The following is a 57,671-nucleotide window of genomic DNA, read 5'->3' as shown; positions in this document are numbered from 1 at the left end:
CTGCCTTGCGCCTAATCCAACCAACTGCAACATTCATTGCCAAACGACATGCATTGGTTTCATCCAGCGCATTTTTAACAACGAAGTCATGAATCGTACCTTGGAAACGAATTTGTGAAACATTCCCACCCGCATCCCGCATCTTACGTGCAAAAGCTTCTCCTTCATCTCTAACGACGTCTGCCTCAGCCGTAATAATTAAAGTTTCCGGCAATTGCCGCAACTGTTCAAACGTGGCTCGCAAAGGCGAATAAAGAAACGTTGCTTTGTCTTGTACTTGTCCTAAATACTGCTGCCAGGACCACTTCATCTGCTCACGTGTCAGATCGTACCCACCAGCGAATTGATGATAAGAATTTGTATCAAAATTTGCATTCGTCACGGGACAAAAAAGCACCATTTTATAAATTCGTGGCAGTTCGATACTATTGGGATGCATCAAAGCAAGTGCTAATGCAAAAGTTCCACCAACATCATCACCGCCGACAAGTAATCTTGATAAATCAAATGGATAAGATTTCGCCAATTCCGGCAGCTTTTCAAACACAACTTGCAGCTGGTTAAGCTGGACCGGTGCCTTAACTTCTGGTGCGAGCGAATACGAAACAAATACGGCAGCAACTCGTGCACGAGACACCAATTCGCGGATCAACTTATCATGCGTCTTTACATTTCCTGAAATAAACTGCCCTCCGTGGACGTAAAATAACACTGGAAGCTTCTCATCTTCCTTCAGATCTTTAGGATACAGTATTCGAACCGGAACTTTCCCTCCTAGCTTAGTAGGAACGGCAACTGTTACGTCCTGATAACGTACATCATGCAAATAGACAACGGCACGCTGCTCGAGCTCAAATCGCTCTCTGACCACCTTCACCCCAAAAGTAGTCGGCACAAAACTGTTATTGTGCTGCTCGCAAATCTGTTTTGCTTCCTTTTCCAACGAAATCAATTGCATTAGCGCTCTCCCCTTTACACTAACTGATCTGTATCATACACCAGTGTCACTGGCCCGTCATTCACAAGTGAAACTTCCATCTCTGCTCCAAAAATTCCCTCAGCAACAGGTGTCCCACTAGCGCGTAGCAGCTGATTAAAAGTCTGATAATTTTGTGCTGCAATTGTTGGATTCTGCGCAAGAGTAAAACTTGGACGATTTCCTTTGCGAAGTGCCGCGTAAAGTGTAAATTGCGAAACAGAAAGAATCTCTCCTTGAACCTGTTTAATACTAAGATTCATTTTCCCAGCAGTATCAGAAAAAACACGGACATTACTGATCTTATGCGCGATTCGCTCTAATTGTTCCTGTCCATCGCCTTCTTCAAAACCAACCAAAAGTAAAAAGCCTTGTTTAATCTGCGCAATTTGCTGACCTGCAACTTGCACACTTGCCTGTGAGACTCGTTGTAAGACCACTCGCATCGTCACTTTCCCCCTAATGAATTGTTCTCTTAACTACATAAACATCTGGCACCCGTTTAATGTTATCAATTACGCGCTGCAGATGAATCCGATCTCGGATTCCGACTGTAACGTCCATCGTCGCTAATTTATTATTATCAACGCGTCCATTAACAGAACTTAACTGCCGTGTACTGTTATTTAAAGCTTGCAAAATATCGTTTAAGAGCCCAGAACGATTGTAGCCCTGAATTTGTAAATCCGTATTGTAGTAGGTTTTGTTGTCAGCCGTCATATTCCACGAAACAGCAATCAGACGTGTGCCTGACTTTTCTGCATTTTTAACATTCGGACAGTCCACCCGATGCACAGAAACTCCCCGGCCTTTCGTAATATAACCAACAATGTCATCTCCTGGAATCGGATTACAACAGTGGCTCAATCGTACTAGCAGGTTATCGACGCCTTCTATGATAATTCCTTCATCATTTTTATTCTTACGACCATCAAGCTGATTTTCCCGTGTCAGTTCCTGATGATCCTCCAAGAGTGCTTTTTCTTCCTGCCGTTTACGATCTGTTTCTTTTTCCTCACGAATTTTTTCCGTCAGAATATTATTGATTCCAAGCGGAGCTAACTCTCCAAAACCGAGTGCTGCGTATAAGTCATCCACACTCGAGAATTTCTTTTTGCGTAATACTTTCTCTAAATTCTCGCTTGTCAAGACTTTCTTTGGTTCATAACCTAACTCCAGCAGGCTTTCATCAATAATCTCTTTGCCTTTGTCGATGTTTTCAACTCGATCCTGCTGTTTGAAAAAGCGTTTAATCTTATTACGTGCCTTGCTAGTATGAACCAATTTAAGCCAATCACGACTGGGTCCTGCGGAATTCACAGAAGTTAAAATATCAACAATATCTCCATTTTTGACCTGGTAGTCAAGCGGTACAATTTTGCCATTAACCTTTGCACCAACCGTTTCATTGCCGATTTCTGTATGAATAGAGTAGGCCATATCAAGCGGCCCAGCTCCTTTTGGAAGTTCAAAAACATCGCCCTTAGGTGTAAAAACATAAACTCGATCACCAAAAAGATCGCCCTTAACACTCTCCACAAATTCAGCAGCATCATTGCTTTCATCTTGGAGTTCAATAATTTCTTTAAACCAGTTAAGTTTGGTGCCGGTATCATCTTGTTTGATCGCGTCTGTCTTACCTTCTTTGTATGCCCAATGAGCAGCGATCCCATATTCAGCTACCCGGTGCATCTCTGAGGTTCTGATCTGCACTTCAAAGGGTCTGCCGTTGGGCCCAATCACTGTCGTGTGCAATGATTGATACATATTTGCTTTTGGCATTGCAATATAATCCTTAAATCTGCCCGGCATCGGTTTCCAACGCGTATGAATTGCACCTAAGACCGCATAACAATCTTTAATCGAATCTACAATCACCCGCACAGCCAACAGATCATAAATCTGACTAAACTGTTTGTGTTGATCTTTCATCTTCCGGTAAATTGAATAAATATGCTTTGGCCTGCCATAAATCTCGCAGTTCAAGTCAAGATCAGCAATCGAACTGCGAATTTCTTTGATAGCTTCCTCGATGTAGTGCACACGCTCAATTCTTTTAGAATTCATCAGATGAACAATTCGGTAGTACTGCTGCGGATTAAGGTAACGCAGCGAACTATCTTCAAGTTCCCATTTGATTGTGCTGATTCCTAACCGATCAGCCAACGGAGCATAGATTTCCAGAGTTTCATTTGCGATGCGGCGTTGCTTATCGGGGCGCAGATGATTAAGTGTGCGCATATTATGCAAGCGGTCCGCTAATTTGACGATAATTACCCGCAGATCTTTTGACATCGCCAACAATAGCTTCCGGTGATTTTCTGCCAGCTGCTGTTGATGCGATTTATAGCGGATTTTGCTCAGCTTGGTGACACCATCAACAATGACCTCAACATCGTGGCCAAAAAGTTCCCCCACATCTCCGAGCGTCACAGGTGTATCTTCCACAACATCATGCAAAAAGCCCGCACAAACAGTCGCCGGATCCATCCGTAGATCAGCAAGAATTCCTGCCACCTGAATAGGATGAATAATATACGGCTCACCAGATTGACGGCGCTGTTCCTTATGCACATAGCTTGCAAAAGCATACGCCTTTTTTACCAACGCTACGTGCTCTTTATTCATATATTTTTGCACCATTTTGATAACATCATCGGCGCTCCAAATTGTTTCTCTTTCCATCTTGTCCACCCCTACAAAAAAATATAAATAAAAACACGTACTCTAAAAGACGTGCTTTCCACCGTGCGCTAACTATTTTTTAGTTGCCCCATATGCAAGTAGAGCAACCACAATATAAACCAATGCGAAATAATAGGCATAGCTTTCAAAAAAGAGCCGGACTCCTCCAAGATAGATTAGCGGGAAAAAGAGCAGGTAGACTGCCGGTTGCTTTCTAGCTCCTACAATTATCCCGGTGATGATTGCATAAACAATGTTGATTCCAAATAAAGCAAAACCAATCCGTGAAACATCGCTTAGATTAAGTTCTTCAAAAATGATTGGCACTACTAAAGAGATTGCTGCCGCAAATGCCAAATACCAGATAGTTGTTAATGAAAATAAATGTTTAGTATTCATCGAAACCCTCACTTCTCAATAATTGCTTCTATTTTACCCTAATTCAAGGACGAAAGAAAGCGCGGCAAGCAAATACAACGGAGCTGTCTCTGCTCGCATAATACGAGGGCCTAGACCCGCCAGTTCAAAAGCTTGCGCACGCAAATCGGAAATTTCGGCGGCTGAAAGGCCGCCTTCTGGTCCAAAAACTGCGATTAAACTCTTCTGTTTTCCCTTTTCAGCAGCTTGCAGTGCTTCAAATAAACGTTTCAAAACCGCTTTTTCTCCTTGCTTAGCTGCTTCTTCATATGCTGTCACTTTATAATCAAATTCATTAAAAGCAATTTTGTTCAAACGTGGAGCAAAAGTAACTTGCGGTGTCACCACTCGATGCGCTTGTTCAGCAGCATTTTGTGCAATTTTTTGCAAACGAGCTACTTTTTGGGGTTGTTTTTTAGAATCCCACTTTGCAACCGAATACTCGCCCCCAAAGAAAATAAAATTGGCTGCTCCCAGTTCAGTCCCCTTTTGCACAATCCATTCAGCCTTATCTTTTTTAGGCAAGCCACAGGCAAGTGTGACTCTTACCGGCAACTCCACCTGATGCTCGAAGCGCTTAAGTACCCGAACTTTGGCTGTTTGAGCAGTAACCTCAACAAGTTCAACCAAAAGCACCTGTTTTTGGGTTGTCACTACTTCAAAACAATCACCTTTTTTCATGCGCATCACCACAATTGCATGTTGATATATCTCTGAAGGCAACCCAAATAATTCCGGCAGGTCGGCCTGTTTTACAAAGTATCTCTGCATCCGTTAATCCCCGCCTTTACTCTTTTGAAGTACCAATGAGACCCACTTGCCATCTGAAGTGGCCTGTTGTAGTGTTAACCCCTGTTTGTCTGCCTGTTCCACCAGAAGCTCTTTTTTAGTAACAATTATGCCAGACATAATCAGCTTGCCATTTTCCTTAAGATGTAATCCGACTTGGGGTAGCAACAGTTCCTGAACCTCCGGTAAAACATTTGCAACTATTAGATCTACTGCATCCGGAGCTCCTTGAAGCAGATTACCTTGCTTGACAATCACCTTAGACTGGACACCGTTTGCTTTAAGATTACGTTTAGCTGAAGCAACCGCTTGTTCATCAAGATCACTCGCAAAAACTTGCTGTGCACCAAGCCTGCACGCTGCAATACTTAAAACCCCAGAACCAGTTCCAACATCAATCACTGTTTCACCACCGCGCAGACAATTTTCCAAAGCAGCAAGTGCAAGTACCGTTGTAGGGTGTGTCCCTGTCCCAAACGCATCCCCAGGGTCGAGTCTAAGCAGCACTTCACCTGCTTGTCGCGCTTGATATTCTTCCCAAGTCGGCACAACTGTCAAATAGCGTGTAATTCTTTGGGCATGGTAATATTTTTCCCATTCATGTGCCCATTTCTGATCATCAACTTTCACCAGTTTGACTTCCAAACGCTGAACGTCAAAACCAAATTGTGCGAGTGCTGCGACCCGTTGTTTAGCCTTTTTAAGTTTTTCTTGGGCTTCTTTTGCATTGTTGAAATAACTACTGAGGTAAAGAAGCCCTGTCTGTTTTAACAGAGCGGTTTCTTTTTGAATCCCTGCAGTCCCCAAGTCATATAAAATAGCTTCAACTGCAGTCTCAGCTTCTTGTGTAGTTGTAATTGTTAACTTTTGCCAGTGCAACTTATTCCCTCCATGTTGATACAGCTTAATTATAATTTAGGATACGCTAGCCAATAATCTTTATCTTGCACCTGTCGTTTTTCTGCAAGTATCCGTGAAAACTCTTCAGCGGACCATTCGAGCTCAAATAGTGTTATTTTTGAACTGTCGCTGCTATTCAAAAACTCGATTAAATCAGACTGGCTGTTATCTAATAAAATCTGCAAATAGGTCAACAATGCTTCTCCTTTTGCAAGTTCCCAGCCCTTTTGACCATCAAATGGCAAACATACAAGATAATCGTCTTGCACTCTGCGTGGGTCAAAAAATACTCGATCATAGAGCAGAATTGCATCCACGAAAGTAATCGCGGGTTTAGGTGAAGTTTCACCGGTCATATCAAGAAACAACGCACGTGCCTTTTTTTCCATTACAAAAGTTATTTCAATCGTAAAGGTATGTTGTTCCTTGTTCCATGAAAGTTCCAGTTGTCCATCAAAGTCCAGTTTTGATAGCCCTAGTTTTAAAAAATCAAGAAGATCGAATTTCATTGCTCCACCGCCTTAAGAAGAAGTAACTATTTTTTAATCACAAATTTGGAAATATCTATCCTCGTTTTTTGCACGTTCTGTTGCATAAACCTAATTTAATATTAGTATTTTTGCTGGTTCGTGACAACATATTAATTGAACTGCAGCAAATCTTAATTAAACAACAACAGCATTTTTTCAAAAGACTTGAGCATAAAGTCACCAGCAGTAAAATGTTGCGCTGCTCTTAGATAGTTTTCTTTAGTCCTATCGAGGGTACTAATTCCGACAATACAAGACCAGACAAAGGCCGCTCCTTGCTCATTAGCCATCTCGGCGGAAAAACGTCCTTCAGCTCGTCCTTGCACTAGGATTGCCTTAAGCAGCTCTAAAATTTCAGCGTTTAATTGATAATATTTTTGCAATACAACTTCGCCAAGTTGCAGTTTCTCGAGCGTAGAACCTTCATAATAGATGATTGCTTCTAAATATACAGGAAAATCATTTCTAAGGGTGACAATACTATTAAAGAATAGGCGTAGTTTTTCCAATGATCCCGTTGGTCCTGCAGTTGCCATTTTTTTTTCAAGGATTGCCTGGAATTTTCGGTAACCTCTAAGCGCAATTTCAAAATAAATCTGTTCTTTACTATTAAAATAAACATAAAGTGTTTTTTTACTAAATTCAGCTTCTTTAGCAATTTCGTCAATTCCTGCGGTTGCGTAATCCTTTTGTGCAAAAATTCGTTCTGCAGCATCAATCACGTCCTGCTGCTTTAATTTCCTTTCGCGAAATTTTCTTTCCAGCTGTCCCAATTTTTAATCTCCTTTACTTTCCAACTCGGCTCACGTGACCTTCAATCACAAAAACTACACTCTGAGTTACACAAAATCTACTAACATTATATATCAACAATCAGGTTTAGCAAAACTCTTTGTTTGAAAACTTAAACAGTGCTTAATATCTCTCATCCTAAGTCACTGGTCAGCTGCACTTTTTTTTGCTAAGATTATCTTGATTGAATTTTTCAATATTACATCACGGAGGTCTCACCATGACTAAATATAAGCTAATTCTCGATCTTGATACTGGAATTGATGATGCACTTGCCATCGCTTATGCCCTAGCTGATCAGGACTGCGAGTTGATTGGCATCATCGGCTCTTACGGCAACGTTGTTGTTGAACAAGGAGTACGCAACAGTTTGGATCTGCTTTCTTTGCTAGGCGCTGCTGATGTCCCAGTCTATCAAGGATTACCATGTGCTTCGACCAAAAAAAATTTTGTTGTTGAACCAATCAGTGCTCAAATTCATGGTAAAAATGGAGTTGCCAATCTTACGCTCCCCCATGCACCACGACAAGTAGCTGAACAAGACGGCGTTGATTTCCTGATCACGGCAATCCATAAGTACCAACATAATTTGCTTTTCGTACCTACAGGCCCCTTAACCAACCTTGCAGCCGCTATTAAAAAAGATCCTGAAATCGTTCAGTTGATTGGTGGAGTAACCTTTATGGGCGGTGCACTAAGCGTTCCGGGTAACGTCACCCCTGCAGCTGAAGCTAACCTGCACCAAGACCCAGCGGCTGCGAATGAAGTTCTACGCAGCAGACTTCCATTAACGATGGTTGGTTTAGACGTTACCACACGTACATTACTGACTAAAAAAGAAACTCAAACATGGCGCTCACTTGGAACTTCGGCAGGTAGCATCTATGCCGATCTAGTTGACTACTATATTGATGCCTATCAAGTTACAAGTTCCCATTTGGCCGGCTGTGCACTTCATGATCCGCTTGCTGTTGCAGCTGCCTTGGAGCCTAGCTTGTTACAGACATTTTTCTTGAACATGAAAGTTGAGACAGTTCCTCCATTTGAAGGACGCACAATTGGTGATGAAAAACGGATCAATGAACCAGCTACCACAACACAAGTAGCTTTAAATGTCGACAAAAAAAGATTTGTCAATAAGTTTATGAATCGTCTCACCACCTTATTTGCAGATCATTGATTTTTAATTGAACGAGGTGTTCTTATGCAACTTACCGGGGTCGTATTATATCTTTTATGGCTTTTCCTGTTAATCCTTAAATACATGAAACTTCCTAAGGATCGAAGCTTTTCTTATCGCCACGTTTTTTGGGGAAGAATTGCGTGGTTTAGGAATTCGCGGACGCTCATTTTACTATTTTCGCTGTTTATCTGTGAACTCTTTCTCCCTTTGCGCGGACTTTACTTTCTTTTCTTTGCAACAGGACTATTGCTTGCACTGATGTCATTGGCAAATCTTCGGTTACAGACCGGTAGACTCGGAGCAACACTTGGTGTGCTCGCATTAGGCATTTTGATCTCATCTTTTTCATATTTCTTTGTCTTTAGTTAAACGGTTTTCTAAAACAATTACAAGCTCAGCTATATCCTGAATTTCAGCCTAGTTTTCTTAAGGATTGCGCCAGTATGTCACAAAAATCCTCTAATTGGAACCTGTAACCATGCTAATTCGGATATTGCAATCTAAAACGAAGAGAGTGTGACATAAGTCGGGAAAATTTGAGTACTAACTCGAAATTACGAACATAGCGAGTACTTTGCTATGAGTAATTCGAAGTTAGACGGAAAATTTTGACTTATAGAACACGTTTATCCGGAATAAAAGAGGGGCTGTGACAAAATTTAACTTTTGTCACAGTCCCTTCTTGGCAGTTAAAGCTTTTTGTGTGAATTTGAGGATGTTTTCATTATAAGCTAAAAAATGGTCAAAGAAAGCCGATTTACCTACATTTTACATAATTTACTTTTTCATTACATAAAATCATTTTCAGTCTACAACCAGCATAAGTTCATTGCAATTGCGAATGCGCTCCATTTTCTGCTACACTTTACTTAATAAAAAAGGAGCTGATCAGATTGGCAACAATACTTGTTGTAACAACCGAAAATATCCCTGGAAAAAATTATGAGGTTCTTGGCGAAGTTTTTGGTCTGACAACGCAGTCCAAAAATGTTTTCCGTAATATCGGTGCTGGTTTTAAGAATATCGTAGGTGGAGAAATCAAAGATTATACTAAAATGTTAGAAGAATCAAGACAAATTGCAATCGAACGCTTACGTAATAATGCAGCTGCATTGGGAGCAGATGCGGTAGTCATGATGCGCTTTGACTCGGGTTCAATTGGTCAGGATATGCAATCAGTGGCAGCTTACGGAACAGCCGTCAAATACGTTTCATCGAATCAAGCCTAAATTGCTTATCTCGTTTCAACCTGATTGCTTGCCAAATCCGTTTAATTTGTAGACCACTTCAAAAAGTAATACGATAGCGGTAAAAGAAACTAAAGGAGCGTTCAAAATGAAACGAGTTATTATCTTAGGAGCCGCCGGTCAAATTGCAAAGTTAGTAGAGCCGATGCTGCTTACTCAGCATGATGTTCGTTTAACGCTTTTTCTGCGTCACCCCGAGAAACTCACTGATTCTGCTTTAGATAAAAAGCGCATCAAGATTATCACTGGTGATTGTACTCATTACACTGAATTGGTTGCTGCATTGGCCGATCAGGACATTGTCTATGCTAACTTAGCGGGTAAAGATATTGAAACACAAGCCGAAACGGTGGTCAAAGCCATGCGTGCTCAGGGACTCCGCAGACTAATCTGGATTTCAACACTTGGAATTTATGATGAAGTTCCAGGAGAATTTGGTCAATGGAACCGGGATATGCTTGGGGGTTACCTAGAAGCCTATTCCGCTGCCGCAGCCATTATTGAACACAGCGTTTTGGACTATACCCTTATTCGACCTGCATGGCTGCAGGACAAAGATGAAGTTAACTATGAGATAACTTCAAAAAAAAGAACCTTTTAAAGGAACTGAGGTCTCGCGCAAAAGTGTTGCCGCCTTGGTTGCCAGTTTGGTGGCGGACCCAACAGCCTACGTCAGACAGTCCATCGGGATCGATAAACCCGGCACTACCGGTGCACGACCTTTGTGGTATGCAAAATAGCAGGCAATTTCAGTATACAAAAGGCTGTAGCGTATCTGAGACCAGAGCGCTACAGCCTTTTTGTGCGTGGTTTCAGCAAGCGTTTAAATAAAGTTGTGGGCGTTTTTTAACAGCGACTTGCTTTACACTTATAATACAATTTTTGCAGAGAAAACGCATCCAATTTAACTTACCTATTTTACAGCCCTTGTTGTCGTATATCTTACACAAATTTTCTAATTTATAAGGCTTATTATTTGCGCCAGCTAGGTTCTTTCTCTTATACTTTTCATAAGGTCAAAACAAGGGAGGTTCTTTATTATGAGTTCAGAAGACAAGTTTGAAAATGCTAAAGACAAGGTTACGGGCAAAGCCAAGGAAGTCGGTGGCAAAGTTACGGGTGACAAAGAATTAGAATCTGAAGGAAAAGTTCAAAGTACACTTGGCAAAGCTAAAGATACTTTTGACGATGCAAAGGATGCTGCCAAAGGTGCTGCTAAAAGCCTTAAAGACAAACTTACCAAAAAAGATCACTAAATTTTTAAGTAATAACCAATGTTTGTTTCCACATTTTTGCTAAGTGTAAATTTTCAGTAATTTATGTAAGGGTTATGTAAATTTCCTTGTTCTTTATTACAGTTCGTTGTATGTTAGTAAAGGTCAAAGGACTTGTGTGGGCAACCTTGATCAAGACAGTCTACCATTGGATGAAATGGTAACACTTGGATAAAAAAAAGTGGTATTCAATAGCTTAAAAAAGGGACTGTGACAAAAGTTAACTTTTGTCACAGTCCCTCTTTTATTCCATATAAACGTGTTCCATAAGTCAAAATTCTCCGTCTAACTTCGAATTACTCATAGCAAAGTACTCGCTATGTTCGTAATTTCGAGTTAGTACTCAAATTTTCCCGACTTATGTCACACTCTCTCTTTTATTCCGGATAAACGTGTTCCATAAGTCAAAATTCTCCGTCTAACTTCGAATTACTCATAGCAAAGTACTCGCTATGTTCATAATTTCGAGTTAGTACTCAAATTTTCCCGACTTATGTCACACTCTCCCCTCTTTTATATGGACTCTAATCATTTAGTAGCTTTTAATTTTCTTCATCGGTCTTTAAAACTGCCATAAATGCCTCTTGCGGCACCTCTACAGTCCCGACTGCTTTCATTCTTTTCTTGCCACGCTTTTGTTTCTCTAAGAGCTTTGCACGACGATCCGGGTCCCCTGTATGAATTCTTGCCGTAACATCTTTGCGATATGCCTTAATATTCGTACGCGCAATAATTTTAGCTCCAATGGCCGCTTGAATCGGAATTTCAAAACTCTGACGCGGAATAATCGTTTTTAACTTCCCGGTGATTACCCGTGCTCTTTGCGCTGCAAACTTACGATGTGTAATAAAGCTAAGCGCATCAACCTTACTTCCATTTAGCAAGATATCAATCTTAACAAGATCACCCGGTCGCTCACCATCCAAATCATAATCAAGTGAGGCATAACCCTTAGTACTTGATTTTAACTTGTCAAAGAAGTCAAAGATAATCTCTGATAACGGCATCTCATAAATCACATTGACACGATATTCATCCAAATACTCCATCGTAACAAAGTTACCACGCTTATGCTGGCAAAGTTCCATGACAGCCCCAACGTAATCATTTGGCACCATAATTGTCGCTTTCACAAAAGGTTCATTGATGAGTTTAATACTAGAAGTTTCTGGCATTTCTGCAGGGTTTGAAACCGACTTATGTGTTCCATCTGTCAACTCAACATCATAGGTCACAGCTGGTGCAGTTGTGATCAGTTCCATATTGAACTCGCGCTCCAGCCGTTCTTGGACAACATCCATATGCAAAAGTCCTAAAAACCCGCACCGAAAACCAAAGCCTAGCGCCTGTGATGTCTCAGGTTCAAACTCTAATGCAGCATCATTTAACTGCAGTTTCTCTAATGCTTCACGCAAGTCATTATACTTTGCATTATCAGTTGGATAGAGTCCTGAATAAACCATTGGATTCATCTCACGGTACCCTGCAAGTGCTTTTGCAGCAGGCCTGTCTGCCAAAGTAACCGTATCACCAACCCGAGTATCCTGGATATCTTTGATACTTGCAGTAAGATAGCCGACATCACCTGCCATCAGCAAATCACGCTTTAAAGGCTTAGGCGAATTTACGCCAACTTCTGTGACTTCGTATTCCGTTTTACTATTCATTAGTCGGATGCGGTCTCCTGGTTTGACAATTCCTTCAAAAACACGAATGCTCAGGACTACGCCGCGATAATCATCATAAACTGAATCAAAAATTAAAGCCTTCAGGGGTGCCTGTAAATCTCCAGCAGGTGCAGGGACATCATGGACAATTTTTTCCAGCATCTCTTCGATCCCAATTCCCTTTTTCGCACTCGCTAACACAGCCGTTGAAGCATCCAGTCCAATTACATCTTCAATTTCTTGGCGCACTTCCTCTGGTCGTGCGGCTGGCAAATCAATTTTATTAATCACCGGAACAATCTCAAGTTCATCATCTAATGCCAAATAAACATTCGCCAGTGTCTGTGCCTCAACCCCTTGTGCAGCATCAACAACCAGTACAGCACCTTCGCAAGCTGCCAGACTGCGTGACACTTCATATGAAAAATCAACATGGCCCGGGGTATCAATTAAATGAAAGATATAAGTTTCTCCATCTTTTGCATGGTAGTGAAGCTCCACCGCATTTAATTTAATCGTGATCCCGCGTTCGCGCTCTAAGTCCATTGAGTCCAGCAATTGATCCTTCATCTCACGCTTAGAGACGGTTTCGGTCAGCTCGAGAATCCGATCTGCAAGGGTCGACTTTCCATGATCAATGTGCGCGACAATTGAAAAGTTACGAATCCTTTTCTGACGCTCCTGCAATTTCTCAATATCCATTCAAATTTCCTACTTTCCTACTCGAAATCTACTCTGCTTAATTATACCAATGCAATTCTCCAAAAACAACGCACTTACCCGCTCCAAAAAGAAAGGCTTTGAACACCTGCCTTAATAGCAAGTCTTTCAAAGCCTTGATTTTTTACTAGTTTTATTAACTAACGCTTTGCACGCTTTTTGAACCGATCGAAAAGCGATTCTTCACCGCGTACTTTTTCACCACTTGCTTCCGCAAATGCCTTAAGCGCTTCTCTTTGCTTCTGATTTAAGTCCTTAGGCGTAGCTACAGTAACAGTGACTTCTTCATCACCAGTCCCCTTGCCACGCAAGAACGGTGCTCCTTTACCGCGCAAACGGAAGACAGTCCCTGACTGAGTCCCTGCAGGAATCTTCAATTTAACATCACCGTGCACAGTCTTAACATCAACTTCATCACCCAGAGCAGCTTGAACAAAACTGATCGGCATAGTGAAGTAAATTTGTGCTCCGTCTCGCTTAAAGATTTTGCTAGGTGCAACATTGAAGACAATATAAAGGTCACCATAAGGACCGCCATTTTGACCCGCTTCGCCTTGTCCTTGCAAGCGCATTTGGTTGCCATCTTCTACTCCAGCAGGAATTGAAACTTCAACCTCATGTTTTTCTTGCGTATGACCAGAACCATGACAAGTTGAACACTTTTCTTTAATGATCTTGCCCTTTCCATGGCAATACTCACATTCTTGTTGTGTAACAACCTGTCCTAGCGGGGTTGCACGTTTTACGCGCATAAAGCCACTACCACCACAGTGGGAACAAGTCTCTGGTGAAGTCCCAGGTTTTGCGCCACTCCCACTACAAGTTTTGCAAAGTGCTTCACGTGTATATTGAATACTTGTCTTTTTACCAAAAACTGCTTCCTCAAATGTTAGGTCCATTTCATACTGCAAATCACGTCCCTGACGTGGTGCATTTGGATTTCGACTGCCACTTCCACCGCCAAAAAACGAACTGAAAATGTCTTCAAAACCGCCGCCGAAATCGCCAAAGCCACCGCCTTGATAATTACCACCAAAGCCTTGCTGACCGCCCATTGAACCATACTGATCAAACTGAGCTTTCTTTTGCGGATCACTCAGAATTTCATAAGCTTCATTAACTTGTTTGAATTTTTCTTCAGCACCAGGTTCCTTATTCAAATCAGGATGGTATTTTTTAGAAAGTCTGCGATAGGCTTTCTTGATCTCAGCAGCAGAAGCATCTTTCGATACACCCAAAACCTCATATGGATCTCTGATTTCTGCCATTATTTTCCTCCATGCATAAGAAGTTTTTCTAAACTAAAGCGTACCATACTGCAAGTTAAATAAAAAGGGCTGTGACAAAACTGATGTTTTGTGGCAGCCCTTCTATAAAACCGATCGAAATGTTTCAGAAAGTCGCTTCCTCTCAGCCAACCACTCGTGCTGATCGCAGTCAATTCGGACTACACTTATCATTCACTGTGTGCAAGAATGCTTAACTTCTGTCACATCTTCCTTCTTTCGGTTTAACCTGCGCAATGACTATTTCTTATCCTTATCATCGGGATTAACTTCCTTGAAGTCGCCATCGACTGTCTTTCCATCATCACCCTTTGCGGTCTGATCAGTCTTTTGATCTGCTCCGCCTTGAGCTTGTTGAGCTTGCTGTGCTTGTTGATAGAGTTTAACCGAAAGATCTTGAATGATTTTGTTCAAATCATCTTTCTTAGTCTTCATTTCTTCAACGTTATTAGCTTCTTGGGCCTTCTTCAACGCATCGCGAGCTTCTTCAGCTTTTTTAATCTCATCGTCAGAAACTTTACCTTTGACTTCTTTCAAAGTCTTATCAGTTGTAAAGAGTAATTGATCAACCTCATTCTTCAAGTCGACCTCTTCTTTACGTTTCTGATCATTTGCTTCGTTTTCTTTAGCTTCTTTAACCATACGTTCGATTTCTTCATCAGAAAGGCCGGAAGAACTCTTGATTGTAATCTTTTGTTCCTTGTTTGTTCCAAGATCTTTTGCCGAAACATTTACAATCCCGTTCTTATCGATATCAAACTTAACTTCAATCTGTGGTACACCACGTGGTGCCGGTGGAATGTCCGTTAACTGGAAGCGGCCAAGTGTCTTGTTGTCCGCAGCCATTGGACGTTCACCTTGGAGAACATGAATATCAACAGCTGGTTGGTTATCAGCAGCTGTCGAGAAGGTCTGAGACTTGCTTGTCGGGATCGTTGTATTCCGATCAATCAGCTTAGTGAAGACCCCACCCATGGTCTCAATTCCAAGTGATAACGGGGTAACATCAAGTAATACAACATCTTTAACGTCCCCAGTAATCACGCCACCTTGAATTGCAGCCCCTAATGCAACTGCTTCATCTGGGTTGACAGTCTTGTTTGGTTTGTGTGCTGTCTCAGCTTCAACTGCTTCTTGAACAGCTGGAATACGCGTTGATCCACCTACAAGAATAACTTCATCAATATCACTGTTAGCTAATCCTGCATCTTTTAAAGCATTGCGAACTGGCACTTTTGTCCGTTCTACAAGATCTGCCGTCAATTCATCGAATTTGGCACGTGAAAGTGTCTTTTCCAAATGCAAGGGACCATTCTCACCAGCAGTAATAAATGGCAAACTGATTTGTGCCGTTGAAATTCCTGAAAGATCTTTCTTAGCCTTTTCAGCTGCGTCTTTCAAACGCTGCATTGCCATCTTATCATTTGAAAGATCAATCCCATTTTCCTTTTTAAATTCAGAAACCAACCAGTCAATGATCTTATTATCAAAGTCGTCTCCACCTAAATGCGTATCCCCATTAGTTGAAAGAACTTCAAACACGCCATCACCTAATTCGAGGATCGAAACATCAAATGTTCCACCACCAAGGTCAAAAACAAGAATTTTTTCATCCTTGTCAAGTTTATCCAAACCATATGCTAAAGCTGCCGCAGTTGGTTCATTGACAATTCTTTCAACCTTCAACCCAGCGATCTTTCCAGCATCTTTTGTTGCTTGACGCTGACCATCGTTAAAGTATGCAGGAACCGTGATAACTGCTTGCGAAACTTTTTCACCCAAGTATGATTCAGCGTAATCCTTGATATACTGAAGAATCATTGCTGAGATTTCTTGAGGAGTGTACTCTTTATCTTCTACTTTGACCTTGTACCCAGCTTCTCCCATATGGCGCTTAATAGAAGAAATTGTGTTTGGATTTGTGATTGCCTGTCTTTTGGCAACTTCACCGACTTGAGTCTCGCCGTTTTTAAATGAAACAACGGATGGAGTAGTCCGATTACCTTCTGGATTTGTGATGATCTTGGCTTCTTTTCCTTCAAGAACAGCAACTGCAGAGTTGGTCGTTCCTAAATCAATACCAATAATCTTTGACATATTATCCTCAACCTCTTTTAATTTATTTTTACTGTGCGACTACAACCATCGCTGGTCGCAACACACGATCTTTTAACATATAACCATCTTGGAAAACTTCCACAACAGTTTCAGGCTTTTGTCCTTTTTCAACCGGAACTGTTTTCACAGCTTGATGAATGACAGGATCAAACGCTTGACCAAGTGCTTTAATTTTTGTAACGTGGTTGGCACCCAAAGCCTTTTCCATATCTTGATGAACCAGTTCAATTCCATGCTTCAGTTGCTTAGAAGCATCATCAGTAACCTCAATCTTCAAAGCGCGATCAAGGTTATCGATTACTGGCAGAACCTCTTTAGCAAGGCCTTGTCCATCATACTTCAAAAGCTTTTCCTGCTCTTTTTTAAACCGGGTATGCATGTTGGCCATCTCAGCTTCTGCTCTTAAATACTTATCTTCTAATTTATCGTATTTTTGCTGTAACTCAGTATAAAGCTTTTGGTAGTCAACCTTTTTTTCTTGAGCCGGTTTCTTTTCTGAACTGTTTTCAGCATCTTTTTCTGCGGCTGGTGCAGATTGTTCATGCTGGTCTTCAGCAACAACTGGCTCAGTTTTTTTTACCTTTTCATCAGTTTGCAAATCTGCTTGCGCGCTGCTTTCACTCTTCTTTGACAAACAAACACCCCTTTTCTATTCCTCGTATAAATGGTAATAATCCAACAATTTCCGCGTTAATTCCTCACGAAAGGCACGCATTAAGCCAATCATCTTCGAATACGGCATATTTGTCGGACCTAATAAAGCAATTAATCCTTGACCATGTTGGGCAACATCATAGGTTGCTGAAATCAGGCTGTAGTTGGCTAGTGAACTATTCGTCAGCTCATCGCCAATCTTAACCTGGATCGTTTGTCCTGAGTTACCCACCAGCTCGTTAATGTCATCCGAACGCTCGATCAGAGAATATAACTTCTTGATTTGTTCAACATCTCCGTCACCAACAAAGTTAAGCAGATTCAGCTTTCCTCCAACAAAAAACTGTTCTTGGGCTGACCTTTCAAGAATACTCCCAAAAATATCAAGAAATCCAAGTGGATGCTGCACATAATGCAATAGCAACGGAAGTGTCTCGTGAAGCCGCGCAATCACCTGATCAAGTGGCAATCCAACAATTCGATCATTAATGACGCGGATAACCGCCTCAATTTCATCTCCGCTGAGATCTCGCGGGAGATTGAACAGCTGACTTTCGGTATTTCCATCGCTTGTAATCAGAATCATCATGACTTGCTGATTACCTAAGGGAAGCACTCTGAATCCTTGAAAGCGCAAATTCTTAACCTCCGGCTTAAACGTAATTGCCGTGTAGTTAGTCATCTCAGACAATATCTTGGCTGATTCCTTGATAATTTCATCAACCTTGTAATAATTACTGTCAAGTGACAAACGAATGCTCTCGATCTCATTTTGATCAATCTCATCAGGTTTGACAAGATTATCAACATAGTATCGATACCCCTTCAATGAAGGCACCCTCCCTGAGGAAGAATGTTCTTTACCAATAAAGCCTAGATGCTCCAAGACCGCCATTTCATTTCGAATCGTTGCTGAACTGACATTCATCGGCAATTGCTGCTCCAAAAATTTAGACCCAACCGGTCTTCCAGCATTGGTATAATCTTGAATAATCGCTTCAAGAATCAATAACTGTCTTTCTGTAAGCAATTCAATCACCTCGATTAGCACTTAGCATCATAGAGTGCTAAGTCAATTATTAATATACAAGAACTCTTAAAATATGTCAAGAAATGGCGCTTTATTATCGCAAGTAAACAAATTATTTTGCCGCAAAATATGCGCGGACATTTTTTTCATCCCTTTTCAACTGCACTATCAGTGCTTGAGCATTTGGAAATTTAACTTGACCACGCAGATATTGATGCCATTGCACGACAACATGTTCTCCATAAACCATTTGAGAAAAATCCAATAGATTGATCTCCAAGGTAGGAGCATTATTGCTGCCAAAGGTTTCATTGCGTCCAATTGAAGCCATCCCGTCAACTGTTTTCCCTAAAAGCCGGACTTTGACGGCGTAAATTCCTTCCGCCGGCAAACGCTCACCCTGACCAACTGAAATGTTAATCGTGGGAAAACCTAAAGTGCGCCCAACCTGCTTGCCATGAACAATCACACCATCATTTTCATAACAATACCCCAACAAATGGTTTGCTTGCGTGATCTGTCCGTGATCTAAGCAGGTTCTGATTCTGGTTGAACTGATTTTTTGCCCCATTTGCTTCAGATGTCTGACCTTAATTACGGCAAAACGCGCTTGGGCATATTGGGGTAATAACTCCATATTTGCAATCTTTTCAGTTCCATAAGTATAGTCTTCTCCAGCAACAATTGCTTGTGCATGCAAACCCACCATATACTTATCGACAAATTCTTGCGGTCCCATTTTACTTACCTGGCTGTTGAGCGCAACCACATATGCAATTTCTGCTCCAAAACGGGCGAACAACTGCAATTTGCGTTCAAGGGAAGTCAAATAAGTTACCTTTTCAGGGGGAACATGCTGGAAGATAATTGAAGGATGTGGTGTCAAAGTCATAATCGCCAACTTAACTCCCCGTTTTCTGGCCTCTTGCCGTGCCGTCTCAATTACCGCCTGATGTCCACGATGAACTCCGTCAAAAAAGCCCAACGCAAGCACAACTGAGCCAGCCGGAATTTGTGCTTTGTCAAATGGTTCTTCTAACTTAATTATTTGCACGTTAATGCTCTCCTTCAGCTAAATCAATCATTTGTTCAGGTTGATATCTGTTTTTCTCTAAATTTAACCGATAAATGCAGCGTGCACGCCCGGAATTCATTAATACAACCTGTGGAGCTGGGAAACAGTCTTTCAGCTCTGCTTCACTTAAAAAGCCCCCATTTTTAACCTTTTTCCATTGCGCACTTGTCAAAGAATGGTGCGGAAATTTCCGTAACGCATGATCGGCACCTACTAAGTACTGTGAAAGCGTACCATCGTCGGCTGCCTTGTGCAACTGTTCCAAAGTAATTGCCTGCCCAATTGTAAAGCCACCGCTTGCAAGCCTTGTTAAATCAGACATGACAGCTGGCACTCCCAACTTTTTTCCGAGGTCCACCGCCAGTGTCCGGATATACGTTCCCTTACCGCAGCCTACTTCAAAATAAAGACGCTGTTCTTTTTTCTCCGCATCAAAAACCGGTGGCTTGACTTGCTTGAAATAATCTACCTGGATTTTACGTTTGGGGCGTTCAACTGGATCCCCTGCACGCGCATAATCGTAGAGTCGTCTACCTTTGACCTTAATTGCTGAATAGAGGGGCGGAATTTGGATCATTTCACCTGTCAATTTATTCATTGCCGCTGCTATCTCAGCCGCATTAAAGGGTGTCGTAATGTCTTGTTGCGCCACCCGCTCTCCTTCTAAATCCTCAGTCGTGGTCGCAAATCCCAGCGTAATCTCTCCCGTATAAATTTTGCCTGAATCCATTAGATAATTAACCACCTTAGTAGCACTACCAATACAAATTGGCAAGACCCCATCAACCGTCGGATCCAATGTCCCACTATGTCCAATTCTTCTCATCTTAAAGATTTTACGACATTTAAACACACAATCGTTGCTTGTCATTCCACGTTCTTTATATAAAGGCAAAATGCCATTCATGCATAACCCTCCGCTTTGAAATAGAGTAAAAACAACGCTAAAAAAAGGGACTGTGACAAAACAAAAGTTTTGTTTCAGCCCTTTTTATTTTGAAGTCCATCCGGTTAGTTAATAGAAGCGCAGTTTCAGCATTGCTGGCACTTCTTAACATTTTCAAACTAGTCTTTGATTCTGTCCCTTAGTCTGAATAAAAACTCCAGACCACTTGCTCAGACTTGGGGACAGTTTCTAGTTATTTTTCTCTGTCTTGATGTGCTACCAATTTTCATCACCAGCCTAAATTCCAGACAGACAACTTCATTACTAATCATTTATTTTTCAGGGCGTTTAAGATCGTTTAACAATTGGTCAATGCGATCACCATACTGGACCGAACGATCCCGAACAAACTGGATCTCAGGTGTCACATAGATGCTCAGCCGGGCCCCTAGTTCTTTGCGGATCAAACCAGTTGCTTTTTCCAGACCAATTTGTGTCTTTTCACCCACCGAAGCAAGCTCTGAAAGAATGCTGTAATAAATTGTTGCTTGCTGTAGATCACCGGTGACATCTACCCCGGTGATTGTGACCCCTTGTACCCTTGGATCACGAACTCGTTTCATTAAAATGTCTGTCACTTCTCTTTGAATCTCTTGAGATAAACGACCAACTCGATAATTTTGTGCCATTGCGTCTCCTCCTTACTTAAAGGACACTTTTTATTCAACTGGAACTTCTTGCATGATGAAAGCTTCAATTTGGTCTCCGACCTTAATGTCATTGTACTTTTCAATCATGATACCACATTCAAAGCCTTGTTTGACCTGCTTAACATCATCTTTGAAACGCTTCAAGCTGGCCAGCTTCCCTTCGTAAATTACGATGCCTTCACGAATAATTCTAACTCCACTATCGCGCTGAATATATCCTTCTGTAACATATCCACCACCAATTGTGCCCAGCTTTGAGACTTTATATGTCTCACGAATTTCAACTTGTCCCGTAACTTTTTCTTCGTAAACAGGCTCCAGCATCCCTTTCATCGCTGTCTCAACTTCATCAATTGCTTGATAGATAACCCGATGGAGACGAATGTCAACTTTATCATTTTCAGCCTGATTCTTAGCCTGCGGTGTTGGGCGAACATTAAAGCCGATAATAATCGCATTTGAGGCCTCTGCTAAGGTCACATCGCTTTCATTAATTGCTCCTGCTGCTTCATGAATAATGTTAACCTTAACACCTTCAACTTCAATCTTCTGCAAACTTCCGGCAAGCGCTTCAACAGAGCCCTGAACATCAGCTTTAATAATCACATTGACTTCCTTCAATTCGCCTTCTTTAAGAGAATCAAACAGGTTGTCGAGCGTCACATGATGAGTATTACTGCGTTCTTTCATTAAGGCACGTTTAGCACGTTCCTCACCAGCTGACCTTGCTGTCTTTTCATCATCAAAGACGACAAAGCGGTCCCCTGAATCAGGTACATCACTCAAGCCTGTAATTTCAACAGGCGTAGCTGGCGTGGCCTTAGTAATCTGCTGCCCTTTATCATTGATCATCGTCCGCACACGACCAAAGGTATTGCCAACAACGATCGGGTCTCCAACATGTAAAGTTCCCTGTTGGACCAAAAGTGAGGCAACTGCCCCTTTACCTTTATCCAAACGAGCCTCAATCACAGAGCCTGCTCCATGTTGCTTCGGATTGGCACGTAATTCAAGAACCTCAGCTTCCAGTAAGATCATATCCAGCAATTCATCTAAGTTTTTACCAAATTTAGCTGAAATTTCAACAAAGATCGTATCACCGCCCCAGTTTTCAGGGATCAATTCATATTCAGCTAATTGTTCCATTACATGGTTAGGATTTGCACCGGGTTTATCAATTTTATTAACGGCCACGATAATTGGTACATTTGCAGCCTTAGCATGGTTGATAGCTTCGATTGTCTGTGGCATCACACCATCATCAGCTGCCACCACCAATACAGTAATATCTGTGATATCAGCTCCACGGGCACGCATATTTGTAAAGGCCGCATGTCCTGGCGTATCCAAGAAGGTAATTGTCTTGCCGTCATGTTTAACTTGATAAGCCCCGATATGCTGTGTAATTCCTCCAGCTTCACCTTCAGTGACATGTGTGTGACGCAACTTGTCCAGCAAAGTTGTCTTCCCATGGTCAACGTGTCCCATGATAGTTACAACAGGTGGTCTAATCACAGCATGCTTTGTATTCTCTTGTTCCTCTTCGAAAAATTTATCAATGTCAGCCACATCAACTTCAACTTTTTCTGTGGCATTCATACCATAGTCTGCTGCAAGAATCTCAAGCGTATCCTTGTCTAGTGACTGATTCTGATTAACCATCACACCCATCATAAAGAGTTTCTTAATGATTTCTGCAGGTTCACGATGAATTTTTTTCGCAATCTCAGCGACATTCATCCCCACAGTATACACGAGCGTTTCTGGTAATGGTCTGCTTTTACGTGGTGGAACTGCAGGTTTCTTGCTTTCTTGATAACGTGCATTTTTGCGATTTTTACGTCTCTTTTTATTGCCAAAGCGATTTCGGCTAAAATTATTTTGACCGTAACGCTGTTTTTGCCCACGTTCATTTGCGCTTGAGCGCGAACCAGAGGTCTGTGTGCTCGTTTGTTGAGACTTGTTGTTGCGCGTATTTTCCTGTTTTGCAGCCGTAGTACGTGGCTGCTGCGTTGTTGTTTTCTTTGTAGTCCGCTGTTGTTCACTCTTATGATTGTTATTTGCCTGTTTTTGAATTGGTTTTGCCTCTTTATTCTGATTTATTTGTTTATTACTGCTTGGGGCTTGCCGCTGCACATCTTTTTTCTGATGCTCATTTTTGGGTGCATTATTTTTAACAGCTTTTTTCCCACGCTGTTGCGAAAGACTTTCACGTAACTGTCTTTCCTCATTCTCACCAATCGTCGACATGTGATTGCTGACTGTAAACCCCTTTTGTCGAGCAACATCAATCACCACTTTACTGCTGATGTTCAGCTCTTTAGCCAATTGATAAATTCGCTTTTTTCCCATACATTCACGCTCCAATCTCAACTGCTCCTAAATCGTAAAAGAACAGCCTAAAACTTCTTCAGATATTCACTTTAATAATTGCGCGATTTTTTTGCTGAAGCCTTTCCCTGTAACTGCCACAACAGAACGTTGAATCCCGATTGCTACGCTAAGTTGCGTCCGGTTGAAGTCAAAGCTAAGTTCAATTTTGTGACTATTGCATTTGTCCGTAAATTGCTTACGTGTAGTTGCGGAGCTGTCACTTGCCACAAAAACATAGTTAACCTGTTCTTTTTGAATTCCGCGCAACACTAACTCTGAACCGGTTACGAGCTGACCAGCCCGCCTTATAAGCCCCAGCAATTGTAAAACGCGTTGCTGCTCACTATTACTTTGCCCCATCGCCGAAAAGCTCCTTGCGCGCAGCCTGATGGTCTACGTACTGCACTAACTCTTCATAAAATTCTGCCGGAATTTTTATTCCAAAAGCTTGATCAAAAACACGCTCACTTTGCGCCTGCTTAGCTGCCGCAACTTCTAAGGAAAGGTAGGCACCACGTCCTGCTTTTTTGCCAGTTGGATCGATGCTGACGTCATTTTCCTTGTTTTTTACGATTCTCACTAATTCTTTCTTGGGTTTCATTTCACCCGAGACGATATCCTTACGCATTGGTACTTTCCGCTTTCGCGCCATGTCTGATCATCCCTTTCTAATCCTCAATTTCGTGATTGTCTGCTGCTGATGCTTCAGTTTGCTGAACCTTAGCCGCCAGTTCATCTTGTAACTGTGCATAATCAGACTCAGACTTGATATCAATTTTATAACCCGTTAGTTTTGCAGCTAACCGTGCATTTTGCCCACGTTTGCCAATCGCTAACGAGAGCTGATCATCTGGAACAACTACCGTGCAGGCCCGTTCATTTTCAGGATTAAAATGAACATCCAAAACTTCTGCCGGATTCAGCGCATTACCGATGAATTCAGCAGGATCTTCATTCCATTCAACAACATCCATATTTTCGCCCTTCAATTCATTCACAATGGTTTGAATGCGTTCTCCGCGTGGACCGACACATGTGCCAACAGGATCAACACTTGCGTTATTTGAACGAACTGCCACCTTTGCCCGATCTCCAGCTTCGCGTGCAATTGAAACGATCTCAACCGTACCATCAAAAATCTCCGGGATTTCTTGTTCGAAAAGCCGTTTAAGCAAATCTGGGTGTGAACGACTAACGAATACTTGTGGACCCTTTGCGGTATTTTCAACTTTGTAAATGTAAACTTTAATGCGATCGTGCGGTTGGTATTCTTCACCAGGGATTTGATCCTGATGTGAAAGTACCGCCTCGACTCTGCCCAAGTTAACATACACATAACGATGATCATGCCGCTCAACTTCACCGGTCACAATTTCATTTTCGTACTGAATATATTCGTCATACACAATTCCACGTTCAGCCTCACGCACACGCTGCATGATTACCTGCTTAGCTGTCTGCGCTGCAATCCGTCCAAAATGTTTCGGTGTAACTTCAAAACGAATTGTGTCGCCAACTTCATAAGCACGGTTAATCTGGGTAGCTTCTTCCAGACTGACTTCCAGGCGCGAGTCGAAAACCTCTTCGACAACTTCTTTAACAGCAAAAACATGTATATCTCCAACACTCTTATCAAATTCTACTTCGACATTTTGCGCTTGGCCATAATTACGCTTATATGCTGAGACAAGCGCTGCTTCGAGGGCCTCAACGACAACTTCTTTTTTAATACCCTTTTCTTTTTCTAATGCATCTAAGGCATTCAACAGTTCCTTACTCATTCTTACCTTAACTCCTTAACGAATTCTAAAATTTGATAGCCAAACGCGCTTTTGCGACTTGATCGCGAGGAATTTCAATTTGTTTTTTACGTGTCTTATCCATATACTCTAACTTCAAGAACTGATCACTAAGTTCTACCAATGTTCCTTCATAGACCTTCGTCCCATTTAACGGTCGGTAAAGCGAAACATGGATATATTTATGCACGGCACGCTCAAAATCACTTTGTTTTTTTAGTGGTCGTTCAGCCCCTGGAGATGAAACTTCCAAGTAATACGCTTGCGGAATCGGGTCTGGATCACAGTTGTCAAGGGCTTCGCTAAGCTGATCGCTTACCAAGGCACACTCCTCAATGTTAATTCCGGCTGGTTTATCAATAAAAACACGTAAATACCAGCTTTTGCCTTCCTTCACAAATTCAATGTCTACTAACTCAAAATCTTTTTCTTCTAAGATAGGTGTCACCAGTTCGGTAACTGTCTTTACAACGGTACTCACAAACTGACCTCCTTTTTACAATTCTGATACACGCTCGCAGTTGCAATAAAAAGAGCGAGCATTGCTGCTCACTCTCAACGAGTTATCTAATTCCATTAACCATTATAACATGAAAAATTCTGAACAGCAAGCTAATCCTAACGTCTAAAACATTGAATCAAACAAACTTAATTGATTTTCATCAGGTAATTCATCTAAAACGTGATTTTCCGTCATATAATCAATCAAGGTCTTCGATACCTTACCACGCTTAGCCAGATCTTCCTTTGAAAGGAATGGTTTTTCTTCGCGCGCTGCAACAATCTGCTTAGCAACATTCGTCCCTAAGCCTGGCATTGCGTCAAATGGCGCAAGCAAGGAATTGTCCTTGATCAACCAGTCTGAAACAGCCGAATGTTGGAGATCAACCATTTTGAAGCTAAAGCCGCGTTCTTGCATCTCATTAGCAAGCTCCAAAACAGTCAATAAATTTTTCTCTTTAGTAGAAGCGTCCATCCCTTTATCAGTAATTTCTTTCATCGCATCTTTAACAGCCTGTTTACCGCGCGACATTGCAAGCAAATCAAAATCATCGGCGCGCACACTAAAATAAGCAGAGTAATACAAGAGCGGAAAATAGACCTTGAAGTAAGCGATCCTCAGCGCCATGAGCACATAGGCCGCCGCATGTGCTTTCGGGAACATGTACTTGATCTTAAGACAAGCACCAATATACCATTCTGGAACCTTGGCCTCGCGCATCTCAGCTTGCCAGTCATCGGGAATGCCACGACCCTTACGCACATGTTCCATAATCTTGAACGCACGGTCAGCTTCGACTCCCATATGGATCAAATCCATCATAATATCATCACGACAACCAATTACTTCCGGCATTGTAACCGTTCCATTTTTAATCAACTCTTCGGCATTTCCTAACCAAACATCGGTCCCATGCGACAGTCCAGAAATCTTGAGCAGCTCTGCAAATGTCTTGGGTTTAGTTTCCTCCAACATTCCACGTACAAAGCGGGTTCCAAATTCAGGGATTCCCAGCGTTCCCGTATTCGAACCAATTTGCTCAGGCGTGACCTTTAAAATCTCAGTTCCAGAAAAAAGCTGCATGACGCCCGGATCATCGGTTGGAATTGATTTCGGATTGACACCTGAAAGATCTTGCAACATTCGAATCATCGTAGGATCATCGTGACCCAGAATATCTAATTTCAAAATATTATCATGAATAGAATGAAAATCAAAATGCGTTGTTTTCCAAGTTGCATTCAAGTCATCAGCCGGATATTGAATTGGCGTGAAGTCATAGATATCCATATAATCCGGGACAACTAAAATTCCAGCAGGATGTTGCCCAGTAGTCCGCTTAACACCTGTTGCCCCCTTTGCCAGTCGATCTACTTCAGCATTACGGAAAGTTTGTTCCGTATCTCTTTCATAGGCTTTAACATAACCATAAGCAGTTTTATCCGCAACAGTTCCAATTGTCCCTGCCCGAAAAACATTTCCTTCGCCAAACAGCACTTTAGTATAGTTATGTGCAACCGGCTGATAGTCTCCCGAAAAGTTAAGATCAATATCAGGAACCTTGTTACCATAAAACCCAAGGAAAGTCTCAAACGGAATATCTTGCCCATCCTTAATTAAAGGAGTTGCACACTCTGGACAATTTTTATCTGGTAAATCAAATCCCGAACCATATTCTCCCTTTTCATAAAAGTGACTCCACTGGCACTTAGGACAACGGTAATGCGGCGGCAGTGGATTAACCTCTGTAATTCCGGTCATCGTGGCTGCTAAACTTGAGCCTACAGAACCACGTGAACCAACCAAGTAGCCGTCCTTATTTGACTTATATACCAACTTTTGTGAAATCAAATAAATTACTGAGAAACCATTACCAATTACACTTTTGAGCTCCTTGTCCAAACGTGCCTGTACAATCTTTGGCAATGGGTCACCATACAATTTGTGCGCTTGGTTCAGCGCAAGATTTCGAATCTCGTCTTCTGCTCCGGGCATTTTAGGGGTATACAGCTTATCTTTGACTGGTGAAATTTCAGCAGTCATGTTGACAATCTCGTCTGGTCCAGTAATAACTACTTTTTGAGCCGCTTGTTTGCCTAAAAAACTAAATTCTGCCAGCATTTCATCCGTCGTTCTGAAATGGGCATCAGGGAGCTGTTTAAGACGATTTAACGGATTAGCCCCACCCTGCGAATGAATCAAAATTTTGCGGTAAACAGCATCCTCTTTGTTTAAGAAGTGGACATCGCCCGTTGCGGCAACCGGCAATTGTAACTGTTCGCCCAATTCAACCATATTCTTAATGATTTCTTCGAGATCTTTTTCGTTTTTAACAAGTTCTTGTTCCATTAAAGGTGCATATAAGGGCTTGGGCTGCACTTCCAGATAATCATAAAAACGCGCTTTTTCTTTTGCTTCAGCAAATCCCTTTTGCATCATGGCAGTAAAGACTTCACCACTTGCACAGGCTGAGCCTATAATCAGACCTTCTCGATACTTGACAAGGACCGAGCGCGGGATACGTGGCACGCGGTAAAAATATTTGACCATTGAAATCGAGGCTAATTTAAAGAGATTTTTTAAACCCGCTTGAGTTGCTGCAATAATTGTGGCGTGAAACGGATGTTCATGCTTATAAGCACCATGTTCTCCTACATGCGCATTCAATTGATCTAAAAACTCAATTTGGTACTTTGCCTGAGCCTCTTTAAGCATTGCAAAATAAATATAGCCAGTTGCTTCAGCATCATAAATCGCACGATGGTGATGTTCAAGCTCAACGTTCAGCATTTTCGCCAAGCGATTCAGTCGAAATCCTTTTAACTGAGGATACAAAAAGCGGGCAAATGGCAAAGTATCAATCCACGGGTTTGCGATCAATGGTAGGCCTTGTCTTTGATATCCAGTATTCATAAAATCGACATCAAAAGTCGCATTATGCCCAACAATGATACTATCTTGACAAAATTCCTGGAAAAGTTCAAAAACTTCTTTTTCAGACTTTGAACCTCTGACCATTGCGTCAGTAATACTGGTCAATTCAGTTGTTGTTCTTGATAATGGATGTCCCGGATCAATGAACTCATCAAAGCGGTCTAAGACTGCCCCATGCTGCATTTTCACGGCAGCAAGCTCGATTACCTTATCAAAGCGAGCAGAAAGTCCCGTCGTTTCAGTATCAAAAACAACATAGACTGCATCTTTTAAAGAAACATGCTGCTCATTATAAGCAATTGGGGTGCCATCATCTACAACGTTAGCTTCAACTCCATAAAGAATTTTAACATTGTTTTTCTGACCGGCAGTATGAGCCTCCGGAAAAGCCTGTAGAGTGGCATGATCTGTAACTGCAATTGCCTTTTGTCCCCATGCAGCAGCCTGTTCAACGTAAGCGGTAATACTGTTAGTTGCATCCATCATACTCATATTTGTATGCAGGTGCAGTTCCGCTCGTTTCTGATCAGCTGGAGCCAAGTCCTTGCGTTGCTCGTGCTTGATCTGGTTAATATCAAATGCATTCAATACTAAATCACGTAAGAAACTATCCTCTTGGACATTTCCACGAATTTTTACCCATTGCCCTTCTTGAATGGCATCAAAACAAGCTTCATCTTCTTCGTTACGTGAAAATTTTTTGACTACCAGCGAAGAACTATAATCTGTAACTTTAATAATCAACAATTTGCGAGATGAGCGCAGACTTCTAACCTCTTTGTCAAAGATATATCCTTGAACGATAACTGACCGCTCTTCCTCCGTAATATCGTTCATTTGTCGCGGCTGTTCTTTGGCATCAATCTTCCTGCCAAGCGTCACGGGCCCTTCAATTTTAACTGGACTGTTTTCTTTCTTTTGATTCTGCTGTTGAATTGCTTGAACGGCTTTTTGTGCTAATTTCGCATCATTTTTGGCCTTTTCCTGCTTAAATTCAGCAATTTTGTGCTGTGACTTTGACTCATCTATTAACGTATGAATTGCAAATTGCGGGAACCCCACCCGCTGATAGGTCTCCTCAATCGGGCCTAAAGCCTGATTAACCAGAAAATGCTTGATAATTTCATTTTCTGCTAGCAGTAAAACACGTTTTTGTTCAACATAGGGCACCATCCCATTTTTGAGTTCCTGCACAAAAGGCGAATGTACTCCACAGTTTTTAACAACCCACTCCCAATACTCAGCAATTCTTTTACTGTCAAGCACTTGCTCAGTCGCTTGTATTTTAAGATCAGTTTGTGCGATCTCAGAGAAGCCTGTGTGTAATTTTTGCGAAAAAACTTGGAAAAGAGCGAATGGCCAGACCTTTTGGGTTCTAAGACTAAACTCCCAGCGTTTTGAAAGACGATGAATTTCAACCTTTGTAATTTCTGTCGTTTCAAAGTATTTATTTTGTTCAGCTGTCGGTTCCCAGTTTAACTGCGCCAGCAATTTTTGAAACAATGTCTTTTTATCAAGTTCCATTCGTTTTTCCTTTCTTTGATAGCTCTAAAAGGCTGGAATAAATTATTCATTCATTTCAGCCTCCTAAAAACACTAAGTATTTAATCTTTCATTTATAGAATTTTTTCTTTCTTTTCTTGTTTAAGCAAAATCGAAATTGCATTTTCAAGTTCTTCTGGTCGAACCTCGACTGTCTCTCCATTACGCCGCAATTTAACCTCAACAATTCCTTCCTCAGCCTTCTTACCAACTGTAACTCTCACCGGCATTCCCATTAAATCAGAATCTGCAAACTTAACACCTGGTCTTTCCTTCCGATCATCAAGCAAAACGCTGTAACCTGCTTCTTCCAGCTGTGTCGTAATCTTTTCAGCCAGTTTAACCTGAATCTCCTGCTTGACATTGACGGGAACGACATGCACATCAAACGGTGCAATATTGCGCGGCCAAATAATTCCATTCTCATCGCAATTTTGTTCAATAATCGCCGACAGCAAGCGTGAAACTCCAATACCATAGCAACCCATAATCACAGGTATCTGACGCCCATTTGAGTCCAGCACATCGGCCTTCAGTGAATCTGAATAGCGCGTTCCTAACTTGAAAATATGTCCGATTTCAATTCCGCGGGTAAATTTGAGTCGTCCCTCACCATCTGGAGACAACTCACCGGCTTTAACCAACCGTAGATCTGTATAATCAGCAACCTCAAAATCACGTCCAACGTTGACGTTAATCAAATGAAAGTCATTTTCGTTAGCACCAACTACACTATTACGCATCTTTTCAATATCCAGATCAGCAATCACACGAATTTCCTTTGGAATTGCGACCGGACCTAATGAACCAAAATCTGCTCCCAGATACTGAACTGCCTCTGCATCGGTTGCCAAGCGGACATCTGCAGCACCCAAAAAGTTAGTGAGCTTGACTTCATTGAGTTCATCAGTTCCGCGTAATAGTACAATTACCGGCTCTTGATCAGCCAGTACCAGCAAAGTTTTAATGACTGCGCCAGTTTCGACTTTCAGCAATTCAGCGACTTGTTCAACCGACTTTGCACCTGGAGTGGAAACCTTTTCCAGCTCTCTTTCAGGTTCATGTGAAGGCTTAACATTCCGTAAATTGCGAGCCATTTCAAGATTTGCAGCATATCCGCTTTCATCAGAATAAGCAATTGTGTCTTCACCAATATCAGCAATTGCCATATATTCTTTCGAATCGTTGCCTCCCATTGCGCCCGCATCACCAATAATCGCACGGAAGTTTAATCCACAACGTTCAAAAATTTTCTGATAGGCACCTTCCATTTGAGTATAGACTTTATTCAAACTCTGATCATCTGCATGAAATGAGTAGCCATCAAACATTAAGAATTCACGGCCGCGCAAAAGTCCAAACCGCGGACGATTCTCATCGCGATACTTCATCTGAATTTGGTATAATGTCAGCGGTAATTTTTTATAGGACTTAAGGCTATCACGAATAATAGCAGTAAAGGTTTCCTCATGTGTAGGTCCTAAAATAAAATCGCGCTCGTGCCGATCCTGTAACTTAAACATTGTTGGACCATAGGTGACGTATCTGCCTGACTCTTGCCAAAGCTCAGCAGGAATAACGGCAGGCACCAGCATCTCTGCTGCATCAATTTGATCCATTTCCTCTCTGATAATTTTTTCAATCTTCTTTAAGACCCGGAAAGCAAGTGGCAGATAGGCATACATTCCGGCAGAAATTTGTTTAACATACCCGGCACGCAGCATCATCTTGTGGCTTAGTGCCTCCGCATCACTGGGTACTTCCTTAATAGTTGGTATTAATAACTTTGACTGTTTCATAAAAATCCCCTTTTAACTTAACGACGCAGCACACGCCCCATAATATTAATTAAAGAAATAACGTTGAATATCGTTCCAAGTAACTAAGATCATTAATAACATTAGGAAACCAAAACCCACAAGCGTGATGATCCCTTCTTTTTCCTGTGAAAGCGGCTTGTGTCTGATTCCTTCAATCACATTCAACACTAACTTACCACCGTCTAACGCTGGAATCGGAAGCAGATTAACAATCCCTAAATTCAGTGAAAGAAACGCTAATAAGTTAATAACACTAATTAACCCATACTTAGTTGCTTCCGAAGTGTAGGAATAAATTGCAACCGGGCCGCCTAAATCATTTAAGCTAAACCCATGCGTGAACATACCCACAATCGCACTCAACAACGCAACTGTTAGATTCCAGGTCTGCGAGAAGCCATAGGTTGCAATCGCCCAAAACGATTTTTCGTGGTGCACAGCCGCTTCAATTCCAATATACCCCACATTTTGTTTGTTCTGTTTTTTAGTTTGCGGAACAACTTGCAACTGCTTTGTTTGACCCTTTCTTTCGATGGTCAGTGTCGTTTTTTTACCAGCACGTTTGCTGATTGCAGTTGCTAGGCTCTGCCAAGAAGAGGTTCTTGCGTTTTCTACTTTAACCACGCGATCCCCTTTTTGCATCCCAGCTTTTTGCGCTACCGAATTCTCAGTGAAATTACCGACGACATTAGAAGTCGATGTCACTCCGCCTTGTAAAACTGCCACCAGTGTAAAAGCAACGATTGCCAAAATAAAATTGTTGAGTGGCCCTGCAAAATTGGTCAGCATTCTTTGCCATAACGTAGCCGATTGAAACTGAACATCTGTAGGTGCAATTCTGACTTTTGTTCCATCTTCTTCAATGATTGAAGCATCATGAGAAACTTTAAAATGACGATACTGCTCATCATCGCCGTTTTCATAACCCTCAAGCCAGAGTTCATTTTCAAGATCCCACTTAACCAGTTGAACCGGAATCCCGTTCATTAAAGTTTTTTTGTGACTGGTATTAATAGTTTCAACAACCCCAGCATCGTCCAGCAACAGGCTGACAGATGTTCCTGGTTTTAAAGCTTCATCATCTTCCTCAAGTCCCGCCATGCGGACGTATCCCCCTAACGGCAGGATACGAATCGTGTACGTGGTGGCGTTTTTCTGATATGCGAAAATTTTAGGGCCCATTCCAATTGAGAATTCTCTCACTAGGATACCGGCCTTTTTTGCAAAGTAAAAATGACCAAATTCATGGACAAGAACCAGTATTCCAAAAACAATAATAAATGTCACAATTGTAAGCAGCATGTCGGTATCCTCTCAGTTCATAAATTCATTAAATCAAGCCAATAAAATGTGCAAATGGTAGGACAAACAGCAGTGAATCAAAGCGATCAAGGATACCCCCGTGTCCTGGCAAAATCTTACCTGAATCTTTCACGCCGTAGTAACGTTTCAGTGCAGACTCAACTAAATCTCCAAATTGAGCTACAATTGCGAGAATCAGCGTCATCAAAAGCATCGACACCAGCGAATATCTTTGTGGGAAATAAAACGTAAAGATTGCCCCGATTATCAACGCCACAATCACTCCCCCAATGGAACCTTCCCAAGTTTTATTAGGGCTTATATGGGGAGCAAGTTTAGTCTTGCCCCATTTTCTTCCCACCATGTATGCACCGCTATCTGTGGCCCAAACTGTTAAGAGTAGATAAAAAATAGTTGAAACTCCCGCAGCACGCGCTGTCATTAAGAAACGGAAACCGACTGCAGTATAGATAATCCCCAAAATTAAAACTGCAGCATCGTCAAATGAAAAGCGATTGCGTGTAAACACAGTATACACTAGCAAGAGTAAAACTAAAAAATAAAAAAGCGTGTAACGTGTACTGGTATCTGGTAAAAATGAAAGCCAACTTTGCGGCACTAATAACGCTAAGGAAGCTAGCACACCCAAAACAGCTTCAGGCGAAACCAGCAGCTTTTTACGCATAATGTAGATTTCAGATAAACCAATCATGCCTAACAAGATAGCAAGAATTTCAAATGGCACTCCCCCGATCAAAACAAGAGGAATGAAAACCAGCAGTGCAATTACCGCTGTTAAAACACGTTGTTTCATAATCTCTAAACTACTCCTTTTTCAAACCGCCAAAACGCCGGTTCCGATTTTGATACTCATAAATATTTTCCCACAAGGTCTGCGGTGTATAATCAGGCCACAATACATCCGTAAAAACAAATTCACTGTACGCAATCTGCCACAATAAGAAATTGGAAATACGCTCTTCCCCACTTGTTCTAATCAGCAGATCCGGATCAGCATATGCACCAAACTTAGCTGTCGTTAAAGCGTGCGCGAAATCTTTTTCTGTAATTTGAGTTGGTTCCAGCTCACCTTTAACCGCGCTCGCAGCAAGCGTCTGCGCAGCGGCAACTAACTCAGCGCGCCCACCATAATTAATAGCAAAATTCAAAATCATGCCGTCATTTTTAGCAGTTTGTTCGCAGGCACGTGCCACTGCTTTGCGTGTTTCTTGCGGAAGGGCAGTAAGTTCACCAATTGTGCGCACCTGAATGTTGTTCTTGATCAGATCAGGCACAAAAGTATCAAAGAAATTAATCGGTAAGGTCATTAAGAAATCAACTTCCTTTTTTGGCCTTTTCCAATTTTCTGTAGAAAAAGTATATAAGGTTAAGACCTTAACTCCCAGATCACTTGCCGCGACAGTTACTTTCTTAACTGTTGTCAACGCTGCCTTGTGTCCCGCGATCCGCGGCAAATGTCTTTTTTGTGCCCATCTACCGTTTCCATCCATAATTATGGCAATATGGTTGGGTATTCGTTTGGGATCAAGTTCGTCTAACTGTTTAGAAACAGAACGATTGTTATTAATAAATTTTGAGAACAAGGGTCCACCTCCATTTAAGTCCAAAACTTATTCTAGCAAAAAAGGAACAACGAGGCAAAATTGCATTTCCGTGAAACCTACGCACCCAACAAACAGCTTAAATGTTTGTCTGCTAGATCCGTGCAAAGTTCGACGATGCCGCCTCGTTGTTGTTTTGACTGTCCGATCAACAGTTGAATTTTCTAATTATACATCCAGAATTTCTTTTTCTTTGACACTCTGAATTTTTTCAACATTCTTGATGGAAGCATCTGTCACTTTTTGCGCCTGTTCTTCCAACACGTGCAGATCATCTTCCGTCAATTCACCATTTTTTTCAGCTTTCTTTAATTCATCCATAATATCCCGGCGCACATTCCGCACCGCAACTTTTGCCTTTTCAGATTCTGCCTTAACCTGCTTAGCAATTTCTTTGCGGCGTTCTTCCGTCAACTGTGGAATCACCAATCGAATCGCTGAACCGTCATTTGCAGGCGAGATTCCAAGATCAGAAGCCAGAATTGCATGTTCAATATTTTGCAGTGCTGATTTATCATAGGGTGTCACCAAGAGCACCCGTGCTTCTGGAATAGTAATTTGTGCAATTTGATTTAATGGAGTTGGAGCACCATAATAATCTACCATTACACGGTTAAGTAGGCTTGCATTCGCACGTCCTGCACGAATATTTCCTAATTCTTTTTGAAAAGCTTCTTCAGCTTTAGTCATCCGTGCCTGACCATCCTTAATGCGTGAATCATTGATTTTCATAATTTTTATTTTCCTTTCACTGTTGTCCCAATTGCTTCTCCTTCAACTACGCGCTTAATATTTCCACTCTTATTCATATTGAAGACTACCAAAGGAATATCATTATCCATCGACAACGAAGAAGCAGTTGTATCCATGACGTGCAAGCCCTTGCTAATAATGTCAAGATGCGTTAATTCAGTAAACTTCACCGCGTCACGATCTTTTTGTGGATCAGCAGAATAAATGCCGTCGACTCCATTCTTAGCCATCAAGATCACATCTGCATTAATTTCAGAAGCCCGTAAAGCCGCAGTTGTATCAGTTGAAAAGTATGGTGACCCTGTTCCTGCAGCAAAGATCACAATTCTGCCCTTCTCTAAATGCCGAATGGCTTTGCGCCTGATATACGGTTCTGCAATTTGGCGCATCTCAATTGAGGTTTGCACTCTTGTGGGCACACCCAAGGACTCGAGGTTATCTTGCAATGCAAGAGCATTCATAACTGTTGCAAGCATTCCAATATAGTCCGCCTGTGAGCGCTCCATTCCCATCTGGGCTCCAGATTCACCGCGCCACATATTGCCACCGCCAACTACAATTGCGATCTGAACTCCCAATTGATAGACTTCCTTGATCTCTTCAGCCACTTTTCTGATCTCAGGAGGGTTAATCCCGTTTCCTTGATCACCAGCAAGAGCTTCTCCACTTAACTTCAAAATCACACGTTTATACCTGACATCTGCCATGATGTTCCTCCTATTAATCGATACTATTTCAAAGTGCGTCGTGAACACATTCAAAGTTATTTTACCATATTTTCAACTTCTTGAATATATTTTATCGCGGACATACACGCAAAGAAAAGGAACACTTAACAATTATGCTTGCTTTTTATGTTGAACATTTTTTCAATAATCAATTCATTTTTCTGAAAATGCTAAAAAACAGCTGTGCTTTTTTCAAAAAAAGGGAGAGTGTGACATAAGTCGGGAAAATTTGAGTGCTAACTCGAAATTACGAACATAGCGAGTACTTCGCTATGAGTAATTCGAAGTTAGACGGAGAATTTTGACTTATGGAACACGTTTATCCGGAATAAAAGAGAGGCTGTGACAAAATTTAAATTTTGTCACAGCCTCTCTTTAAATTATTTTATAACATTGTGAATCAGTAGTCCTCAATAGTCGCCTGCTGACGTTGTTTGAAAGGCTGCTTAATCCTTAATCTGGTTCATTACTTCATCAACGAAGTTATCTTCCTTCTTTTCAATACCTTCGCCAACTTCATAACGAATAAACGAAGCAACTTTACCATTCTTAGAAGCAACATACTTGCCAACTGTTTGATCAGGATCTTTAACAAATTCTTGATCAGTCAAGCTAATTTCTGATAAGAACTTATTTAAGCGTCCAACAACCATTTTTTCAACAATTTTTTCAGGTTTGCCTTCATTCAGTGCTTCTTGCTTCAAGACTTCTTTTTCATGCTCCAATTCAGCAGCCGGTACCTGTGTCCGGTCTACATACTTAGGGTTGATAGCTGCCACATGCATTGCAACATCTTTGGCAGTCGCGGTATCTGCACCATCAAGGACAACCAAAGTTGCAATTTTACCACCCATATGCAGGTATGAACCAAAGTTTTGATTATCAGCTTTTTCAACAGCTGTGAAGCGGCGTAACGTAATCTTTTCGCCAATTACCTGAGTAGCTTCGATAATTTCATCTTTGATAGTTCCCTTATCAGTAGCAATTTTGAGTGCATCATCTAAAGTAGCTGGTTTGTTTTCGGCAACCTTAGTCGCAATCTCCTTAACTAATTCTTTGAAGCGGTCATTTTGGGCAACAAAGTCTGTTTCAGCATTAACTTCAACAATTGCAGCTACATTTCCTGCAACCTCAACATCAGCTAACCCTTCTGCAGCAACGCGATCACTTTTTTTAGCAGCCTTTGCAATTCCCTTTTCACGGAGAAAATCAATTGCTTTGCTCATGTCACCTTCAACAGCAACAAGTGCCTTCTTCGCGTCCATCATTCCGACACCAGTTTTATCACGTAATTCTTTAACTTGAGAAGCAGAAATCTTTGCCATTTCTTATGGCCTCCTTAAAAAAATTATTAAAAAACTGCCTCAAACTCCCAGGCCAGTATACGCCCAATGTTTGAGACAGCCTAAGTTTATCTATTCAGCATCTTTGGAATTGTTGTTGCCTTCGACAGCTTCAACAATGTCTTCAATTGAATCTACAGATTCTTTTTTACCGTCTGCGAAAGACTTTTCTGTAACTTCTTCAGGTCCTTCTTCACCTTGATGAGCCTCAATAACTGCGTCTGCTACCATTGAAGTAATCAAACGGACAGCACGAATTGCATCATCGTTGGAAGGAATCTTGACATCAATTTCATCTGGATCAGCGTTGGTATCAACCATCGCAATGATCGGAATATTAAGCTTACGTGCTTCTTTAACCGCAATTCTTTCTTTACGTGGATCAACAATGAATAAAGCATCTGGTAAATGCGGCATGTCTTCAATTCCACCTAAGAACTTCTCAAGACGTTCTCTTTGCTTAATCAGCAATGCAACTTCCTTCTTAGGGAGAACATCGAATGTTCCATTTTCACTCATTGCTTTGATCTCTTTAAGACGTTTGATTCTCTTTTGAATTGTGTCCCAGTTGGTCAAGGTACCACCAAGCCAACGGTGGTTAACGTAAAATTGACCAGCGCGTTTTGCTTCTTCTTCAATTGCATCTTGGGCTTGTTTCTTAGTTCCCACAAAAAGCACAACACCATCATCAGCTGCTACTTGCTTAACGAATTCGTGTGCTTCGTCAATTAACTTAACAGTTTTTTGCAGATCAATAATGTAAATTCCATTACGCTCTGTGAAGATGTATTTCTTCATCTTTGGATTCCAACGACGTGTTTGATGTCCAAAATGAACACCGGCTTCAAGCAATTGTTTCATGCTAATTACTGACATAACTGTAATACCTCCGTTTTTGTTTTTCCTCCCCTGTGTTCATTAACAGCAGGACTCAAGCTGAGCACCCCACTGCCAGCACACAGAGTGTGAATTGATACTGGTAAACCAGCACCTGTAACATTGTACCTTAATAAAGCTTAAAGTTCAAGCCAGATTTTATAAATATTATTGGTTTACCAAGGTAGCCGTAGTTCCTTTTGTAACAGCTTCCTGAGCACTCTTTAAAGCAATCGTTACCATATTTTCAACAGCTGTTTCAGTATAAAAAGCCACATGTGGCGTAATTAGTACATTGTCAAGTTCCAACAATTCCTTAAAGACAGTATCCTTGAGGGGTTGATCTTTTAAGTCATGGTTAAAGATGGGACTTTCATTTTCGTAAGTATCAAGTGCCGCACCAGCAATTTTGCCATTCTTAATGCCAGCAATCAAAGCTTCAGTATCAACTAAAGCACCCCGAGCAGTATTAATGAGATAGACCCCATCTTTCATTTGTGCAATCGCCTCTGCGCCAATAAGATGATGGTCAGCTGCAGTTGCGGGCATATGCAGTGTAATCACATCAGCCTGTGCAAACAGTTCCGCATAAGAATCAACATAGATTCCTTCTTTTTTCAACTCAGGATTTGGATAAAGATCGTACGCAATTACCTTTGCACCAAATCCGCGATAGATATTGATGGCAGCGCGTCCGATTCTCCCAGTTCCAAGCACACCGACTGTCAAAGAACGCAGCTCTTTGCCAACAAATGGAGCCCAACGAAAATCATGTGCGGCAACCCGACGTCTGAAAAGTGTCGTATTACGCAATAGTTGCAATAATTGTGTAACCGAAAATTCTGCAATTGCATTTGGCGAATAGGCGGGAACATTTGTAACTAGAATGCCATTTTCTGTGGCAGCTTTCAAATCGATATTATCTACTCCGACATTTCGGATTGAAAGAACCTTGACGCCTACTTCTTTAAACTTCTCGAACATTTTTTCGGGATATGTTCCAGTTTGCAGTGTCAAAACCGCATCATATCCTGCTAAACCGTCAAGTTTTTCAGTAGTCAAAGGGGCCGCGACACACTCAACCTGTACGTCGTTTTGTTTTTCCCACGCTTTAAAATACTTTTCCTCATCACTACGAACATTAAAAGCAATAAATTTCATTACGAACCTCCAAAAAATGATCTCTATTGATACGGCAGTGCAAAGTAGGTGCAAAAACACACTATCTTTACGCATTCATTATTTTACCATGAAAACAAGACTTCTATATAATATTTACCTCTTGCAAAAGACAAATCAACTGACGTGCACTCCATGCGCAGCCAAATAGCTGAGTTTTTTTAACCGTGTCTGATGTTTGAAAGCATATTCAGCCTTAAGTGCTGTCGACTTATCAGCAAAAGGCTCAGCATAGAGCAGTTTAACTGGTCTACGCGTTCTTAACCGCGTATATTTTGCACCTTTTCCGGCATTATGCACCGCAATTCGATGCTGCACATCATTAGTAAACCCACCATAGAGTGTCCCATCCGCGCACAATAAAACATAAAAAAAATATTCTTGGATTGTTTTATTTTCCATAAATAATCTTCCTTAATAACGGCGTATATTGATTATTATCATCATACACAACGAGCGGCGGTAAAAAACGCATTCCTCGCGGGCGACCGTCTTTAATTGCTTCTACTAAGATCATATTTGCTTCTCGACCCTGTTTCGGGTAGACCAGTTGAACCCGTTTAGGAGAGAGCCGCTGGGCCTGCAGTAAACTAAAAAGTTCGCCCGCACGTTCTGGACGATGCACGAAAAACGCCTTGCCATTCATTTTAAGCAACCCACTTGTTACTTCGATAATTTTTTGCAAATCAACAGTAATCTCATGCCGTGCAATTGCTAGATACGGATTCTCATTTTTCTTACTGGTAGGTAGATCAGAGAAATACGGCGGATTACAGGTTACTGTATCGTAAGCATCCTTTTTCAAATATTTAAAGGAATCTGCTAAGTCAATGTTGAGCGCTGTAATTTGCTGTTCCAAAGAATTCAGCTTAATGCTGCGCTGTGCCATCTCACAAAGTCGGGCTTGAATTTCAACCGCTGTAATTTTACCAGTCGTTTTTGTACTTAAAAATAGGGCGACCGCTCCATTACCCGCACATAAATCGACAATTCTTCCAGCAGCATTCTTAGGCGGTGCCGCAAAATTCGCGAGCAACACCGCATCCAGGGAAAAAGAAAAAACGTCGGCACTTTGAATGATTTTAATGTTGTTTGCATATAACATATCAATTCTTTCATTATTAATTAAACACATTTTTACCCGCCTTAATTAAACTTGCAACTTCCCTCAAAATTAGGCATACTATTCACGGTAACACTATTTTTAAGAAAGGAATGTCGCTGAGATGTTCTATTCATTTATTCGTATTGTAGCACGTGTTGTTTTAGTCTTGCTAAATGGAAATGCTCATTACAAACACCGTGAAAGGCTGCCTGCAGGAAACTACATCCTGGTTGGCCCTCATAGAGCCTGGTTTGACATGCTTTATTTTGCACTCGGAGCATCACCCAAAAAATTCTCTTTTATGGCAAAAGAGGAACTATTTAAGAATCCCATCTTACGTTACATACTTGTCCATGCAAATGCTTTTCCTGTAAACCGTCAGAATCCAGGACCCTCTGCAATCAAGACTCCCGTAAAGTGGTTGAAAAAACGGGATCTTTCTTTGATTATGTTTCCTTCTGGTACTCGGCATTCTCAACAACTTAAAGGGGGCGCTTTGCTAATTTCAAAACTAGCAGGTGTCCCACTTGTTCCGGCAGTGTACCAAGGACCAGCTGATACCAAGGGCCTTTTGCGGCGCAAGCGAATCACTGTTAATTTTGGCGAACCAATTTACCTTGACCGTAAGCAGCGGCTAACAGATGCACAGCAGCAGCTAATTCTTGCCCAGATGAGCGCACGCTTTAAGCAGCTTGATAATGAGCTTGATCCAAACTATAAGTATGTTGACCCAATGAAAGCTAAGAAAAAAAATAGCAATTAAGTAACAACTGACTTTGCCCCAAATAAAAAGAAGCCCTTAAACAGGGCTTCTTTTTATTTTTTCTTACCTTGTGCCTTCATTGCGGTCATCATTTGATGCAGTTTCTTTTCAGATGGCTTCTGCCCCATTTGAAGCATCATCACTTTGAGCATGCTTTCATTGATCGGCGGGTTCTTTTTCAAGTAATTTTCCATATACTTCCGTGCCGCAAAGAAACCACCTACAAAGCCTAAAATGAGGGCAAGGATCACAATTAGCACCCAAATCGTGGTTGACATTGTATACTGCTCCTTTCACATCGTTTCAATCTTTAATTCTACACAATTACTCCCCAAAAATAAAGAGCCAACTGCGGTCAATTATACTTAATCATCCCGCAAGTTACGCTCCCGTTGAATCTTACGGACCTTCTCAGGGGTAACTTCTTTTCCATTCTTATCAAAAACACGCAGCATTTCAACATTGCTTTTAAAGGTTTTACGGAAAAGTGCAAGATAGGTTTCGCGCAAACTCTTTTGTTCATCCAGTTCTGCTTGTGTTAACCCCACCGTCTTCTTCTTTTTTGCAAGTTCGTTTATTCTTTTAATGAGCTTTTCTGGGATCTGTCCAGCCATCCCAACACCCCCAAACTTTCTGCATTTTATCAAACACGTCATATCATACATGAAAAAAGGAATTGTTTCAAATAATAAATACGAACGTTTGTTTGTAATCATCGCCAACATATGCTAGTATAACAGTAATAACTAACGATTGAGGTGTCAGATAATGACAAAAGCTTCTGAAAAAAGGCAAATGGCCGTTCTGCGGTTCATCTATGAACGCGTCAACGATAAGGGGTACCCTCCAACCGTGCGTGAAATCTGTCAGGCAGTTGATCTGTCTTCAACCTCGACAGTTCACGGACACTTGGCAAGACTCGAAAAAAAGGGATATCTCCAAAAAGACCCTACCAAACCCCGTGCCATTGAAGTCACTGCGGTTGGCTTGGAAGCTCTTGGAATTCAAGAACATGCAGATGCAATTCCAGTTCTCGGAACCGTGACAGCCGGTTCTCCTATTTTGGCAGTGGAAGAAGCTTCTGAATACTTCCCGCTACCGCCAAATATGAATTCTGCAGCGGAGTTATTTATGCTGACAATTCGCGGCAAGAGTATGATTAACGCTGGGATTTTAAATGGTGACAAGGTTATCGTACGGAAACAACGTAATGCAGATAATGGAGATATTGTGATTGCCATGACTGAGGATAACGAGGCAACTTGCAAGCGATTCTTCAAAGAAAAGGATCACTACCGTTTACAACCGGAAAATGATACAATGCCACCCATAATTTTAAACACTGTCATGATCCTTGGTAAGGTTGTTGGTCTGTACCGGGACTTCCTCTAATCCTCAGACAACCCCAAAAGTTTATAGTTTGATTCCTAGAATTTAATTGGAACCAGACTTTTCTTTTAGTATTTTTTATCACAGCTCTTAAAAATCTGCATAATTAAACTAGTAAAAAATCGCAAGACACAATCATCAAAGGGGCTGTGACAAAAGTTAAATTTTGTCGCAGCCCCTCTTTTATTCCGGATAAACGTGTTTCATAAGTCAAAATTCTCCGTCTAACTTCGAATTATTCATAGCAAAATACTCGCTATCTTTGTAATTTCGAGTTAGCACAAACCTAATGACGGACTCTTTTGTTGGCTGCCATCCCCAATAATTCAGCAGCATGTTCCAATGTTAGATGTGTAATCGTTGTTCCCGAAAGCATGCGTGCTAACTCATTAACGCGTTCGTGCTGGTCAATTTTTCTGACAACTGTCTCTGTTCTGCCATTTTTCGTGTGCTTAGAAACTAAAAAATGGTGATCACTGACAGCCGCAACTTGCGGCAGATGTGTGATACATAACACTTGGGAAGTAGCTGCAATCTGACTAATCTTTTCGGCAATTGCCTGTGCTACACGGCCGCTTACTCCAGTGTCGACTTCATCAAAAATAATACTCGTGACGTTGCGATCCTGTGCAAAAATTGTCTTCAACGCCAGCATTATCCGTGAGAGTTCTCCTCCAGAGGCAATCTTATTCAATGGCCCACTTGCTTCACCTGGATTAGTCTGTACATAGAATTCTGCATGCTCAGCTCCATTGACCGTCAATTCCTGGTTATTTTCAAACCTGACTTGAAAAATAGCTTTATCCATATACAATGATTTCAATTGAGTATGGACTTTCTTTTCTAGCGCCTGGGCTGTTTTGCGTCTTTGCACAGAAAGCTCCTGTGCCTTTTTCTGCGCAGTTGTATACGCACGTTGCAGGCGTTCTTCCTGATTACCACTGTCTTCTTGTGCATTTTCCATCTTTTCAAGCTCTGCTTTAATCTGTTGGTAATATTGCAAGACTTGCTTAATAGAATCACCATATTTATGTTCAAGCTGGCTAATCAATTCAAGTCGTAAGTTAACCTCGTTTAACCGGCCTTCATCCCATTCCATGTCCTCCAATTCACGTGAGATATCATGGGCAGAATCCTGCAATGTATAAAAAGCATTTGAGAGATTAGTACTGATTGTCTGCAAACTTTCTGAATAAGTGGCAATCCCTTCTAATTCCTCAGTCACACTACCCAAACTGCCGAGTAAATCTGTTTCTTCACCGGAAAGCAGCTGATAGCCTTTTGAGAGTGCATCGCGAATACTTTGAAAATTTTCAAGCTTTTCTTTTTCGCTGCTGAGTTTTTCTTCTTCGCCATTTTCTAAATGAGCTTCCTCAATTTCCTTGACTTGGAATCTGAGCATATCCAATCTTTGTGCCCATTTTTTCTCATTCGAGCGTCTTTTTTCCAAATCCTGCTTTTGCTCTTGGTATTTAGCAAACGCCGCTTGGTAACTGCGTTTCAATTGTAAGTTGCGCACACTGTATTGATCTAATAATTTCAAATGATTTTCAACGTGCATCAGGGTTTGATGTTCATTTTGCCCATGAATATCAATTAAGCGACCCCCAATTTTACGTAAAACTGCAAGTGTCACCAAAGTGTTATTAACGCGGCAGACACTCCGCCCGCTGCGATACAACTCTCGCTGCAGGATTAGTTCGCCACCATCTGGTTGGATTCCGATCTGCTCCAAATAATCACTAAAAGACCTGTCTTCGGGCAATGCAAATAATCCTTGCAAAACAGATTTGCCTGCACCCTTGCGAATGAATTCTTGTGAACCTCTACCACCGGAAAGCAGCCCTAAAGCGTCAATTACAATTGATTTCCCAGCACCCGTTTCTCCAGTCAAAACGGTCATGTGAGGTTCAAACCTAATGTCAAGTTTCTCAATGATTGCAAAATCTCTGATTGTCAATTCTCGCAGCATTAGTTGATCATTCCCTCATCCCTAAAAATTAATTATCTATTCTAAGCTTTATTCAATCATTTCCAGCAGTCGCTGCAGGATCACCTTCGGGTCAGAACCAGTTTTGGCAATTACCAAAATTGTATCATCGTCACCTAAAGTTCCAAAAATATCTTCATATTTCATTTGTTCTATTAAGCTTGAAATGACAGGTCCATTACCTGGAGAGACTTTCAACAATAAAAATTCTCCCTGAACACGTCCCGTTAGATAGGCATCACGCAACGTCTTGCGCAGCTTTTTTTCCGTATTCAACTTTTTTTCAGCTGGAAAACTATACCGATATTCTCCCGTAGGTGACGGTAATTTAATCAGCTGCATCTCTTTTACATCCCGTGAAATCGTTGCTTGTGTTACCTCAATCCCGCGTTGCCGTAGCAGTGCAACAATTTCCTCTTGTCGTTCAACATTATTTTGCCGCAACAACTCTCTGATTGCCATTTGTCTTTCTTGCTTACGCATCACTTTCACCAAGTTTCCAAAAAATATTCATATTTTGTTTTAATAATAGCCTATTTTGAATAAATATTAAAGGATTCCCTTATAAAAGTCAATTTTTAAAGTTTTCATGTGCGGCTGTAACTATTTCTGAAAGCTTAACTTGTTCGGCTAATTTTCCAGGTGCCACAGCAGCTTTCAAATGGACCAGAAATTCAATATTCCCCTCACCACCGGTAATCGGAGAAAAGTCTAATCCACATACGTCAAAACCTGCCGCTAACGCAAATGAAAGAATTTCAGTCAACACCTGTTGATGCACTTTAGGATCGTGTACAATGCCGTGTTTACCGACATTTTCCCTACCAGCTTCAAATTGAGGCTTAATCAGTGCAATCACATCTCCGTTTGGTTCAATTATCTCATGCAAGGGCGGCAAGATAAGTTCCAAAGAGATGAAAGAAACATCAATCGTGGCAAACTCTGGACGACCATGTTTAAAATCGGCAAGTTTACTGTATCTAAAGTTAGTATTTTCCATTACTATGACACGCTCATCTTGCCTGATTTTCCAAGCTAGCTGATTCGTACCAACATCTAGCGCATAGCTCAAAGCAGCTCCGTTTTGTAACGCAACATCTGTGAAACCTCCTGTGGATGCTCCAATATCAAGCATGATTTTCCCTTTAGGACTGAGCTGAAAAGACTTGAGTGCTTTTGCCAGTTTGTATCCACCACGACTGACAAATGGCATTTTCTTGCCTTTAAAATGTAACTTTGTCGTGCTATCAATCTTGACACCCGGTTTATCCAAACGTTCTTCATTGACTCCTAAGATTTCACCCGCCATGACCGCTCTTTTGGCCTGCTCCCGCGTTTCAAAAAGTCCCTGTTTTACCAGCAAGACATCTACTCGTTCTTTCTTCATTAATTATCCTTTCTTGAAAAATAGCGTAGAAAATCATCCAATATTCCGGTTTCAATCCCGGTATGTTTCAATTCATTTAAAGCCGTCCGCGCATTCAAAAGAGCATTATCCAACTCCTGATATGCACCGTTCAAACCGAGCAGCCCAGGATAAGTATTCTTGTGTTCAACTTGATCCTTATGAACAGCTTTACCGAGTTCTGCTTGCGTGCTGACAACATCTAAAATATCATCATAAATTTGAAACGCCAGCCCAAAACAACTCCCGAAATTTAGCAACTCTGTCATCTGCGCAGCCGTTGCGCCGCTAATGATTCCCCCTGCTTGACAAGCATACTGTAACAAAGCTCCTGTTTTTAGCTGATGCAAAGCCTTAAGTTGGACTAACGTAAGCTCCTTTTTCTCACCTTCAATATCAGCAATTTGACCACTAACCATTCCTTGGGGACCGGCCGCGGTTGCAAAACGGCTTAGTAAAGCCACCTTAAGCTGAGCTGAAAGGTGGCAGCTTGCAAGCCATTCAAAAGCAGTCGTCAACAAACCATCGCCCGCCAAGACAGCCTCTGCTTGCCCGAAAACTTTATGGTTAGTCGGTCGCCCCCGCCTTAAATCATCATTATCCATCTCAGGAAGATCGTCGTGAATCAGTGAATATGTATGCAGCAGTTCCAAACTGCCGGCTGCAGCAAAAACTCCCTCATCAATTTGGCGGTTAAACATGTGACAGATTGCCAAAAGCAGCATTGGGCGAATTCTTTTTCCACCACTTTCGAGCGAATACAGCATGGCCTTTTTCAAGGTTGGTGCAGCATTCAACCCATTTAAGTAACTATTCAACTGTTCTTCTAATTGCGGCAAAATAATTTTCTGGAACTCTGCAAGCTTATTGCTCATTATGATCACTGTCCCGCTCAAATGGTTTTTCGTTGCCATTTTGGTCAATAACCTTAGCCAGAGTCTTCTCAGCACTTTCTAACTTCTGTTGCAATTCATTGCTCAGCTTGACACCTTTTTGGAATTGATCTAGTGCGCTTTCCAGCGGAACATCACCCTGCTCTAACTTTTGGACAATCTTTTCAAGCTCGTCTAAATTTTCTTCAAATGTCTTTTTTTCAGTCATTTCTTTCATCCTCCGTAATACTTAAAACGCGTGCGGTTACACTACCATCTTGCATCTGGAAAGCGATCTTTTCATCTGGTTTTAACTCAGCGGCCTGCTTAACAACGCGTCCAGCGACAGTTACGTAACCATAGCCCCGCGCTAAAATACGTAAAGGACTCAGCATTTCCAACTGTGCCACAGCTGTTCCAAGTTGTCGGTGCTTATTTTTAAAATATTCCATACGTAAACGATTCAGCTGCTGCTCCAAATACGCCACCTGCTTAAGCAGCAGATGCAACTTTTCGGTTTGTGATTGCTTTTGCAGTCTCATCAGAAGTTGTGTTTGCATCCGCTGCTTCTTATTGAGATTGGTCTGCAACGCTTGTTGCATTTGTTTTTTCAGATAATCAATTTTTTGTAAATATCCTTCATAAAGTCTGCCTGGCTGGCGGAAAACGTATGAATTGCGCAGCTTTTGCACCGCTTGTTTTTTGAGTTGGAGTTTGGACCGCAAATTTTGATAGAGCCGCAAACGCAACTGTTCAATTTTAATAATTTCCTCACTTAGAACCGGGACAGCTAATTCAGCTGCTGCTGTTGGTGTCGCAGCCCGAACATCGGCTACTAAATCAGCAATGGTCGTATCTGTTTCATGACCGACTGACGAAATCACAGGCAGCGGACATGCAAAAATAGCACGTGCAACACTTTCTTCGTTGAAAGGCCAAAGATCTTCGATGGACCCGCCACCTCGCCCAATAATCAGCGTGTCAAACGAACCATTTTGTTCAACCTGCTTGATGCGTGCAATAATATCAGGGGCAGCATCAGCACCTTGCACCACAGTTGGAAAAAGTACAATTTGAGCAATTGGATACCGCCTGCGCACAGTAGTCATAATATCCTTAATTACAGCTCCAGAAGGACTAGTAACCACTGCTATTCTACGCGGAAAACGACATAAAGGCTTTTTAGGGGCATTAAAAATGCCTTCTGCTGCCAGCTTCTTTTTCAGTTGCTCATAAGCCTGATATAACGCCCCTACACCATCCGGCTCCATTTTTTCAACATATATCTGATAGCTTCCACTCGCTTCATACAAAGAAATTCGCCCAACTATTAGAACTTTCATTCCTTCTTCTGGCTGAAACTTCACTTTAGCAAAGGCTGAACGAAACATAATCGCATTGATTTTTGCATGTTCATCTTTAAGGCTGAAATACTGATGGGCGTGTGGGCGCATGCGAAAGTTTGAAATCTCTCCAGTCAAATAAACCCTGCTCAAATAAGGATCAACATCAAACTTTCTTTTCAAGTACTTTGTTAGCGCACTAACTGTTAGATACGTTTTTTCTGCCACAATTAACACTCCGTTCCGCAAACTTAACGGTTTGTTCCATTAACATCGCAATTGTCATGGGGCCAACCCCTCCTGGGACTGGTGTGAGAAAACCAGCAACTTGATCCACAGAAGCCTGTGCAACATCGCCAACAAGTTTTCCAGCCGCATTGCGATTCATTCCGACATCAATTACGACTGCTCCAGGTTTAACATCCACACCGGTAATAAAATCAGCTTTCCCAATCGCGACGATCAAAATATCCGCCTGCCTGGTTAACTGGCGCAAATTCTTAGTCTTGCTATGTGTAATAGTAACTGTTGCATCATGATTCAACAGTAGGGCTGCCATAGGTCGACCCACGATATTACTTCTGCCAACAATCACCGCATGCTTACCCGCCAAAGGTAAATGATATTCCTGAAAAAAACGTAAGATTCCTGCAGGAGTACATGGCAACGAACGGGGGTCATTCATAAAAAGATGCCCGACATTTTGCGGATGAAAGCCGTCAACATCTTTTGCAGGTGCAATTGCGTCTGTAATCTGCTCTGCGTCAATCTGTTTTGGCAATGGCAACTGAACTAGAATCCCGTGAACCGTATCATCTGCATTTAATTTGCTAATCAGTTGCAATAATTCGATTTCGGCTGTATTTTCCGGCAATCTGATGTCCTGCGTCTCAATGCCAATCTGCTGCGCAACCCGATGTTTGTTCCGGACATAAACCTGACTAGCTTCATCTGAGCCTACAAGAATTACAACCAACTTAGGTGTAATTCCTTTTTGTTTTAAATTGCTTACCTTTTGTTCAAGATCTTGTTTAACTTTTGTCGCAAGTTTCTTGCCGTCTAACTTAACTGCCATTTCTCCCCACCGCCAACTCTTTTTACTATGTAACCATTTTAGCATAACTTGTAAACAGGAAAATAATTATTTATTAGTCAAATTTGCCCTTTACAAATCATTTTTTAAGATTGCTGCTGCACTTGCACAAAAAAAGAGCTCTGACAAAATAAGATCTTGCCATAACTCTATCAATGTTCAGTCGTAAGGTGCTTTACCTACTACTAATCTTCTTCATTTTTTTCAATCAAATTAGAAAGAATTCCGTTAATAAAGCGCCGTGATTTTTCATCACTAAATTCTTTTGCGAGCTGAAGTGCTTCATCAACCGCAACTTTAGCAGGAATTGCGCTCACATACTTAATCTCATAAATCGCTAAACGCAGCAACAGTAAATCTGTCTTATTAAGCCGCGCTAAGCTCCACTGATTATTAAGATAACTTGTGATGACAGCGTCTAATTCATCTGCCTGCTTGGCAACGCCTTGTGTCAGCTCCAGCAGGTATGCGGGCATCTCCTGTGGCAAATGCTCATCATCTTGCCGCAACTGCTCATAAAGAGCGTCAATCTCCGTCTCAGGGTTGCTTGCAAGTGCAAATAATAACTGAAAAGCTACCTTACGGATAGAATGTCTGGTCATACTCACTTGTTGTCACCATTTTCTTTTTCATTGAATAAATTATTTGGATCAATTGTCGAGACCTGTTTTGCAGGTACAACACCTTGAACAAAAACGTCAACACCCGTCAACTTGAGACCTGTCATGAAAAACAGCTGTTGTTTTACCTTTTCCTGAATTTCAAGTGCCACTTTAGGGACTGAAACACCATAATTCAAGAAGACATAGACTTCGACTTTTAAAGCTTTGTCTTCTTGTTCCAGGCGCACACCCTTACCGCGGCTCTTACGGCCAAAAAGTTCATTCAGACTGCTTGCAAGCGAACCGCGCATTGAATAAACACCTTTAACCTGACTGGTTGCAATTCCAATAATAATCTCAATCACTTCTGGTGCAATTTCAATTTGTCCCAGCCTAGGTTTTTCAGTTTCAATTAAAATATTATTATTCTCAGCCATCAGCAAGTCCTCCTTCGAACTAAGCTCTGGAAATGTAACTTCCATCTTGCGTGTTGATCGTTAAAACATCGTCCTCGTTTACGAAAAACGGAACTTGAACAACTAATCCGGTTTCCATGGTTGCTGGTTTTGAACCACCCGAAGCAGTATCACCTTTGATCCCTGGTTCTGTAGCTTCGACCTTTAAATCAACCGTATTAGGCAGATCAACACCCAATGTCTCATTACCATACATAATGATGTTAACAAGCATATTTTCCTTCAGATAGTTCAACTCATTCTTAATCCGCTCAGCTGGTAATTCAAGCTGCTCGTAGGTCGTCGTATCCATGAAAACATGATTATCGCCATCTGCATACAGATATTGCATTTTACGATTATCAATCTGTGCTTGTTCAACTTTTTCACCCGCACGGAAAGTCTTTTCCTGCATCGCACCACTCCGTAAGTTCTTCAGCTTTGAACGCACAAATGCTGATCCCTTACCTGGTTTAACATGTTGAAATTCGACCACTCGCCAAATATCTCCATCAACCTCAATTGTTAATCCATTCTTAAATTCATTAACCGAAATCATACTGTTCCTCCTACAAATACCTGAATTCTGATATCTCTTAAACTATTTTAACACATGCCGTCAGACACGGCCGCTTAAAAATAACTGAACACAACTCATGATAGCAATAACCGCAAGCAAAAAGCAAGCTTATCTCATGACTTCAATGTATTCTTTCGCAAAATTGGTAAGCTCTTCGAATCCATCAGCAGTTACTAAGATGTCATCTTCAATACGGATTCCCGCTTCCGGGGGAAGATAGATTCCTGGCTCAATTGTGATCACTTGACCAGGCTCTAACTGATTGGCAAAATTTTTACCAATATTGGGCAGCTCATGGATACTTTGACCAATCCCATGACCCATTCCATGATTAAAATAGGCTCCATAACCGGCTTGGGTGATCAAGCTACGGCCGATTTGATCCAGTTCAGCACCAGTGATCCCGGGGCGCACTGCAGCAATTGTCTGTTGCTGTGCGTGTGCGACCACCTGATAAAGCGCTTTAATACTCTCAGGCTGTCTCCCGAGCGAAAAGGTTCTAGTCACATCCGAAGTATAGCCCTTATAAAAATATCCAAAATCAAGGGTGACCAGTTCACCTTGCTGCAAAGCTTTTGTTGAGGCGCTTCCATGCGGTAATATCGTCCTTGTCCCACTTGCTACGATTGTAGGAAATGAGCTTGCGGTTGCACCTAATTTTTTCATAATTTGGTCCAAGTGATTGGCAACTTCGATTTCTGTCTGCCCTGCACTGATTTCTTGTAAGAGCATACGATAACCATCTTCTGCCAGTTTACAAGACTTACGTAACAGTGCGATTTCCTCAGGTTCTTTAACGGAACGCATCTTTTCAAGGACACCATTCAGCGGAACAATGTCGCACAGCGCGGTCTCATCTAAGAAATCATAGTCGCGATAAGACAGTGAATCCTCAAAAGCCAGCGCTAATAGTTGGTCCTTAGCTGCAATTTCACACACACTTCGCAAATACTCGCGTGTAATCACACACTGCCATGTTTTAAAGCGGCTGACTGCTTCTTTGAATCTGCTATCAGTGATCAAGAATTGTTCATTTTCAGTTACAAGCACGACTCCGGCATCACCTGTAAAGCCGCTAAGATACGCAATATTAACCGGATCAGTTACTAAAAAAGCATCGACACTCATTTTTTCCATCTGCATGCGCAGGCGCGCTACTCTGTCAGTCTGCATTCTAAATTCCTCCGCGCTTATCCATAACCTAACTTTGCGAAAATAAAAAGACCAACACAAAACGTTACGTTCCGTATTGATCTTCAAGTCTCTGAAATAAATTATTCAGCCACTGGGTAAACAGATACCTGTTTCTTGTCGCGGCCTTTACGCTCGAAACGAACTACTCCATCGATCTTGGCGAACAATGTATCATCCCCGCCTTTGCCAACGTTAGTCCCTGGATAAATTCTTGTTCCACGTTGACGGTAAAGGATAGAACCACCAGAAACAATTTGTCCATCAGCGCTCTTTGAGCCAAGACGCTTTGATTCTGAATCACGTCCGTTAGAAGTCGAGCCACCACCCTTTTTATGAGCGAAGAACTGTAAATTCATTAACATAATTCGTGCACCTCCTCAGTCTCTAGGAAATTTCTATATATTTAGCATAACTAGTCGCAATTTCTTCCATACCTAACTTGAAGCTAGCGAGCAATAAAGCAGCCGCTTGATTGCCCTTTTCAGCACTGTCCAAGCTAACTTTCAGATATCCGCCGTGCTCTTCATCAGCAGTCAACTCTATCTGTGCTTTAGCCAGTTTCTGCAGTCCATTCACAGTACTAATAGCCAAGGCAGAAACTCCCGCACAAACGATATCTTGACCGTATTCGCCAGATTCAGCATGTCCAGTCAACTCAAAGCCGCAAATCTGCTTGCTGGTATAAAGAAAATGTGCTTTGATCATATTAAACCTCTTTTTAAGCCCTTTGCTTACTAAGCGTTGATCGCGTCGATCACAACTTTTGTATATGGTTGACGATGACCTTGCTTTGTATGTGAATGTTTCTTTGGCTTATACTTGAAAGTAACAACCTTCTTTGCGCGGCCTTGTTTTTCAACAGTTCCTGTCACAGTTGCGCCGTCAACAAATGGTTTGCCAACAACAGCCTGATCGCCACCTACCAAGACAACTTGGTCAAAAGTAACTTTTTCACCAGCTTCAGCAGCAAGCTTTTCAACATAGATTGCTTGACCTGCTTCTACTTTAAGCTGCTTTCCACCTGTTTTGATAATTGCGTACATTTAGTGCACCTCCTTAACATTACTTAGACTCGCCGTGCTTCAGCGGACCCCAAATCAACTTTGGTAGCCACTTCAATAACTGCTCACGTGCGGTTGCAGTTGCAGCATGCACAAATACAACATTGAAATGATACCAGATAAATAGCAAGCCGTCAATCCCTTTGGACTGGACTTACCAATAAAAAAACCTGTTTGCTTGCAAGAAGCATAACAGGTTTTACATCGTGTGTGATGGCGCGGGAGAGATTCGAACTCTCGACCGTCCGCTTAGAAGGCGGATGCTCTATCCAGCTGAGCTACCGAGCCATGAACAACACTAGATATTATAGTGTATCCCCTACACACTGTCAAACCTTTTTTTGAAGCACTCGAAAAAGGATCCCTAAAGCAAACAACTCTTTTTAGTTGAAACATTTTTGTAACCGTGCGATAATATCAATGTAACATAAATGTAATATCAAAACAAAGAAAAGGGTGATTGAAATGATACCATTTTTTGCAATCGTTGGCATTCTTATTCTTGCAGGTGTTATTCAATACTACGGCAGTCAGCGCAAGGAACGTGCAAGTTACAAACATTTCGAACAAGATGAACAAAAGACCAGCTTTTAATTTCTTCTTGTAACAATTGCTTATACTTAAGCAGAAATTGTCTACGTCCGCACCCCTAGGTCTGAGAAGCCATTGCTAGAAATTTATACTTCGTATTCAATTACGTGCACTGCTAAAAAATGTTTGATTTCAAAATGGGGGCTGTGACAAAAGTTAACTTTTGTCACAGCCCCTCTTTTATTGCGGATAAACGTGTTCCATAAGTCAAAATTCTCCGTCTAACTTCGAATTACTCATAGCAAAGTACGCAAAGTACTCGCTATGTTCGTAATTCGAGTTAGCACTCAAATTTTCCCGACTTAGGTCACACCCTCTTTTTTTGTGAATTATCAAAATCAAAGCTGACAACATTGCACATTAAATATAGCCAAACGTGCGTGCAAGTTCTTATTTGCTGAAATGTTTATACTTACGTAAAAAGTCCAGACTAAATAAAATTGACGCAAGTGTGAGCAGCAAACTTCCAAAGAATGACACCTCACGACTTGCTGCTTGATTATCACCTGTTTGTGGTAATGTAACTTCTCCTAGGGCTGCTTGCTTGACAGTCTGTGCCGCAGCTGAGGTTGCTCTAGTGTCGGATGCCTTTTTAGTGTTAGCCTCTGTAACCCCATGAGCACTGCTTAGCTTCATAACCTCTGTTGTAGGTTTTACCAAAGTACCTTGCTGATCTGTCGCTGAAATTGCCTTGGCCTTATCTGTGACGTTTTTAGCTGTAGATGTTGCAGCAGCCGCTGTTTGCTGGTTGGTAGCACCAGTGATATGGGAAGCATTAGTAGTAGGTGTTTCAGCGGCTGTGTCGACTGCTGATTCAACTGCCAATTTCTGTTGCAGTGCTTTTTCCTGCAGTTGCAATGTCTGCAATTGCTGTTGTGCACTAGTCAATTTTTGCGCTGCTTGCGTATAAACGGCCTGTTGACTGTCATACTCACTTTTAGCGACCGTATAGGCTTGATTAGCCGCAGCAAGTTGCGCTAAAGCTGTTTGATAGGCAGTCTGCGCTGCTTGTAAGTTTGCAGCTGCATTCGTCAACTGAGCGAGGTTTGCTTGCGCAGCAGCAAGCTTTGTCTTAGCGGTAGTCAAGGCAGTTTCAGCCGCTGTTTGTGCAGCAACTGCTGTCGCAACTTTTTGCTTAGCAGCCGTTAATGCTGCTGTGGCTTTAACTGTTGCTGCTTGAGCTGCAGCATAAATAGCCTGTTTTTGTTCCAAAACAGATTGATCGGCAGCGATTTTAGCTTGCAATTCCTGTGAAGCGGTTTGTTCAGATGCAGCTTTTGCTTTCAAAGTAGCTAGTTTAGTATTAAGCGTTGCCAAGGTATTGTTGACAGTTGTTAATTGGTTGTTAATACTATTGAGTTTATTTTGAAGCGTAGTTACGGTATTTTCAGCAGCGATCTTTTGTGCTGTTACAGTAGCGGCATTTGTTTTAGCAGCCGTTAATGTTGCCGTATCTGTGTTTAATTTGTTAACTGCGGCAGTATAAGCAGCACTAGCGGTGTTGTCGGCTGTAGTAGCATTATCCAATGCTGTTTGTGCAGCTGCAATTTGCGTTGCTGTAGCGCCTGTCGCTGAAATTGTTTTATCCGTTGTGTCGAATGTTTCAGCAAATTTGGTGCTGTCTTTGACATACGTTGTATTTGAATTTACGAGTTCGAAATGAATATTACCATATTTATCAAAACTTACAGCGAAATAATCAATGGAACTAGCATTGTAATGATTTGCATTCAGACCAAGTAATGAAATTGTATGACCGTAACTAGATGATGAATCATCAAACATCATTTCATAAATTGCATCGTAAATGTATTTCTTAGCGTCGTACATTGTCATGGTTGTATCGAAAGCAGCATCATATGATTCAAGGTCTTCGTAATAATTCCCTGTATCAGCTAGACCGTAGTTATCAGCTGCTTTTTCAATTGCAGATACATCATGACCGCTATCGTACCCAGACCATTTATCGCTATTGTAGTTAGTCGCTACTTGTTTAGCGAAATTGATTGCGCCATCAGTGACTTTAACTTTAACAGTCACTCCAGCTTGTTCGCGTAATTTGTTGAGCAGTGCAGCTGCATATGATGATAATTCGGTTGCTTGTGCAGTAGTCATATTATTAGCATCAATTGTAGTTGTTTTATCAGCAGCGCTAGCAGCAAATGTAGTGCCACTTCCAGCACCGTTGTCAACGATAGAAGGTGTTTGCTTAACGCTTGATGCTTCAGTACTTGTCAAGGTGATTTTACTACCGCCTGTGATTGATCCTTGACTATTTTTGAGTGTGTCAAGTGTTGTTTGTGCATCAGTTTTAGCCTTGTCAGCGGTTGTTTTAGAACTCGAAGCAGCAGCAACTGCTGAATTATCACTGTTTACTGCCGACTGCGCAGATGAGACAGCAGCATTGGCTGAATCGGTATCAATGCTGGATGCTTTACTTTGAGCATCTGATAAATCAGATTCGGCATTTGCTTTGTCACTGGTAAGAGACGCTTGGGATGATGAAGCGCTGCTAATTTGTGATTGGGTATCAGTGATTTGACTTGCAGTCTGAGAATCAACCCCAGCCTTATTTTGATCACTTTCTAATTGACTAGATGCTGAAGCAACATCAGCTTTTGCACTTGATTCAGCATTTGACGCTGTTGTTGCTGAGCTTTGTGCGCTGTCAGCGTTTGTTTGTGCTTCTTTCGTAGCTGCTGCGGCTGAACTTGCTGCTGCACTGCTGCTTGTAACAGTCTTGGCAGCATTTGAAACTTCGGACTGAGCTTTACTAATGTTTTCAGCTGTGGCGGTGTCTTTAGTTGTTTGAGCCGTGCTAACAGCACTCGCAGCACTTGAAACAGCTGCTGTGGCAGTTGACTTGGCAGCACTCGCCTGCTCTAGATTGCTTGACGCACTGGCAGCGACTTCTTTGGCCTTATCTGTTGTCGCCTGCTGTTTAGCAACTTCACTAGCAGCAGTTGCCGTTTGTGTCTGTGCTTTGCTAAGATTCTGCTTGGTATCATTAACCGCTTTTTGAGATGCTGCAGTTGCGCTAGTACTGCTAGCCGTGCTGACTGTATCTGCATGTGCGGTCGTAGTTGCTGCGGTTCCGGCGGTCACAACTGCCGCAGTCACTGCAACTTTTTTAATTAAAGTACTAACTTTTTCGTTTTTCATTGTTGAAAATCCCTTCTTCAATTAGACTGAATTTACTAACGCGAGGATGCATTTACTTTTTAGCGTTCATCTTCCTAAATGCAGCTTTAGTTAACTTGGCACCGCCTTTAAAGATTCCTTTTCCGACTGCTAATGCAGCTTTTTTAGCAAATTCGTCGGCTGCATCTTGTTGATCAAACTCTTCTTGCATTTGGCGTGCAGCTCGTGAAGGCGAATTTCTGTATTGCTCTTTTTCACGTTCCTTAGCATCTTGTGAAATTTGTCTTGTCTTGGTTAAATAATCTTTAAAAATTCCCATTACTTTACTCCTTATAAATCACCGAATACCTAATTCACCAGTGGCGTCCATTCCAA

At 41.6% G+C, this 57,671-nt stretch carries 59 protein-coding genes, 1 tRNA gene, 1 pseudogene and 1 other annotated feature (2 of these 62 only partly in view); of the genes and pseudogenes, 8 read left to right on the top strand and 53 right to left on the bottom strand.

The window, feature by feature from the left end; all coding sequences use genetic code 11:
- From AB3Y88_RS11650 to AB3Y88_RS11615, 8 genes are all read right to left on the bottom strand, one after another.
- Positions 1-958 carry the 5' portion of an alpha/beta hydrolase gene (locus AB3Y88_RS11650; RefSeq protein WP_228887891.1) on the bottom strand. Its footprint begins 11 nt before the window's first position, so the window shows 958 of its 969 coding nt (coding positions 1-958); the start codon lies at positions 956-958; the stop codon falls past the left edge of the window.
- A gap of 14 nt (positions 959-972) precedes the next feature.
- Complete coding sequence (gene dtd / locus AB3Y88_RS11645) at positions 973-1,422, bottom strand: D-aminoacyl-tRNA deacylase (RefSeq protein ID WP_228887890.1); 450 nt, start codon at positions 1,420-1,422, stop codon at positions 973-975.
- A gap of 13 nt (positions 1,423-1,435) precedes the next feature.
- Positions 1,436-3,661, bottom strand: a complete 2,226-nt coding sequence (locus AB3Y88_RS11640) for a bifunctional (p)ppGpp synthetase/guanosine-3',5'-bis(diphosphate) 3'-pyrophosphohydrolase (RefSeq protein ID WP_228887889.1) — start codon at positions 3,659-3,661, stop codon at positions 1,436-1,438.
- A 72-nt stretch (positions 3,662-3,733) separates the two neighbouring features.
- Positions 3,734-4,060, bottom strand: a complete 327-nt coding sequence (locus tag AB3Y88_RS11635; RefSeq protein WP_054756331.1) for a hypothetical protein — start codon at positions 4,058-4,060, stop codon at positions 3,734-3,736.
- 33 nt (positions 4,061-4,093) lie between these two features.
- Entirely contained in the window at positions 4,094-4,849 is a 756-nt protein-coding gene (locus AB3Y88_RS11630; protein ID WP_228887888.1) for a 16S rRNA (uracil(1498)-N(3))-methyltransferase, read from the bottom strand.
- Between the two features lie 3 nt (positions 4,850-4,852).
- Positions 4,853-5,746, bottom strand: a complete 894-nt coding sequence (gene prmA, locus AB3Y88_RS11625) for a 50S ribosomal protein L11 methyltransferase (RefSeq protein ID WP_056960248.1) — start codon at positions 5,744-5,746, stop codon at positions 4,853-4,855.
- Between the two features lie 29 nt (positions 5,747-5,775).
- Positions 5,776-6,276 carry a DUF3013 family protein gene (locus tag AB3Y88_RS11620; protein ID WP_054756336.1) on the bottom strand — a complete coding sequence of 167 codons (501 nt, stop codon included), beginning with the start codon at positions 6,274-6,276 and terminating at the stop codon, positions 5,776-5,778.
- Between the two features lie 152 nt (positions 6,277-6,428).
- Positions 6,429-7,070: a TetR/AcrR family transcriptional regulator gene (locus AB3Y88_RS11615; RefSeq protein WP_054756338.1), complete on the bottom strand. Its 642-nt coding sequence runs from the start codon at positions 7,068-7,070 to the stop codon at positions 6,429-6,431.
- Between the two features lie 239 nt (positions 7,071-7,309).
- Between AB3Y88_RS11615 and AB3Y88_RS11610 the strand changes: the two genes are divergently transcribed.
- From AB3Y88_RS11610 to AB3Y88_RS11590, 5 genes and pseudogenes are all read left to right on the top strand, one after another.
- Positions 7,310-8,269, top strand: coding sequence for a nucleoside hydrolase (locus tag AB3Y88_RS11610; protein ID WP_228887887.1), 960 nt, complete (start codon positions 7,310-7,312; stop codon positions 8,267-8,269).
- A 24-nt stretch (positions 8,270-8,293) separates the two neighbouring features.
- Entirely contained in the window at positions 8,294-8,641 is a 348-nt protein-coding gene (locus tag AB3Y88_RS11605; protein WP_228887886.1) for a hypothetical protein, read from the top strand.
- Positions 8,642-9,165: 524 nt separating this feature from the next.
- Positions 9,166-9,501, top strand: a complete 336-nt coding sequence (locus tag AB3Y88_RS11600) for a heavy metal-binding domain-containing protein (RefSeq protein WP_228887885.1) — start codon at positions 9,166-9,168, stop codon at positions 9,499-9,501.
- A 106-nt stretch (positions 9,502-9,607) separates the two neighbouring features.
- A pseudogene (locus AB3Y88_RS11595) lies at positions 9,608-10,259 on the top strand (SDR family oxidoreductase).
- A gap of 300 nt (positions 10,260-10,559) precedes the next feature.
- Positions 10,560-10,775 carry a CsbD family protein gene (locus AB3Y88_RS11590; protein WP_054756347.1) on the top strand — a complete coding sequence of 72 codons (216 nt, stop codon included), beginning with the start codon at positions 10,560-10,562 and terminating at the stop codon, positions 10,773-10,775.
- 560 nt (positions 10,776-11,335) lie between these two features.
- Here the strand turns inward: AB3Y88_RS11590 and lepA are convergent.
- The 25 genes from lepA to AB3Y88_RS11465 form a co-directional block, all read right to left on the bottom strand.
- Positions 11,336-13,162: a translation elongation factor 4 gene (gene lepA / locus AB3Y88_RS11585; RefSeq protein WP_056960238.1), complete on the bottom strand. Its 1,827-nt coding sequence runs from the start codon at positions 13,160-13,162 to the stop codon at positions 11,336-11,338.
- Between the two features lie 158 nt (positions 13,163-13,320).
- The gene (gene dnaJ / locus AB3Y88_RS11580; RefSeq protein WP_056960236.1) at positions 13,321-14,448 is read right to left on the bottom strand and encodes a molecular chaperone DnaJ; all 1,128 of its coding nucleotides are present in this window, start codon (positions 14,446-14,448) and stop codon (positions 13,321-13,323) included.
- A gap of 258 nt (positions 14,449-14,706) precedes the next feature.
- Positions 14,707-16,563, bottom strand: a complete 1,857-nt coding sequence (gene dnaK / locus AB3Y88_RS11575; RefSeq protein ID WP_056960234.1) for a molecular chaperone DnaK — start codon at positions 16,561-16,563, stop codon at positions 14,707-14,709.
- A 28-nt stretch (positions 16,564-16,591) separates the two neighbouring features.
- Positions 16,592-17,218, bottom strand: a complete 627-nt coding sequence (gene grpE / locus AB3Y88_RS11570) for a nucleotide exchange factor GrpE (RefSeq protein WP_228887884.1) — start codon at positions 17,216-17,218, stop codon at positions 16,592-16,594.
- Between the two features lie 15 nt (positions 17,219-17,233).
- Positions 17,234-18,268, bottom strand: a complete 1,035-nt coding sequence (gene hrcA, locus AB3Y88_RS11565) for a heat-inducible transcriptional repressor HrcA (RefSeq protein WP_054756349.1) — start codon at positions 18,266-18,268, stop codon at positions 17,234-17,236.
- A gap of 112 nt (positions 18,269-18,380) precedes the next feature.
- On the bottom strand, positions 18,381-19,322 hold the full coding sequence (ribF, locus tag AB3Y88_RS11560) for a riboflavin biosynthesis protein RibF (protein WP_056960230.1): 942 nt from the start codon (positions 19,320-19,322) through the stop codon (positions 18,381-18,383).
- Position 19,323: 1 nt separating this feature from the next.
- The gene (gene truB / locus AB3Y88_RS11555) at positions 19,324-20,250 is read right to left on the bottom strand and encodes a tRNA pseudouridine(55) synthase TruB (RefSeq protein ID WP_228887883.1); all 927 of its coding nucleotides are present in this window, start codon (positions 20,248-20,250) and stop codon (positions 19,324-19,326) included.
- A 311-nt stretch (positions 20,251-20,561) separates the two neighbouring features.
- A complete protein-coding gene (rbfA, locus tag AB3Y88_RS11550) occupies positions 20,562-20,918 on the bottom strand; it encodes a 30S ribosome-binding factor RbfA (RefSeq protein ID WP_056960226.1) in 357 nt (118 codons plus the stop codon).
- 30 nt (positions 20,919-20,948) lie between these two features.
- Complete coding sequence (gene infB / locus AB3Y88_RS11545) at positions 20,949-23,291, bottom strand: translation initiation factor IF-2 (protein WP_228887882.1); 2,343 nt, start codon at positions 23,289-23,291, stop codon at positions 20,949-20,951.
- Between the two features lie 66 nt (positions 23,292-23,357).
- Complete coding sequence (locus AB3Y88_RS11540) at positions 23,358-23,672, bottom strand: ribosomal L7Ae/L30e/S12e/Gadd45 family protein (RefSeq protein ID WP_056960223.1); 315 nt, start codon at positions 23,670-23,672, stop codon at positions 23,358-23,360.
- The gene (locus AB3Y88_RS11535) at positions 23,659-23,964 is read right to left on the bottom strand and encodes an RNase P modulator RnpM (protein WP_054756353.1); all 306 of its coding nucleotides are present in this window, start codon (positions 23,962-23,964) and stop codon (positions 23,659-23,661) included. Before AB3Y88_RS11535 ends, AB3Y88_RS11540 begins: the two co-directional genes overlap by 14 nt.
- A gap of 16 nt (positions 23,965-23,980) precedes the next feature.
- Positions 23,981-25,093 carry a transcription termination factor NusA gene (gene nusA, locus AB3Y88_RS11530; protein ID WP_056960221.1) on the bottom strand — a complete coding sequence of 371 codons (1,113 nt, stop codon included), beginning with the start codon at positions 25,091-25,093 and terminating at the stop codon, positions 23,981-23,983.
- A gap of 25 nt (positions 25,094-25,118) precedes the next feature.
- A complete protein-coding gene (gene rimP, locus AB3Y88_RS11525; RefSeq protein ID WP_056960219.1) occupies positions 25,119-25,592 on the bottom strand; it encodes a ribosome maturation factor RimP in 474 nt (157 codons plus the stop codon).
- Positions 25,593-25,736: 144 nt separating this feature from the next.
- Complete coding sequence (locus AB3Y88_RS11520; RefSeq protein ID WP_228887881.1) at positions 25,737-30,071, bottom strand: PolC-type DNA polymerase III; 4,335 nt, start codon at positions 30,069-30,071, stop codon at positions 25,737-25,739.
- 92 nt (positions 30,072-30,163) lie between these two features.
- Entirely contained in the window at positions 30,164-31,888 is a 1,725-nt protein-coding gene (locus tag AB3Y88_RS11515) for a proline--tRNA ligase (RefSeq protein WP_054756359.1), read from the bottom strand.
- Between the two features lie 45 nt (positions 31,889-31,933).
- Positions 31,934-33,211, bottom strand: a complete 1,278-nt coding sequence (gene rseP, locus AB3Y88_RS11510; protein ID WP_228887880.1) for an RIP metalloprotease RseP — start codon at positions 33,209-33,211, stop codon at positions 31,934-31,936.
- Between the two features lie 28 nt (positions 33,212-33,239).
- Entirely contained in the window at positions 33,240-34,025 is a 786-nt protein-coding gene (locus tag AB3Y88_RS11505) for a phosphatidate cytidylyltransferase (protein WP_056960214.1), read from the bottom strand.
- 10 nt (positions 34,026-34,035) lie between these two features.
- A complete protein-coding gene (locus tag AB3Y88_RS11500; protein ID WP_056960212.1) occupies positions 34,036-34,815 on the bottom strand; it encodes an isoprenyl transferase in 780 nt (259 codons plus the stop codon).
- A 186-nt stretch (positions 34,816-35,001) separates the two neighbouring features.
- Positions 35,002-35,565: a ribosome recycling factor gene (frr, locus tag AB3Y88_RS11495; protein WP_054756365.1), complete on the bottom strand. Its 564-nt coding sequence runs from the start codon at positions 35,563-35,565 to the stop codon at positions 35,002-35,004.
- Between the two features lie 5 nt (positions 35,566-35,570).
- Complete coding sequence (gene pyrH, locus AB3Y88_RS11490; RefSeq protein WP_056960210.1) at positions 35,571-36,293, bottom strand: UMP kinase; 723 nt, start codon at positions 36,291-36,293, stop codon at positions 35,571-35,573.
- Between the two features lie 467 nt (positions 36,294-36,760).
- Positions 36,761-37,639: a translation elongation factor Ts gene (gene tsf / locus AB3Y88_RS11485; protein ID WP_056960989.1), complete on the bottom strand. Its 879-nt coding sequence runs from the start codon at positions 37,637-37,639 to the stop codon at positions 36,761-36,763.
- Positions 37,640-37,729: 90 nt separating this feature from the next.
- The gene (rpsB, locus tag AB3Y88_RS11480; RefSeq protein WP_054756222.1) at positions 37,730-38,533 is read right to left on the bottom strand and encodes a 30S ribosomal protein S2; all 804 of its coding nucleotides are present in this window, start codon (positions 38,531-38,533) and stop codon (positions 37,730-37,732) included.
- Between the two features lie 168 nt (positions 38,534-38,701).
- Positions 38,702-39,694: a D-2-hydroxyacid dehydrogenase gene (locus tag AB3Y88_RS11475; RefSeq protein ID WP_056960988.1), complete on the bottom strand. Its 993-nt coding sequence runs from the start codon at positions 39,692-39,694 to the stop codon at positions 38,702-38,704.
- Positions 39,695-39,829: 135 nt separating this feature from the next.
- Positions 39,830-40,114: a GIY-YIG nuclease family protein gene (locus AB3Y88_RS11470; RefSeq protein ID WP_228887878.1), complete on the bottom strand. Its 285-nt coding sequence runs from the start codon at positions 40,112-40,114 to the stop codon at positions 39,830-39,832.
- Complete coding sequence (locus AB3Y88_RS11465) at positions 40,104-40,847, bottom strand: tRNA1(Val) (adenine(37)-N6)-methyltransferase (protein ID WP_054756218.1); 744 nt, start codon at positions 40,845-40,847, stop codon at positions 40,104-40,106. The genes AB3Y88_RS11470 and AB3Y88_RS11465 overlap by 11 nt, the downstream gene beginning before the upstream one ends.
- Positions 40,848-40,938: 91 nt before the next feature.
- Here AB3Y88_RS11465 and AB3Y88_RS11460 point away from each other — a divergent pair, with 91 nt between their 5' ends.
- Positions 40,939-41,580 (top strand): 1-acyl-sn-glycerol-3-phosphate acyltransferase, encoded by a 642-nt coding sequence (locus tag AB3Y88_RS11460; RefSeq protein ID WP_056960987.1) that lies wholly within the window; start codon positions 40,939-40,941, stop codon positions 41,578-41,580.
- A gap of 53 nt (positions 41,581-41,633) precedes the next feature.
- Here the strand turns inward: AB3Y88_RS11460 and AB3Y88_RS11455 are convergent, their stop codons facing one another.
- Complete coding sequence (locus AB3Y88_RS11455) at positions 41,634-41,858, bottom strand: YneF family protein (protein ID WP_056960986.1); 225 nt, start codon at positions 41,856-41,858, stop codon at positions 41,634-41,636.
- An 87-nt stretch (positions 41,859-41,945) separates the two neighbouring features.
- Complete coding sequence (locus AB3Y88_RS11450) at positions 41,946-42,194, bottom strand: DUF896 domain-containing protein (RefSeq protein WP_054756214.1); 249 nt, start codon at positions 42,192-42,194, stop codon at positions 41,946-41,948.
- Between the two features lie 154 nt (positions 42,195-42,348).
- On the opposite strand from AB3Y88_RS11450, the gene lexA reads away from it, so the two are divergent.
- Positions 42,349-42,972 carry a transcriptional repressor LexA gene (gene lexA / locus AB3Y88_RS11445; protein ID WP_056960985.1) on the top strand — a complete coding sequence of 208 codons (624 nt, stop codon included), beginning with the start codon at positions 42,349-42,351 and terminating at the stop codon, positions 42,970-42,972.
- A gap of 283 nt (positions 42,973-43,255) precedes the next feature.
- Here lexA and recN read toward each other — a convergent pair whose 3' ends face one another.
- The 15 genes from recN to AB3Y88_RS11370 form a co-directional block, all read right to left on the bottom strand.
- Positions 43,256-44,941, bottom strand: coding sequence for a DNA repair protein RecN (gene recN / locus AB3Y88_RS11440; protein ID WP_054756211.1), 1,686 nt, complete (start codon positions 44,939-44,941; stop codon positions 43,256-43,258).
- A 48-nt stretch (positions 44,942-44,989) separates the two neighbouring features.
- Positions 44,990-45,442 (bottom strand): arginine repressor, encoded by a 453-nt coding sequence (locus tag AB3Y88_RS11435; RefSeq protein ID WP_054756229.1) that lies wholly within the window; start codon positions 45,440-45,442, stop codon positions 44,990-44,992.
- 88 nt (positions 45,443-45,530) lie between these two features.
- Positions 45,531-46,346: a TlyA family RNA methyltransferase gene (locus AB3Y88_RS11430; protein WP_056960984.1), complete on the bottom strand. Its 816-nt coding sequence runs from the start codon at positions 46,344-46,346 to the stop codon at positions 45,531-45,533.
- The gene (locus AB3Y88_RS11425; RefSeq protein ID WP_056960983.1) at positions 46,346-47,239 is read right to left on the bottom strand and encodes a polyprenyl synthetase family protein; all 894 of its coding nucleotides are present in this window, start codon (positions 47,237-47,239) and stop codon (positions 46,346-46,348) included. The genes AB3Y88_RS11430 and AB3Y88_RS11425 overlap by 1 nt, the downstream gene beginning before the upstream one ends.
- Positions 47,229-47,465 (bottom strand): exodeoxyribonuclease VII small subunit, encoded by a 237-nt coding sequence (locus AB3Y88_RS11420; RefSeq protein ID WP_056960982.1) that lies wholly within the window; start codon positions 47,463-47,465, stop codon positions 47,229-47,231. Before AB3Y88_RS11420 ends, AB3Y88_RS11425 begins: the two co-directional genes overlap by 11 nt.
- Positions 47,458-48,807: an exodeoxyribonuclease VII large subunit gene (gene xseA, locus AB3Y88_RS11415; RefSeq protein WP_228887877.1), complete on the bottom strand. Its 1,350-nt coding sequence runs from the start codon at positions 48,805-48,807 to the stop codon at positions 47,458-47,460. The genes AB3Y88_RS11420 and xseA overlap by 8 nt, the downstream gene beginning before the upstream one ends.
- Entirely contained in the window at positions 48,779-49,654 is an 876-nt protein-coding gene (folD, locus tag AB3Y88_RS11410) for a bifunctional methylenetetrahydrofolate dehydrogenase/methenyltetrahydrofolate cyclohydrolase FolD (RefSeq protein WP_228887876.1), read from the bottom strand. Before folD ends, xseA begins: the two co-directional genes overlap by 29 nt.
- A gap of 203 nt (positions 49,655-49,857) precedes the next feature.
- Positions 49,858-50,280: a transcription antitermination factor NusB gene (gene nusB, locus AB3Y88_RS11405; protein ID WP_187328407.1), complete on the bottom strand. Its 423-nt coding sequence runs from the start codon at positions 50,278-50,280 to the stop codon at positions 49,858-49,860.
- Positions 50,277-50,711 (bottom strand): Asp23/Gls24 family envelope stress response protein, encoded by a 435-nt coding sequence (locus AB3Y88_RS11400; protein WP_056960979.1) that lies wholly within the window; start codon positions 50,709-50,711, stop codon positions 50,277-50,279. Before AB3Y88_RS11400 ends, nusB begins: the two co-directional genes overlap by 4 nt.
- 19 nt (positions 50,712-50,730) lie before the next feature.
- Positions 50,731-51,288 (bottom strand): elongation factor P, encoded by a 558-nt coding sequence (efp, locus tag AB3Y88_RS11395; protein ID WP_054756202.1) that lies wholly within the window; start codon positions 51,286-51,288, stop codon positions 50,731-50,733.
- A 129-nt stretch (positions 51,289-51,417) separates the two neighbouring features.
- Positions 51,418-52,482, bottom strand: coding sequence for a Xaa-Pro peptidase family protein (locus AB3Y88_RS11390; protein WP_228887875.1), 1,065 nt, complete (start codon positions 52,480-52,482; stop codon positions 51,418-51,420).
- 101 nt (positions 52,483-52,583) lie between these two features.
- Positions 52,584-52,865 carry a 50S ribosomal protein L27 gene (gene rpmA / locus AB3Y88_RS11385; protein ID WP_056960977.1) on the bottom strand — a complete coding sequence of 94 codons (282 nt, stop codon included), beginning with the start codon at positions 52,863-52,865 and terminating at the stop codon, positions 52,584-52,586.
- Between the two features lie 22 nt (positions 52,866-52,887).
- Positions 52,888-53,208 (bottom strand): ribosomal-processing cysteine protease Prp, encoded by a 321-nt coding sequence (locus AB3Y88_RS11380; protein WP_228887874.1) that lies wholly within the window; start codon positions 53,206-53,208, stop codon positions 52,888-52,890.
- A 29-nt stretch (positions 53,209-53,237) separates the two neighbouring features.
- Positions 53,238-53,546: a 50S ribosomal protein L21 gene (rplU, locus tag AB3Y88_RS11375; RefSeq protein WP_054756196.1), complete on the bottom strand. Its 309-nt coding sequence runs from the start codon at positions 53,544-53,546 to the stop codon at positions 53,238-53,240.
- A 15-nt stretch (positions 53,547-53,561) separates the two neighbouring features.
- Positions 53,562-53,651, bottom strand: a sequence feature (ribosomal protein L21 leader region).
- Between the two features lie 127 nt (positions 53,652-53,778).
- Positions 53,779-53,852: transfer RNA gene (locus AB3Y88_RS11370), tRNA-Arg, on the bottom strand.
- Positions 53,853-54,029: 177 nt separating this feature from the next.
- On the opposite strand from AB3Y88_RS11370, the gene AB3Y88_RS11365 reads away from it, so the two are divergent.
- Entirely contained in the window at positions 54,030-54,158 is a 129-nt protein-coding gene (locus AB3Y88_RS11365; protein WP_261907512.1) for a hypothetical protein, read from the top strand.
- A 387-nt stretch (positions 54,159-54,545) separates the two neighbouring features.
- Here AB3Y88_RS11365 and AB3Y88_RS11360 read toward each other — a convergent pair whose 3' ends face one another.
- The 3 genes in view from AB3Y88_RS11360 to AB3Y88_RS11350 are tightly spaced (at most 52 nt apart) and all read right to left on the bottom strand, a layout consistent with a single transcriptional unit that may run on beyond the window.
- Positions 54,546-57,317 (bottom strand): SEC10/PgrA surface exclusion domain-containing protein, encoded by a 2,772-nt coding sequence (locus tag AB3Y88_RS11360; protein WP_228887873.1) that lies wholly within the window; start codon positions 57,315-57,317, stop codon positions 54,546-54,548.
- Positions 57,318-57,369: 52 nt separating this feature from the next.
- Positions 57,370-57,615 (bottom strand): hypothetical protein, encoded by a 246-nt coding sequence (locus tag AB3Y88_RS11355; protein WP_054756192.1) that lies wholly within the window; start codon positions 57,613-57,615, stop codon positions 57,370-57,372.
- A gap of 29 nt (positions 57,616-57,644) precedes the next feature.
- Positions 57,645-57,671, bottom strand: the end of a protein-coding gene (locus AB3Y88_RS11350) for a hypothetical protein (protein ID WP_228887872.1). Its footprint extends 702 nt past the window's final position; the window shows 27 of its 729 coding nt (coding positions 703-729); its start codon lies beyond the right edge, outside the window; the stop codon is at positions 57,645-57,647.

The sequence above is a fragment of the Liquorilactobacillus satsumensis genome (assembly GCF_964065465.1).
In the GTDB taxonomy this organism is placed as follows: domain Bacteria; phylum Bacillota; class Bacilli; order Lactobacillales; family Lactobacillaceae; genus Liquorilactobacillus; species Liquorilactobacillus satsumensis.
Note: the sequence above shows the minus strand (reverse complement) of the source record. Positions and strands in the feature narration are given on the sequence as shown.

Bases quoted from the DNA above. Each gene is read 5' to 3' on its own strand.
- dtd (WP_228887890.1), bottom strand. From the start codon at position 1,422: ATGCGAGTGGTCTTACAACGAGTCTCACAGGCAAGTGTGCAAGTTGCA.
- AB3Y88_RS11640 (WP_228887889.1), bottom strand. From the start codon at position 3,661: ATGGAAAGAGAAACAATTTGGAGCGCCGATGATGTTATCAAAATGGTG.
- AB3Y88_RS11635 (WP_054756331.1), bottom strand. From the start codon at position 4,060: ATGAATACTAAACATTTATTTTCATTAACAACTATCTGGTATTTGGCA.
- AB3Y88_RS11630 (WP_228887888.1), bottom strand. From the start codon at position 4,849: ATGCAGAGATACTTTGTAAAACAGGCCGACCTGCCGGAATTATTTGGG.
- AB3Y88_RS11620 (WP_054756336.1), bottom strand. From the start codon at position 6,276: ATGAAATTCGATCTTCTTGATTTTTTAAAACTAGGGCTATCAAAACTG.
- AB3Y88_RS11610 (WP_228887887.1), top strand. From the start codon at position 7,310: ATGACTAAATATAAGCTAATTCTCGATCTTGATACTGGAATTGATGAT.
- AB3Y88_RS11605 (WP_228887886.1), top strand. From the start codon at position 8,294: ATGCAACTTACCGGGGTCGTATTATATCTTTTATGGCTTTTCCTGTTA.
- AB3Y88_RS11590 (WP_054756347.1), top strand. From the start codon at position 10,560: ATGAGTTCAGAAGACAAGTTTGAAAATGCTAAAGACAAGGTTACGGGC.
- lepA (WP_056960238.1), bottom strand. From the start codon at position 13,162: ATGGATATTGAGAAATTGCAGGAGCGTCAGAAAAGGATTCGTAACTTT.
- dnaJ (WP_056960236.1), bottom strand. From the start codon at position 14,448: ATGGCAGAAATCAGAGATCCATATGAGGTTTTGGGTGTATCGAAAGAT.
- dnaK (WP_056960234.1), bottom strand. From the start codon at position 16,563: ATGTCAAAGATTATTGGTATTGATTTAGGAACGACCAACTCTGCAGTT.
- truB (WP_228887883.1), bottom strand. From the start codon at position 20,250: ATGAATGGCATTTTGCCTTTATATAAAGAACGTGGAATGACAAGCAAC.
- rbfA (WP_056960226.1), bottom strand. From the start codon at position 20,918: ATGGCACAAAATTATCGAGTTGGTCGTTTATCTCAAGAGATTCAAAGA.
- infB (WP_228887882.1), bottom strand. From the start codon at position 23,291: ATGGGAAAAAAGCGAATTTATCAATTGGCTAAAGAGCTGAACATCAGC.
- AB3Y88_RS11540 (WP_056960223.1), bottom strand. From the start codon at position 23,672: ATGGGGCAAAGTAATAGTGAGCAGCAACGCGTTTTACAATTGCTGGGG.
- AB3Y88_RS11535 (WP_054756353.1), bottom strand. From the start codon at position 23,964: ATGGCGCGAAAGCGGAAAGTACCAATGCGTAAGGATATCGTCTCGGGT.
- nusA (WP_056960221.1), bottom strand. From the start codon at position 25,093: ATGAGTAAGGAACTGTTGAATGCCTTAGATGCATTAGAAAAAGAAAAG.
- AB3Y88_RS11520 (WP_228887881.1), bottom strand. From the start codon at position 30,071: ATGGAACTTGATAAAAAGACATTGTTTCAAAAATTGCTGGCGCAGTTA.
- AB3Y88_RS11515 (WP_054756359.1), bottom strand. From the start codon at position 31,888: ATGAAACAGTCAAAGTTATTAATACCAACTATTAAGGAAGTACCCAGT.
- rseP (WP_228887880.1), bottom strand. From the start codon at position 33,211: ATGCTGCTTACAATTGTGACATTTATTATTGTTTTTGGAATACTGGTT.
- AB3Y88_RS11505 (WP_056960214.1), bottom strand. From the start codon at position 34,025: ATGAAACAACGTGTTTTAACAGCGGTAATTGCACTGCTGGTTTTCATT.
- frr (WP_054756365.1), bottom strand. From the start codon at position 35,565: ATGAAAATCAATGATTCACGCATTAAGGATGGTCAGGCACGGATGACT.
- pyrH (WP_056960210.1), bottom strand. From the start codon at position 36,293: ATGGCAGATGTCAGGTATAAACGTGTGATTTTGAAGTTAAGTGGAGAA.
- tsf (WP_056960989.1), bottom strand. From the start codon at position 37,639: ATGGCAAAGATTTCTGCTTCTCAAGTTAAAGAATTACGTGATAAAACT.
- rpsB (WP_054756222.1), bottom strand. From the start codon at position 38,533: ATGTCAGTAATTAGCATGAAACAATTGCTTGAAGCCGGTGTTCATTTT.
- AB3Y88_RS11475 (WP_056960988.1), bottom strand. From the start codon at position 39,694: ATGAAATTTATTGCTTTTAATGTTCGTAGTGATGAGGAAAAGTATTTT.
- AB3Y88_RS11470 (WP_228887878.1), bottom strand. From the start codon at position 40,114: ATGGAAAATAAAACAATCCAAGAATATTTTTTTTATGTTTTATTGTGC.
- AB3Y88_RS11465 (WP_054756218.1), bottom strand. From the start codon at position 40,847: ATGTGTTTAATTAATAATGAAAGAATTGATATGTTATATGCAAACAAC.
- AB3Y88_RS11460 (WP_056960987.1), top strand. From the start codon at position 40,939: ATGTTCTATTCATTTATTCGTATTGTAGCACGTGTTGTTTTAGTCTTG.
- AB3Y88_RS11455 (WP_056960986.1), bottom strand. From the start codon at position 41,858: ATGTCAACCACGATTTGGGTGCTAATTGTGATCCTTGCCCTCATTTTA.
- AB3Y88_RS11450 (WP_054756214.1), bottom strand. From the start codon at position 42,194: ATGGCTGGACAGATCCCAGAAAAGCTCATTAAAAGAATAAACGAACTT.
- lexA (WP_056960985.1), top strand. From the start codon at position 42,349: ATGACAAAAGCTTCTGAAAAAAGGCAAATGGCCGTTCTGCGGTTCATC.
- recN (WP_054756211.1), bottom strand. From the start codon at position 44,941: ATGCTGCGAGAATTGACAATCAGAGATTTTGCAATCATTGAGAAACTT.
- AB3Y88_RS11435 (WP_054756229.1), bottom strand. From the start codon at position 45,442: ATGCGTAAGCAAGAAAGACAAATGGCAATCAGAGAGTTGTTGCGGCAA.
- AB3Y88_RS11430 (WP_056960984.1), bottom strand. From the start codon at position 46,346: ATGAAGAAAGAACGAGTAGATGTCTTGCTGGTAAAACAGGGACTTTTT.
- AB3Y88_RS11425 (WP_056960983.1), bottom strand. From the start codon at position 47,239: ATGAGCAATAAGCTTGCAGAGTTCCAGAAAATTATTTTGCCGCAATTA.
- AB3Y88_RS11420 (WP_056960982.1), bottom strand. From the start codon at position 47,465: ATGACTGAAAAAAAGACATTTGAAGAAAATTTAGACGAGCTTGAAAAG.
- folD (WP_228887876.1), bottom strand. From the start codon at position 49,654: ATGGCAGTTAAGTTAGACGGCAAGAAACTTGCGACAAAAGTTAAACAA.
- AB3Y88_RS11400 (WP_056960979.1), bottom strand. From the start codon at position 50,711: ATGGCTGAGAATAATAATATTTTAATTGAAACTGAAAAACCTAGGCTG.
- efp (WP_054756202.1), bottom strand. From the start codon at position 51,288: ATGATTTCGGTTAATGAATTTAAGAATGGATTAACAATTGAGGTTGAT.
- AB3Y88_RS11390 (WP_228887875.1), bottom strand. From the start codon at position 52,482: ATGCAGACTGACAGAGTAGCGCGCCTGCGCATGCAGATGGAAAAAATG.
- rpmA (WP_056960977.1), bottom strand. From the start codon at position 52,865: ATGTTAATGAATTTACAGTTCTTCGCTCATAAAAAGGGTGGTGGCTCG.
- AB3Y88_RS11380 (WP_228887874.1), bottom strand. From the start codon at position 53,208: ATGATCAAAGCACATTTTCTTTATACCAGCAAGCAGATTTGCGGCTTT.
- rplU (WP_054756196.1), bottom strand. From the start codon at position 53,546: ATGTACGCAATTATCAAAACAGGTGGAAAGCAGCTTAAAGTAGAAGCA.
- AB3Y88_RS11365 (WP_261907512.1), top strand. From the start codon at position 54,030: ATGATACCATTTTTTGCAATCGTTGGCATTCTTATTCTTGCAGGTGTT.
- AB3Y88_RS11360 (WP_228887873.1), bottom strand. From the start codon at position 57,317: ATGAAAAACGAAAAAGTTAGTACTTTAATTAAAAAAGTTGCAGTGACT.
- AB3Y88_RS11355 (WP_054756192.1), bottom strand. From the start codon at position 57,615: ATGGGAATTTTTAAAGATTATTTAACCAAGACAAGACAAATTTCACAA.